This is a genomic window from Allobranchiibius sp. CTAmp26 (assembly GCF_017565405.1).
Taxonomy (GTDB): domain Bacteria; phylum Actinomycetota; class Actinomycetes; order Actinomycetales; family Dermatophilaceae; genus Allobranchiibius.
Genome location: NZ_JAGEKR010000007.1, coordinates 1 through 57,216, shown reverse-complemented (window position 1 = coordinate 57,216; position 57,216 = coordinate 1). Strand labels below are relative to the sequence as shown.

General features: G+C 69.9%; 52 protein-coding genes and 1 other RNA gene. 38 read left to right on the top strand and 15 right to left on the bottom strand.

Features of this window, described 5'->3' with window-relative positions:
- Nucleotides 1-11 precede the first annotated feature (11 nt).
- Nucleotides 12-419: RNase P RNA component class A (gene rnpB / locus J4030_RS05170), an RNA gene on the top strand.
- A gap of 94 nt (nucleotides 420-513) precedes the next feature.
- Here the strand turns inward: rnpB and J4030_RS05165 are convergent.
- On the bottom strand, nucleotides 514-1,974 hold the full coding sequence (locus tag J4030_RS05165) for a GuaB1 family IMP dehydrogenase-related protein (protein WP_208048152.1): 1,461 nt from the start codon (nucleotides 1,972-1,974) through the stop codon (nucleotides 514-516).
- A 50-nt stretch (nucleotides 1,975-2,024) separates the two neighbouring features.
- On the opposite strand from J4030_RS05165, the gene J4030_RS05160 reads away from it, so the two are divergent.
- From J4030_RS05160 to J4030_RS05150, 3 genes are read left to right on the top strand one after another with little or no spacing between them, the layout of a single operon-like run.
- A complete protein-coding gene (locus J4030_RS05160; RefSeq protein ID WP_208048151.1) occupies nucleotides 2,025-2,669 on the top strand; it encodes an MBL fold metallo-hydrolase in 645 nt (214 codons plus the stop codon).
- Between the two features lie 57 nt (nucleotides 2,670-2,726).
- Entirely contained in the window at nucleotides 2,727-3,878 is a 1,152-nt protein-coding gene (locus tag J4030_RS05155; protein ID WP_208048150.1) for a peptidoglycan bridge formation glycyltransferase FemA/FemB family protein, read from the top strand.
- A gap of 59 nt (nucleotides 3,879-3,937) precedes the next feature.
- On the top strand, nucleotides 3,938-5,047 hold the full coding sequence (locus J4030_RS05150; RefSeq protein ID WP_208048149.1) for a DNA glycosylase AlkZ-like family protein: 1,110 nt from the start codon (nucleotides 3,938-3,940) through the stop codon (nucleotides 5,045-5,047).
- A 37-nt stretch (nucleotides 5,048-5,084) separates the two neighbouring features.
- On the opposite strand, the gene ppgK is transcribed toward J4030_RS05150, so the two are convergent.
- Both ppgK and map read right to left on the bottom strand, forming a co-directional pair.
- Nucleotides 5,085-5,864, bottom strand: a complete 780-nt coding sequence (gene ppgK, locus J4030_RS05145; RefSeq protein ID WP_208048148.1) for a polyphosphate--glucose phosphotransferase — start codon at nucleotides 5,862-5,864, stop codon at nucleotides 5,085-5,087.
- Between the two features lie 55 nt (nucleotides 5,865-5,919).
- The gene (gene map / locus J4030_RS05140) at nucleotides 5,920-6,777 is read right to left on the bottom strand and encodes a type I methionyl aminopeptidase (RefSeq protein WP_208048147.1); all 858 of its coding nucleotides are present in this window, start codon (nucleotides 6,775-6,777) and stop codon (nucleotides 5,920-5,922) included.
- Between the two features lie 59 nt (nucleotides 6,778-6,836).
- Between map and J4030_RS05135 the strand changes: the two genes are divergently transcribed.
- Both J4030_RS05135 and J4030_RS05130 read left to right on the top strand, forming a co-directional pair.
- Nucleotides 6,837-7,025: a methionine aminopeptidase gene (locus J4030_RS05135; RefSeq protein ID WP_208048146.1), complete on the top strand. Its 189-nt coding sequence runs from the start codon at nucleotides 6,837-6,839 to the stop codon at nucleotides 7,023-7,025.
- A gap of 65 nt (nucleotides 7,026-7,090) precedes the next feature.
- Nucleotides 7,091-8,365 carry an MFS transporter gene (locus tag J4030_RS05130; RefSeq protein ID WP_208048145.1) on the top strand — a complete coding sequence of 425 codons (1,275 nt, stop codon included), beginning with the start codon at nucleotides 7,091-7,093 and terminating at the stop codon, nucleotides 8,363-8,365.
- On the opposite strand, the gene panB is transcribed toward J4030_RS05130, so the two are convergent.
- The gene (gene panB / locus J4030_RS05125) at nucleotides 8,366-9,241 is read right to left on the bottom strand and encodes a 3-methyl-2-oxobutanoate hydroxymethyltransferase (protein WP_208048144.1); all 876 of its coding nucleotides are present in this window, start codon (nucleotides 9,239-9,241) and stop codon (nucleotides 8,366-8,368) included.
- Nucleotides 9,242-9,366: 125 nt separating this feature from the next.
- Between panB and J4030_RS05120 the strand changes: the two genes are divergently transcribed.
- The 11 genes from J4030_RS05120 (at nucleotide 9,367) to J4030_RS05070 (ending at nucleotide 21,997) form a co-directional block, all read left to right on the top strand.
- Nucleotides 9,367-10,704 carry a glutamine synthetase family protein gene (locus J4030_RS05120; RefSeq protein ID WP_208048143.1) on the top strand — a complete coding sequence of 446 codons (1,338 nt, stop codon included), beginning with the start codon at nucleotides 9,367-9,369 and terminating at the stop codon, nucleotides 10,702-10,704.
- Nucleotides 10,701-13,685, top strand: a complete 2,985-nt coding sequence (locus J4030_RS05115; RefSeq protein WP_208048142.1) for a bifunctional [glutamine synthetase] adenylyltransferase/[glutamine synthetase]-adenylyl-L-tyrosine phosphorylase — start codon at nucleotides 10,701-10,703, stop codon at nucleotides 13,683-13,685. The genes J4030_RS05120 and J4030_RS05115 overlap by 4 nt, the downstream gene beginning before the upstream one ends.
- 53 nt (nucleotides 13,686-13,738) lie before the next feature.
- The gene (locus J4030_RS05110; protein WP_307864568.1) at nucleotides 13,739-14,095 is read left to right on the top strand and encodes a TraR/DksA C4-type zinc finger protein; all 357 of its coding nucleotides are present in this window, start codon (nucleotides 13,739-13,741) and stop codon (nucleotides 14,093-14,095) included.
- Between the two features lie 174 nt (nucleotides 14,096-14,269).
- On the top strand, nucleotides 14,270-15,613 hold the full coding sequence (hisD, locus tag J4030_RS05105) for a histidinol dehydrogenase (protein ID WP_208048140.1): 1,344 nt from the start codon (nucleotides 14,270-14,272) through the stop codon (nucleotides 15,611-15,613).
- A 10-nt stretch (nucleotides 15,614-15,623) separates the two neighbouring features.
- Nucleotides 15,624-16,742, top strand: a complete 1,119-nt coding sequence (locus tag J4030_RS05100; RefSeq protein ID WP_307864567.1) for a histidinol-phosphate transaminase — start codon at nucleotides 15,624-15,626, stop codon at nucleotides 16,740-16,742.
- Entirely contained in the window at nucleotides 16,739-17,374 is a 636-nt protein-coding gene (gene hisB, locus J4030_RS05095; RefSeq protein WP_208048139.1) for an imidazoleglycerol-phosphate dehydratase HisB, read from the top strand. Before J4030_RS05100 ends, hisB begins: the two co-directional genes overlap by 4 nt.
- 6 nt (nucleotides 17,375-17,380) lie before the next feature.
- The gene (locus J4030_RS05090; protein ID WP_208048138.1) at nucleotides 17,381-18,004 is read left to right on the top strand and encodes a hypothetical protein; all 624 of its coding nucleotides are present in this window, start codon (nucleotides 17,381-17,383) and stop codon (nucleotides 18,002-18,004) included.
- Entirely contained in the window at nucleotides 18,001-18,636 is a 636-nt protein-coding gene (gene hisH / locus J4030_RS05085) for an imidazole glycerol phosphate synthase subunit HisH (RefSeq protein WP_208048137.1), read from the top strand. Before J4030_RS05090 ends, hisH begins: the two co-directional genes overlap by 4 nt.
- 38 nt (nucleotides 18,637-18,674) lie before the next feature.
- Nucleotides 18,675-19,424, top strand: a complete 750-nt coding sequence (gene priA, locus J4030_RS05080; protein WP_307864566.1) for a bifunctional 1-(5-phosphoribosyl)-5-((5-phosphoribosylamino)methylideneamino)imidazole-4-carboxamide isomerase/phosphoribosylanthranilate isomerase PriA — start codon at nucleotides 18,675-18,677, stop codon at nucleotides 19,422-19,424.
- Nucleotides 19,421-20,149 (top strand): SseB family protein, encoded by a 729-nt coding sequence (locus J4030_RS05075; RefSeq protein WP_208048135.1) that lies wholly within the window; start codon nucleotides 19,421-19,423, stop codon nucleotides 20,147-20,149. The genes priA and J4030_RS05075 overlap by 4 nt, the downstream gene beginning before the upstream one ends.
- Before the next feature lie 342 nt (nucleotides 20,150-20,491).
- On the top strand, nucleotides 20,492-21,997 hold the full coding sequence (locus tag J4030_RS05070) for an HNH endonuclease signature motif containing protein (RefSeq protein WP_208048134.1): 1,506 nt from the start codon (nucleotides 20,492-20,494) through the stop codon (nucleotides 21,995-21,997).
- Between the two features lie 92 nt (nucleotides 21,998-22,089).
- Here J4030_RS05070 and J4030_RS05065 read toward each other — a convergent pair whose 3' ends face one another.
- The 7 genes from J4030_RS05065 to J4030_RS05035 all read right to left on the bottom strand — a co-directional run bounded on the left by J4030_RS05065 (nucleotide 22,090) and on the right by J4030_RS05035 (nucleotide 30,775).
- Nucleotides 22,090-23,085 carry a 1-acyl-sn-glycerol-3-phosphate acyltransferase gene (locus J4030_RS05065; protein ID WP_208048133.1) on the bottom strand — a complete coding sequence of 332 codons (996 nt, stop codon included), beginning with the start codon at nucleotides 23,083-23,085 and terminating at the stop codon, nucleotides 22,090-22,092.
- A 3-nt stretch (nucleotides 23,086-23,088) separates the two neighbouring features.
- Nucleotides 23,089-23,988: a patatin-like phospholipase family protein gene (locus tag J4030_RS05060; RefSeq protein WP_307864565.1), complete on the bottom strand. Its 900-nt coding sequence runs from the start codon at nucleotides 23,986-23,988 to the stop codon at nucleotides 23,089-23,091.
- Between the two features lie 75 nt (nucleotides 23,989-24,063).
- Entirely contained in the window at nucleotides 24,064-25,338 is a 1,275-nt protein-coding gene (gene efeB, locus J4030_RS05055; protein ID WP_208048132.1) for an iron uptake transporter deferrochelatase/peroxidase subunit, read from the bottom strand.
- Nucleotides 25,335-26,588 carry an iron uptake system protein EfeO gene (gene efeO, locus J4030_RS05050; protein ID WP_208048131.1) on the bottom strand — a complete coding sequence of 418 codons (1,254 nt, stop codon included), beginning with the start codon at nucleotides 26,586-26,588 and terminating at the stop codon, nucleotides 25,335-25,337. The genes efeB and efeO overlap by 4 nt, the downstream gene beginning before the upstream one ends.
- Nucleotides 26,578-28,146 carry an iron uptake transporter permease EfeU gene (gene efeU, locus J4030_RS05045; RefSeq protein ID WP_208048130.1) on the bottom strand — a complete coding sequence of 523 codons (1,569 nt, stop codon included), beginning with the start codon at nucleotides 28,144-28,146 and terminating at the stop codon, nucleotides 26,578-26,580. Before efeU ends, efeO begins: the two co-directional genes overlap by 11 nt.
- Before the next feature lie 236 nt (nucleotides 28,147-28,382).
- On the bottom strand, nucleotides 28,383-29,783 hold the full coding sequence (gene lpdA, locus J4030_RS05040; protein WP_208048129.1) for a dihydrolipoyl dehydrogenase: 1,401 nt from the start codon (nucleotides 29,781-29,783) through the stop codon (nucleotides 28,383-28,385).
- An 11-nt stretch (nucleotides 29,784-29,794) separates the two neighbouring features.
- Nucleotides 29,795-30,775 carry a sugar-binding transcriptional regulator gene (locus tag J4030_RS05035; RefSeq protein ID WP_208048128.1) on the bottom strand — a complete coding sequence of 327 codons (981 nt, stop codon included), beginning with the start codon at nucleotides 30,773-30,775 and terminating at the stop codon, nucleotides 29,795-29,797.
- Nucleotides 30,776-30,902: 127 nt separating this feature from the next.
- Between J4030_RS05035 and J4030_RS05030 the strand changes: the two genes are divergently transcribed.
- The 5 genes from J4030_RS05030 (at nucleotide 30,903) to J4030_RS05010 (ending at nucleotide 37,061) form a co-directional block, all read left to right on the top strand.
- The gene (locus tag J4030_RS05030; protein WP_208048127.1) at nucleotides 30,903-32,270 is read left to right on the top strand and encodes a sugar ABC transporter substrate-binding protein; all 1,368 of its coding nucleotides are present in this window, start codon (nucleotides 30,903-30,905) and stop codon (nucleotides 32,268-32,270) included.
- Complete coding sequence (locus J4030_RS05025; RefSeq protein WP_208048126.1) at nucleotides 32,270-33,241, top strand: carbohydrate ABC transporter permease; 972 nt, start codon at nucleotides 32,270-32,272, stop codon at nucleotides 33,239-33,241. The genes J4030_RS05030 and J4030_RS05025 overlap by 1 nt, the downstream gene beginning before the upstream one ends.
- Nucleotides 33,241-34,086, top strand: coding sequence for a carbohydrate ABC transporter permease (locus J4030_RS05020; protein WP_208048125.1), 846 nt, complete (start codon nucleotides 33,241-33,243; stop codon nucleotides 34,084-34,086). The genes J4030_RS05025 and J4030_RS05020 overlap by 1 nt, the downstream gene beginning before the upstream one ends.
- A complete protein-coding gene (locus J4030_RS05015; protein ID WP_307864564.1) occupies nucleotides 34,083-35,576 on the top strand; it encodes a mannitol dehydrogenase family protein in 1,494 nt (497 codons plus the stop codon). Before J4030_RS05020 ends, J4030_RS05015 begins: the two co-directional genes overlap by 4 nt.
- 78 nt (nucleotides 35,577-35,654) lie before the next feature.
- Nucleotides 35,655-37,061: a xylulokinase gene (locus J4030_RS05010; protein ID WP_208048124.1), complete on the top strand. Its 1,407-nt coding sequence runs from the start codon at nucleotides 35,655-35,657 to the stop codon at nucleotides 37,059-37,061.
- Nucleotides 37,062-37,064: 3 nt separating this feature from the next.
- Here J4030_RS05010 and J4030_RS05005 read toward each other — a convergent pair whose 3' ends face one another.
- The 3 genes from J4030_RS05005 to J4030_RS04995 form a co-directional block, all read right to left on the bottom strand.
- Nucleotides 37,065-37,505: a VOC family protein gene (locus J4030_RS05005; RefSeq protein ID WP_208048123.1), complete on the bottom strand. Its 441-nt coding sequence runs from the start codon at nucleotides 37,503-37,505 to the stop codon at nucleotides 37,065-37,067.
- 144 nt (nucleotides 37,506-37,649) lie between these two features.
- Nucleotides 37,650-39,224, bottom strand: a complete 1,575-nt coding sequence (locus tag J4030_RS05000; protein ID WP_208048122.1) for a catalase — start codon at nucleotides 39,222-39,224, stop codon at nucleotides 37,650-37,652.
- Between the two features lie 53 nt (nucleotides 39,225-39,277).
- Nucleotides 39,278-39,757: a Fur family transcriptional regulator gene (locus tag J4030_RS04995; protein WP_208048121.1), complete on the bottom strand. Its 480-nt coding sequence runs from the start codon at nucleotides 39,755-39,757 to the stop codon at nucleotides 39,278-39,280.
- A 183-nt stretch (nucleotides 39,758-39,940) separates the two neighbouring features.
- Here J4030_RS04995 and J4030_RS04990 point away from each other — a divergent pair, with 183 nt between their 5' ends.
- Nucleotides 39,941-41,137, top strand: a complete 1,197-nt coding sequence (locus tag J4030_RS04990) for an MFS transporter (protein ID WP_208048120.1) — start codon at nucleotides 39,941-39,943, stop codon at nucleotides 41,135-41,137.
- A gap of 13 nt (nucleotides 41,138-41,150) precedes the next feature.
- On the opposite strand, the gene J4030_RS04985 is transcribed toward J4030_RS04990, so the two are convergent.
- On the bottom strand, nucleotides 41,151-41,504 hold the full coding sequence (locus tag J4030_RS04985) for a TfoX/Sxy family protein (protein ID WP_208048119.1): 354 nt from the start codon (nucleotides 41,502-41,504) through the stop codon (nucleotides 41,151-41,153).
- A gap of 450 nt (nucleotides 41,505-41,954) precedes the next feature.
- Between J4030_RS04985 and infC the strand changes: the two genes are divergently transcribed.
- From infC to tyrS, 15 genes are all read left to right on the top strand, one after another.
- Nucleotides 41,955-42,512: a translation initiation factor IF-3 gene (infC, locus tag J4030_RS04980; RefSeq protein WP_307864563.1), complete on the top strand. Its 558-nt coding sequence runs from the start codon at nucleotides 41,955-41,957 to the stop codon at nucleotides 42,510-42,512.
- Between the two features lie 91 nt (nucleotides 42,513-42,603).
- Nucleotides 42,604-42,798, top strand: coding sequence for a 50S ribosomal protein L35 (gene rpmI, locus J4030_RS04975; RefSeq protein ID WP_208048117.1), 195 nt, complete (start codon nucleotides 42,604-42,606; stop codon nucleotides 42,796-42,798).
- A gap of 60 nt (nucleotides 42,799-42,858) precedes the next feature.
- Entirely contained in the window at nucleotides 42,859-43,251 is a 393-nt protein-coding gene (rplT, locus tag J4030_RS04970; protein WP_208048116.1) for a 50S ribosomal protein L20, read from the top strand.
- A gap of 37 nt (nucleotides 43,252-43,288) precedes the next feature.
- On the top strand, nucleotides 43,289-44,116 hold the full coding sequence (locus J4030_RS04965; RefSeq protein WP_208048115.1) for an RNA methyltransferase: 828 nt from the start codon (nucleotides 43,289-43,291) through the stop codon (nucleotides 44,114-44,116).
- Between the two features lie 38 nt (nucleotides 44,117-44,154).
- Nucleotides 44,155-45,249: a phenylalanine--tRNA ligase subunit alpha gene (gene pheS, locus J4030_RS04960; protein WP_208048114.1), complete on the top strand. Its 1,095-nt coding sequence runs from the start codon at nucleotides 44,155-44,157 to the stop codon at nucleotides 45,247-45,249.
- Complete coding sequence (pheT, locus tag J4030_RS04955; protein WP_208048113.1) at nucleotides 45,249-47,780, top strand: phenylalanine--tRNA ligase subunit beta; 2,532 nt, start codon at nucleotides 45,249-45,251, stop codon at nucleotides 47,778-47,780. The genes pheS and pheT overlap by 1 nt, the downstream gene beginning before the upstream one ends.
- Nucleotides 47,781-47,808: 28 nt before the next feature.
- Complete coding sequence (gene argC / locus J4030_RS04950; RefSeq protein ID WP_208048112.1) at nucleotides 47,809-48,849, top strand: N-acetyl-gamma-glutamyl-phosphate reductase; 1,041 nt, start codon at nucleotides 47,809-47,811, stop codon at nucleotides 48,847-48,849.
- Between the two features lie 25 nt (nucleotides 48,850-48,874).
- A complete protein-coding gene (gene argJ / locus J4030_RS04945) occupies nucleotides 48,875-50,026 on the top strand; it encodes a bifunctional glutamate N-acetyltransferase/amino-acid acetyltransferase ArgJ (RefSeq protein WP_208048111.1) in 1,152 nt (383 codons plus the stop codon).
- Nucleotides 50,023-50,931, top strand: coding sequence for an acetylglutamate kinase (gene argB, locus J4030_RS04940; protein WP_208048110.1), 909 nt, complete (start codon nucleotides 50,023-50,025; stop codon nucleotides 50,929-50,931). Before argJ ends, argB begins: the two co-directional genes overlap by 4 nt.
- Nucleotides 50,928-52,115 carry an acetylornithine transaminase gene (locus tag J4030_RS04935; protein ID WP_208048109.1) on the top strand — a complete coding sequence of 396 codons (1,188 nt, stop codon included), beginning with the start codon at nucleotides 50,928-50,930 and terminating at the stop codon, nucleotides 52,113-52,115. Before argB ends, J4030_RS04935 begins: the two co-directional genes overlap by 4 nt.
- Nucleotides 52,112-53,044 (top strand): ornithine carbamoyltransferase, encoded by a 933-nt coding sequence (gene argF, locus J4030_RS04930; protein ID WP_208048108.1) that lies wholly within the window; start codon nucleotides 52,112-52,114, stop codon nucleotides 53,042-53,044. The genes J4030_RS04935 and argF overlap by 4 nt, the downstream gene beginning before the upstream one ends.
- A complete protein-coding gene (gene argR / locus J4030_RS04925) occupies nucleotides 53,041-53,568 on the top strand; it encodes an arginine repressor (protein ID WP_208048107.1) in 528 nt (175 codons plus the stop codon). Before argF ends, argR begins: the two co-directional genes overlap by 4 nt.
- Nucleotides 53,565-55,013, top strand: coding sequence for an argininosuccinate lyase (gene argH, locus J4030_RS04920; RefSeq protein WP_208048106.1), 1,449 nt, complete (start codon nucleotides 53,565-53,567; stop codon nucleotides 55,011-55,013). Before argR ends, argH begins: the two co-directional genes overlap by 4 nt.
- The gene (locus tag J4030_RS04915; RefSeq protein ID WP_208048105.1) at nucleotides 55,010-55,645 is read left to right on the top strand and encodes a DNA-3-methyladenine glycosylase; all 636 of its coding nucleotides are present in this window, start codon (nucleotides 55,010-55,012) and stop codon (nucleotides 55,643-55,645) included. Before argH ends, J4030_RS04915 begins: the two co-directional genes overlap by 4 nt.
- 70 nt (nucleotides 55,646-55,715) lie before the next feature.
- A complete protein-coding gene (tyrS, locus tag J4030_RS04910; RefSeq protein WP_208048104.1) occupies nucleotides 55,716-56,975 on the top strand; it encodes a tyrosine--tRNA ligase in 1,260 nt (419 codons plus the stop codon).
- Nucleotides 56,976-57,216 lie beyond the last annotated feature (241 nt).

The following is a 57,216-nucleotide window of genomic DNA, read 5'->3' as shown; positions in this document are numbered from 1 at the left end:
CCCCTCGTGGACGAGCTGGCCAGGCGGCCGCGTCGGGCACCCGCAGGGGTGCTCGCCGAGGAACGTCCGGACTCCACAGGGCAGGGTGATGGCTAACGGCCACCCGGGGTGACCCGCGGGAAAGTGCCACAGAAAACAGACCGCCGTCGTCGGTGCGGAAGGGCTTCGGCCCTGCCGCGGCGCGACGGTAAGGGTGAAACGGTGGTGTAAGAGACCACCAGCGTGCCGGGTGACCGGCGCGGCTCGGTAAACCCCACCCGGAGCAAGACCAGACAGCATGCGTTCGAGGGCGGCCCGCCCGAGCATGCGGGTAGGTCGCTCGAGGCCGTCGGCAACGACGGCCCTAGATGGATGGTCGCCACGGCGCCGCCGGCAACAGCGGCGCCGGACAGAATCCGGCGTACCGGCCAGCTCGTCCACCCCGCCCGTCGGAGGGTGGAGAAATCACCGAGGGGTGGGGAAATAAGATCACCCCTCGGTCTTCTCCCTACCCCTCGATGAAGCGGGCCGGCGTCACCAGGACGTTTCGCGAGGGCGACCCTCGTCGTAGCCGCTCGCGCTCTGTACGCCGACCACGGCGCGGTCGCGGAACTCCGCGATGCTGCGCGCACCGGCGTACGTGAAGCTGGAGCGCACCCCGGCGGCGATCCCGTCGATCAGGTCCTCGACGCCCGGCCGCTGCGGATCCAGGTACATCTTGGAGGAGGAGATGCCTTCCTCGAACATGCCGAGCCGGGCCCGGTCGAACGCGCTGCGCCCGGCGCTGCGGTTGCCGACCGCCCGCGCGGACGCCATCCCGAACGACTCCTTGTAGAGCCGTCCGTCGGCGTCCCGGTTGAGGTCGCCCGGGCTCTCCCAGGTGCCCGCGAACCACGAACCGATCATCACCGAGGACGCGCCGGCGGCGAGCGCGAGCGCCACGTCCCGTGGGTATTTCACGCCGCCGTCGGCCCAGACGTACGCGCCGAGATCGTCCGCGGCAGAGGCGCATTCGAGCACGGCGGAGAACTGCGGTCGGCCCACCCCGGTCATCATCCGCGTGGTGCACATGGCACCAGGACCGACACCCACCTTGACGATGTCGGCGCCGGCTGCGACGAGGTCGCGGGCGCCCTGCGCGGACACCACGTTGCCGGCGGCGAGCGGTATGCGTATGCCGGTCGCGTCCTCGTGCGCGTCCCGGGCGGCGCGGACCAGGCCGAGGGCGTCGATCATCTTGTCCTGGTGCCCGTGCGCGGTGTCGACCACGAGCACGTCGGCGCCCGCGGCCAGCATGGTCTTCGCCTTGTCGCCGACGTCGCCGTTGATACCAATGGCCACGCCGAGCGCCAGGCGGCCGTCGCCGTCGACGGCGGGGGAGTAGATGGTCGAGCGCAGGATGCCCTTGCGGGTGATCACCCCGGCCAGGACGCCATCCGGGCCGAGCACGGGCGCGAACTCCAGGTGCGCCTTCACCAGCACGTCGAACGTCTCCCGCAGATCCGCGTCCGCACGCACCGTGACGAGGTCCTCGCTCATGACCTGCCCCACGGTGGTGAAGCGGTCGACCCGCAGGCACTGCGACTCCTTGACGATGCCGACCGGGCGCCCGGCCCCGTCGACGACCACGGCCGCCCGGTGCGCCCGCTTGCCCATGAGCGCCAGCACGGCGCCGACCGGTTCGTCCGGGCTGATCGTCACCGGCGACTCGAAGACGGTGTGGCTCGCCTTCACCGCGTCGATCGTCTCCTGCACGGCGTGCACCGGGATGTCCTGCGGCAGCACCGCGATGCCGCCGCGACGGGCGACCGTCTCCGACATCCGTCGGCCGGACACCGCGGTCATGTTGGACACCACCAGGGGCAGCGTCGTCCCCACGCCGTCGGGCGTACGCAGGTCGACCTCCAGCCGACTGGTGACCGAGGACCGTGAGGGCACCATGAAGACGTCGTTGTAGGTCAGGTCGTGGGCCGGGAGTTCACCGATGAAACGCACTCCGAGATCCTACGGGCGGGCCGGTGGCGTCCCGGCGTACCGTGCGAACCATGCAGATCACACACCTGGGACACGCCTGCCTACTGGTCGAATACTCCTCCACCCGAGTGCTGATCGACCCCGGGAGCTTCTCGACGTACGACGGGCTGACCGGTCTGGACGCGATCCTGGTCACCCACCAACACGCCGATCACGTCGAGCCGGACAAGCTGGCCGCCCTGGTGGCCGCCAACCCGGGCGTGGCCGTGCACACCGACCCCGGCACGGCCGCGGAGCTGGACGACGTCGAGGTGTCCGTGACCCGGGAGGGCGAGCCGTTCACGATCGGCGAGGTCACCGTCGAGCCGTTCGGTGCTCAGCACGCTGTCATCACCGAGCAACTCCCGCGCATCGAGAACGTCGGTCTGCGGTTGACGGCGGCCGGTGAGCCCAGCCTCTTCCACCCGGGCGACGCGCTCGACGCCGAGCCCGGACCGGTCGACGTACTCGCCGTCCCGATCTGCGCACCGTGGTCCGCGCTCAAGGAGGTCATCGCCTTCGTACGCCGGATCGCACCCTCATCGATCGTCCCGATCCACGACGCGCTGCTGACCGAGGTCGGGCGAGGCATGTACGTCGGGCATGTGCAGCGGTTCGGGGCGGACGGCGGCGTGGAGTTGCGCGACCTCGCCGACGGTGCACCGGGGCGATTCTGACCTCCATCCACCGACGGGGGCGATCCGCTGGAAGGGGCGGCGGATAGCCTGCCGTCCATGACGCTCACGGTGACCCCTTGCCGCGATCAGGCCGACTGGGACGCGGTCGTCGACGGGGCCGGCGGCCATCCGCTGCAGCTCTGGGGGTGGGGTGCGCTGAAGTCGCGGTACGAGTGGAGCGCCGACCGTCTCGTCGTGCGGGACGGCGACCGCGTGGTCGGCAGCGCCCAGGTGCTGTTGCGCAAGCTGCCCCGTCCGTTCCGCAGCCTGGCCTACATCCCGCGCGGACCGCAGGCGGCCGAGGAGGACAGGGGAGCGGTGCTCGCCGCGCTCACCGAGTACGTCCGCACCACCCATCACCCCATCGCGCTCAGCATCGAGCCCGACTGGGAGCAGCCGGGCGCGCCGCTGGAGAAGGGCGCCGACGAGACCCAGATCGCTGCGCTGCAGGAGCGCCCACCGGTCGGATGGCTCGCGGAGGTGGCGGCCGCGGGTTTCCGGCGGAGCGCCAACACCGGCCTGATCCCGCGCACGCTCATCGTCGACGTACGCGCCGACGACGACACCCTGATGAAGGGCCTCACCTCCTCCACCCGGCAGAACGTGCGCAAGTCGTTCCGTGCCGAGGACGTCCGCTTCGGAGAAGTGACCACCGACGCCGACCTCGACGCCGTCCTGGCCATCAACCGGGCCACCGCCGAGCGTGCCGACTTCGCGGTGCACGACGACGCCTACCACCGCGGGATCCGCGATCTGCTCGGCGAGCGGTCCCGCCTGCTCGCGGCGTGGGAGGGCGAGGAGCTGGTCGCGTTCGTGTGGCTGGTCGTCTCCGGCACCACGGCGTTCGAGCTCTACGGCGGGGTCAACCCGCGCGGCATGAAACTGCGCCTCAACTACGGGCTGAAGTTCCACGCGATGACGCAGATGCGTGAGGCCGGGGTGTCGCGGTACGACTTCAACGGTCTGCTGAACGACGGGATCTCCGACTTCAAGCGGCAGTTCGCCGGTCACGAGGACCTGCTGATCGGCACTTGGGACGTGCCCCTGTCACCGCTCTACGCGACCTTCGAACGCGCGCTGCCCGTCGTACGCCGCGGGCTCAAGCGGGGCGTGCCCGCCGTCCGGGGCGCGCTGCGCGACCCGCGCGGCGCCGTCGAGGCCGCGGTCCGTGCCGCGCGGCCGGGCAAGCCGGAGGGCTCACCCGCCTGACGCGCGCGGGGCGACCGCGATCGCCACCGGGTGTCACCCCCTCGCCCTACCGTGAGGCCATGGTGCACCGCCTGACGCGTCGCGACGCCCGCCGGATCGCCGTGCGCGCGCAACTGCTGGACGCCTCCCGGCCCACGGACCTGCTCGAGGTGATCCGACACCTGTGCCTGGTGCAGGTCGATCTGACGGCCGCCGTCGCGCCCAACATCGACCTGGTCCTCTGGAGCCGGCTCGGGGCGGCGTACCGACCCCAGGAGCTCGACGCCCTGCTCGACGAGGGGCGGATCGTGGAGTACGCCGGGCTGTTGCGGCCCGGTGAGGACATCGCGCTCTTCCGCGCCCGGATGGCTGCCTGGCCGGGCGAGGGCACGACGTGGCGGACGGGGCAACATCGGTGGCTGACGGCCAATCAAGCCTGCCACGACGACATCCTGGCGACCCTGCGGTCCGAGGGCCCGACCGCGGCCCGCGACCTGCGCGACACCTGTGTGGTGCCGTGGCGGTCGAGCGGCTGGAACAACAACCGCAACGTGCCGGGCATGCTGGACCTGATGGAGGCCCGCGGGGAGATCGCGGTGTCCTCCCGGGAGGGCCGCGAGCGGCTCTGGGACCTGGCTGACCGGGTCTACCCCACCACCGACGTCGTCGACGCCGAGCAGGCCGTCGCCGAGCGTGATCGACGCCGGTTGACCTCGCTCGGCATCGCCCGGGCGTCGATGACCAAGCCGCCCGGCGAACCCTGGGACGTGGGCGCTGCCGGTGAGGAGGCGGTCATCGAGGGGGTGCGGGGCACCTGGCGGGTGGATCCGGCGCAGCTCGGTGCGCCGTTCCGGGGCCGGGCCGCGCTGCTGTCGCCGCTCGACAGGCTGGTGGTCGACCGCAAACGGCTCACCGAGATCTTCGAGTTCGACTATCAACTCGAGATGTACAAGCCGGCCGCCAAGCGTCGGTGGGGGTACTTCGCGCTGCCGATCCTCTACGGCGACCGGTTCGTCGGGAAGCTCGACGCCGCCTCCGACATCGACACGGGACTGTTGCGCGTCAACGCCGTTCACCAGGACGTCAAGTTCACCGCAGCGATGGCACGCGCGGTCGACGGCGAGATCGACAGCCTCGCGGCTTTCCTCGGACTGCGCGTGACGCGCGCCGCGCCGGCCGACGCACGCTGACCCTCACCGATGGCGGGAGTCGGAACTGCCGACCCGTCTACTCGCGGTGGGTGCCTTCGGCCTTGGCGGACTCCACGGCCTCGTACGCCGCGCCCACGATGCCCGCGGCGTTGCGCAGCTGGGCGGCCACGATCGGCGCGCGCAGGTGCAGCAGTGGCAGGAACTTGTCGGCCTTCTTCGAGACGCCGCCGCCGACCACGATCAGGTCCGGCCACAGCAGGTCCTCGACGTGGCTGTAGTAGCGCTGCAGCCGCTCGGCCCAGTCCTCCCACGACAGGTCCTCGCGCTCCTTGGCGTTGCTGGAGGCCTTGCTCTCCGCGTCGTGCCCGTCGATCTCCAGGTGGCCGAGCTCGGAGTTCGGCACCAGCTGACCCTTGTTCAGCAACGCCGATCCGATACCGGTGCCGAGCGTCGAGACCAGCACCAGTCCCTCGGTGTTGCGCGCGGCGCCGAAGCGCAGCTCGCCGACCCCTGCGGCGTCGGCGTCGTTCAGCACGGTGGCCGGGCGGCCGAGACGCTCCTGCAGCAGTTCCTCGACGTTGGTCCCGATCCACGACTGGTCGATGTTGGCGGCGCTGCGTACGACGCCGTGGGTGACGACCGACGGGAGCGTCACGCCGATGGGCTGCTCGCCCACCAGGTCCTTGAAGTGGTCGACGATCTGCTCGATGATGTCGGCCACGGCGTCGGGAGTCGACTCCTTGGGCGTCTCGATCCGCAACCGCTCCGCCGCGAACTCGCCGCTGCGCAGATCCACCGGGGCACCCTTGATGCCGGTGCCGCCGACGTCGATACCGAGGGGGTGAGTGGTCGACATGAGCTCTCCTTCGAAGGGCGTCCGGCGGATGCCGGAAGCGTGGATGCGCAAGGGGTCAGACGGTGGTCAGTATCTCGGGGCCGGTCGGGGTGATGAGGATGGTCTGCTCGAACTGCGCCGACCGCGACCGGTCCGCGGTGACGACGGTCCAGCCGTCCTCCCACAGCTGCGTCGCCGATCCGCCCAGGTTGATCATCGGCTCGACGGTGAACGTCATACCCGCCTCGATCACGTCGTCGTACGCCGGCGCCGCGTCGTAGTGCGGGATGATCAGCCCGGAGTGGAAGGTCTGGCCGACGCCGTGGCCGGTGTACTCGCGCACGACGCCGTACCCGAAGCGGGCGGCGTACTTCTCGATGACCCGTCCGATCACGTTGACCTGGCGGCCGGGCAGTGCCGCACGGATGCCGCGCATCATCGCCTCGCGGGTGCGCTCGACCAGTAGCCGCGACTCCTCGTCGGCGTCGCCGACCAGGAACGACCCGCAGTTGTCACCGTGCACGCCGTCGACGTACGCCGTCACGTCGATTTTCACGATGTCGCCGTCGTCCAGCGGGCGGTCGTCGGGGATCCCGTGGCAGACGACCTCGTTCACGCTGGTGCACAGCGACTTGGGGAAGCCGCGGTAGCCGAGCGTCGAGGGGTAGGCGCCGTGATCGAGCACGTACTCGTGGCCGATCCGGTCCAGCTCGTCGGTGGTCACTCCCGGCGCGGCGGCGGCACCGGCCGCCCGCAGCGCGCCGGCGGCGATCCGGCCCGCCACCCGCATGGCCTCGATTGTCGCTTCGTCCTTGACCTCCGAACCCGTGAACGGTGCGGGTTCGGGGCGGTCGACGTACTCCGGTCGCGCGATCCCCGCGGGCACGGCGCGACGCGGGCCGACCCGGCCTGCGGTGACAGTCGACGTGGGCATAGGTGTGCCAGTGTAGGGGCGGCGAAAGAGCACATCCCTCCCGTGGACAGGAGCACGCGATGACCTACTGGTACAACGTCGACAGCGGTCAGGTCGAGGACGACGAGAACAAGAGCGCGGCCGACCACCTGATGGGTCCGTACCGGAGCCGGGACGAGGCCGCGAACGCTCTGGCGAAGGCTCGGGAGAACACCGAGAAGTGGGACGCCGAGGACCGCGACTGGAACTCGAAGGGCTCGCCCAGCTGAGACGACACGGATGCCGCCGGGGTGGACGGCCGCATCCATAGGCAGGCTCTAATCTTGACGTCGAGATGACTTCCACCGACGACGGCTTCGGATTCGGAGCCCTGGCGATCCCCGCGTACGGCCCCTCTCTGCTCTTCGGCCTCGGCGAGGGCGCGATGCTCCCGGTGCTGCCGCTGTCCGCGCGCGACGTCGGGGCCACCGTCGCCATCGCCGCGACCATGGTCATGCTCATCAACGTCGGCTCGCTGATCTTCAACGTGCCGTCGTCGATCATCACCGACCGGTACGGCGAGCGCCACGCGATCATCGGAGCATCGGTCGTCGGCGTGCTCGCGTCCCTGCTTTTCCTCGTCGGCCACGAGGTGTGGGTGTACGCGGCCGGCGCCGTGCTCTACGGCATCAGCGCGTCGGTCTTCATGCTCGCCCGGCAGAGCTACCTGACCGAGGCCGTGCCCGCGACCCACCGGGCTCGGGCGCTGTCGACCCTGGGCGGCGTGATGCGGATCGGGGTCTTCGTCGGGCCGTTCATCGGGGCCGCGGCGATGAGCCTGTGGCACCTCGCCGGCGCGTACGTCGTCAGCACCGCGGCCCTCGCGCTCGCCGGTGTGCTCGGCGCGACGTTGAAAGACCTGCCGCACGAGGCCGATACGCGCCGCAAGGCCGCCGGGCAGCAGGCCGGAGCAACCGTGCGGAGCACATTGCACGACTACCGCCGGGTCTTCCTGACCGTCGGCATGGGTGTGCTGCTCGTGTCGGCGATCCGCGCGACCCGGCAGGCCGTGATCCCGCTCTGGGCGGAGCACCTGTCGCTGTCGCCGACCACGGCGTCGCTCATCTACGGCATCAGCGGCGGCATCGACATGCTGGTCTTCTACCCGGCCGGGAAGGTGATGGACCTCTACGGCCGCCGCTGGGTGACCGTGCCGTCGATGCTGGTGATGGCCGTGTCGATGATGGCGATCCCGCTCACCCACGGCGCCGTGACGCTGTGCCTCGTGACCTGCGTGCTCGGGTTCGGCAACGGGATCGGCGCCGGGATGGTGATGACCCTGGGTGCCGATTTCTCGCCCGAGCGCGGTCGCGCGCAGTTCCTCGGGATCTGGCGTGAACTGTCCGATGCCGGCTCGACGATCGGTCCGGGCGTCCTCGCCGGGGTCACCGCGGTGCTGAGCCTCGGCGCCGGAGTAGTCGTGTCCGGCGCGACCGGCCTGGGAGCCGCCGCGGTGATGTGGCGTGCGGTGCCGACCCGCGCCTCCGCCGAGCGGAGGGGTACGCCGGCCGGCGGAGGGGATACGACCCCTCCGCTCGAGGACGAACCGCTCCGCTCGATGAAGAGGTAGCTACTTCTCGAAGCTGTGCTCGGGCCCCGGGAAGGTGCCCGACACGACGTCCGAGCGGTAGTCGCGGGCGGCCTCCAACAGTGTCGAGCGCAGGTCGGCGTACTGCTTGACGAAACGCGCCATCTTGCCGCCGCGCAGTCCGGCGAAGTCCTGCCACACCAGCACCTGTGCGTCGCACTCCGGCCCGGCGCCGATCCCCACCGTGGGGATCTGCAGCGCCTTCGTCACCCGCGCCGCGACCGGAGCAGGCACCATCTCCATCACGATCGCAAACGCGCCGGCGTCCTGCAGCGCCTCGGCGGCGGCGACAAGCTCGTCACCCGCGTCCGTGCGGCCCTGCACCCGGTAGCCGCCGAGGGCGTGCTCGCTCTGCGGGGTGAAGCCGATGTGCGCCATCACCGGAATGCCGGCAGCCGTCAGGTGGGCGATGGTCGGCGCCATCGCGACGCCGCCCTCCAGCTTCACCCCGTGGGCGCGGCCCTCCTTCATGAAGCGCACCGCCGTGTCGAACGCCTGGCCCGGATCGCGCTGGTAGCTGCCGAACGGCAGGTCCGCGATCACCAGGGAGCGTCGAGCGGCACCGGAGACCGCGCGTACCAGGGGCAGCAGCTCGTCGACGGTGACCGGCAGGGTCGTCTCGTAGCCGAGGACGTTGTTGGCGGCCGAGTCGCCGATGAGCAGGACCTCGATGCCGGCCTCGTCGAAGATGGCGGCGGTGTACTGGTCGTACGTCGTGAGCATCGACCACCGGGTGCCCTCCCGCTTCAGGGCGAGCAGGTGATGGGTGCGTACCCGGCGTACAGGGGCACTCGAGGTGCCGTCGGAGGGGGCGGCGGGCGCGTTGCCGGTGCCGTAGGGCGGGACTTCCTCGGTCATGCGCCCGACCCTAGCGATCCGCCCGCGGCCCTCGGTTGTCAGCCGATCGATGGCGTCGGCGCCATGGATTCGCTGACCACCGGTGCGGCCCGCTCCGGCGGCGTCGTACACCTAGGATCACGGGCATGGATCGTCAGCAGGAATTCGTGCTCCGGACCATCGAGGAGCGCGACATCCGTTTCGTGCGCCTGTGGTTCACCGATGTGCTCGGCATGCTCAAGTCGGTGGCCGTGGCCCCCGCCGAACTCGAGGGGGCGTTCGCCGAGGGCATCGGCTTCGACGGCAGCTCGATCGAGGGGCTCGCGCGGGTCTTCGAGGCGGACATGCTCGTGCTCCCCGACGCCTCGACGTTCCAGATCCTGCCCTGGCGGGGCGAGAGCCCCGGCACGGCGAGGCTCTTCGCCGACATCCGGCTGCCCGACAACACCGCCAGCGCCGCCGACCCCCGCTTCGTCCTGCAGCGTGCGCTCACCAAGGCTGCCGACAAGGGCCTGACGTTCTACACCCACCCGGAGATCGAGTTCTACCTCTTCGAGCAGCGCACGAGCACCGACACCCCGCCGGTGCCGGTCGACAACGCCGGCTTCTTCGACCATGTGCCGCACGGCACCGCCCACGACTTCCGTCGCGCAGCCATCACGATGCTGGAGAGCATGGGCATCTCCGTGGAGTTCAGCCACCACGAGGCGGGCCCGGGCCAGAACGAGATCGACCTGAGGTACGCCGACGCGCTCTCCACCGCGGACAACATCATGACCTTCCGCACGGTCATCAAGGAGGTCGCGCTGGAGCAGGGCATCTTCGCCTCATTCATGCCCAAGCCGCTGGCCAACCACCCCGGCAGCGGGATGCACACCCACGTCTCGCTCTTCGAGGGCGACCGCAACGCCTTCCACGAGGCGGGCGCGCCCTACCAGCTCTCGCGCACCGGCAAACACTTCATCGCGGGCATCCTGCGGCACGCGTGCGAGATGTCGGCCGTCACCAACCAGTGGGTCAACTCCTACAAGCGGATGTGGGGCGGGGCCGAGGCGCCGGCGCACGTCTGCTGGGGCCACAACAACCGCAGCGCGATGGTGCGGGTGCCGATGCACAAGCCGGGCAAAGACCAGAGCACCCGGATAGAGATCAGGTCGCTGGACGCCGCGGCCAACCCCTACCTCGCGTACGCCGTGCTGCTCGCGGCGGGCATGAAGGGCATCGAGGAGGAGTACGAGCTGCCGCCGGAGGCCGAGGACGACGTCTGGAGCCTCACCGACCGCGAACGCCGCAGCCTCGGCATCGACCCGCTGCCAGCATCGCTGGATCACGCGATCCACTTGATGGAGAACAGCGAGCTGGTGGCCGAGACACTGGGGGAGCACGTCTTCGACTTCTTCCTGCGCAACAAGAAGGCCGAGTGGGCCGCCTACCGCGACCAGGTCACCCAGTTCGAGCTCGACCAGTACCTGCACCGCCCGTGACGGCTCCGACCCGCGGTGCGCTGGTCCGTGCAGGGTTCCTGGACGCCGACCGCTCCGGTCGGTGCCTGGAGGACCTCGGCGACTGGGCCACCGACGAGGTCGTCGCGCTGCTCGCCGCGTCGCCCGACCCCGACCAGGCCGTGCTGGGCCTGGTCCGACTGAGCGAGGCGGCGGATGGCGAGGACCGCGCGCAGCTCGGCGCGTTGCTCACCGACCAGGGGCCCGGCCGGCGCCGCCTGATCCAGCTGCTCGGCAGCTCCAGCGGTCTGACCGATCACCTGGTGCGCCATCCCGCGCACTGGCGCGAGGTCGCCGACGCGCAGCCGCGGGACGCCGCGACGATCTACGCGGACGTGGCAGGCGACGTCGGGGACGCCACCGGCACCACGGCGTACGACGCGCTGCGGGTCGCGTACCGCCGGCAGTTGGTCCGCATCGCGGCGTACGACGTCACCAGCGACCCGATCGAGGCGCTGCCGATCGTGGGGGAGTCGTTGGCCGACCTCGCCGGCGCCTGCCTCGACGCGGCCCTGGGCATCGCCCGGCGCGAGGTCGAGGGCGCCGACCGCGCCCGGCTCGCCGTGATCGGCATGGGCAAGTGCGGTGGCCGCGAGCTCAACTACGTCAGCGACGTCGACGTCATCTTCGTGGCCGAGCCGGTCGAGGCCGACGACGAGACCGGGGCGCGCGAGATAGCGGGCAAGCTGGCGGTGGCCACCATCCAGGCGTGTTCGGCGCACACCGCCGAAGGCACCCTCTGGGAGGTCGACACCGCACTGCGCCCCGAGGGCAAGCAGGGGCCGCTGGTGCGCACGGTCGCCGGGCACGCCGCGTACTACGAGCGCTGGGCGAAGACCTGGGAGTTCCAGGCGCTGCTGAAGGCGCGGCACGTGGCGGGCGACGCCGAGGTCGGCGCGGCGTACCTCGACGCGATGCTGCCGATGGTGTGGCAGGCCTCGACCCGGGAGAACTTCGTCCAGGACGTGCAGGCGATGCGCGCGCGGGTCGAGCAGTACGTGCCGGCCAGCGAGTCCGAGCGGCAGCTGAAGCTCGGGCCCGGCGGCCTGCGCGACGTGGAGTTCAGCGTGCAGCTGCTGCAGCTGGTGCACGGCCGCAGCGACGAGCATCTGCGCAACCGCGCCACCCTGGTCGGTATCGAGTCGCTGATGCGCGGCGGGTACGTCGGCCGGACGGACGCACACGAGCTGGACCGCTGCTACCGGATCCTGCGGGTGCTCGAGCACCGCATCCAGCTCTCCCGGATGCGGCGCACCCACCTGATGCCGACCGACCCCGAGCAGCTGCGGCCGCTCGGGCGGGCGCTCGGGATCACCCGAGACCCGTCCGAGGGCGTGGTCAAGCTGTGGCGCGACACCGCCCGTGACGTGCGCCGCCTCTACGAACGCCTCTTCTTCCGGCCGCTGCTGTCCGCCGTGGCGCGGCTGAGCGACGACGACGCGTGCCTGTCGCTGGACAGCGCCCAGGACCGGTTCGCCGCCCTCGGGTACGCCGATCCGAAGGGCGCGATCGGGCATATCCAGGCGCTCACCGGCGGGGTCAGCCGCCGCGCCGCGATCCAGCGGACGCTGCTGCCGGTGATGCTGCACTGGTTCGCGCAGGAGGCCGACCCCGACCTCGGGCTGCTCGCCTTCCGGCGGATCAGCGACCGGCTGGGCGGGACCCACTGGTACCTGAAGATGCTGCGCGACGAGGGCGGCGCCGCGCAGCTGATGGCGCGGGTGCTCGCGAGCAGCCGGTACGCCGGCCAACTGATCGAGGGTGCGCCCTCCGCGGTGGCCGTCTTCGGGTCGTCGGACGCGCGCATCCCGTTGCGGCGCAACCAGATCCTCGAGGTGCTGCGTGCCGCCATCGAGCGGCACGACGACCCGGACAACGCCGTGCGCGCGATCCGGGAGACCCGGCGCACCGAGCTGATCCGGGTGGCGGTGGCCGACATCGCCGGCACTCTGGACCTGGACACCCTCGAGCAGGCCCTCACCGACATCGCCGCGGCGACCATCCAGTCGGCGCTGGACGTCGCGATCCGGGAGGTGGAGCGCGCCAGCGGCGACCCGCTCGTGACCAGGATCGCGGTGATCGGCATGGGCCGCCTGGGTGGGCGCGAGACGGGCTACTCCAGCGACGCCGACGTGCTCTTCGTGCACGACCCTCGACCGGGCGCCGACTCCGGGCGTGCGCAGACGCAGGCCACCCAGGTGGTCAACCGGCTGCGCGACTCCCTCGGTGCGAGCGGCCCGGACCCGTCCCTCACGGTCGACGCCGATCTGCGCCCGGAAGGGAAATCGGGGCCGATCGTGCGCACGCTCGCGTCGTACGCCGCGTACTACCAGCGGTGGTCGGCCGGGTGGGAGGCCCAGGCGCTACTGCGCGCGGCGCCGATCGCCGGCGACACCGACCTCGGGGAGCGGTTCGTGCAGCTCATCGACCCGCTGCGGTATCCCGAGGGCGGCATCGACGATGCGGCCGTGCGCCAGATCCGTCGCCTGAAGGCGCGGATGGAGGCCGAGCGGATCCCGCGCGGCGGCGACCGGCGTACCCATTTCAAACTCGGCCGGGGAGGCATGTCCGACGTCGAGTGGACCGTGCAGCTCGCTCAGCTCGAACATGCCCACGAGATCCCTGCGCTGCGGCACACCGGCACCTACTCGCTGCTGGCGGTGATGGCCAAGCACGACCTCCTCACCGAGGAGGAGGCCGAGCTGCTGGGCTCGACGTGGTCGCTAGCGACCCGCATGCGCAACGCGGGCGTGCTGTGGCGCGGCCGGGCGATGGAGTCGTTGCCAAGCAGCCTGGGCGACGTACGCGGCATCGCCAGCCTGCTCGGCTGGCCGCTGACGCGCAGTTACGGGCTGCAGGAGGACTATCTCCGGCAGACACGACTCGCCCGCGCGATCGTCGAACAGCGTTTCTACGACAGCGATCTCACCGAAGGCCGCGACGAGTTCCCCACACCTCGCTGATCGTAGGACTCCCGGCAGGACGGCCCTGGTCCGGCCGGGGGATGCTGGTCCCTGTGAGTGATCTCGCAGGCGTCGAGGCCGCACTCGCAGCGGATCGCGCCGAGTCGGTGCTCCGGCTGACGGATCTGCGGAGCCAGTTCGCGCGCACCGTCGAGGCGTCGCGCGACACCAACGCCGACGACGAACACGACCCTGAGGGCGCCACGATCGCCTACGAGCGCTCGCAGCTGTCCGCGTTGATCGACCAGGCGCAACGTCGGCTGGGGGCGCTGGACGTCGCGCTGGCGCGGGCGCACGAGGGCACCTACTTCGTGTGCGAGGTGTGCGGTGGCCCGATCGCACCGGAGCGGCTGGAGGCCCGCCCGTTCGCGCGCACCTGCATCGTCTGCGCCGCCTCCCACCCCGGCTGACCGGCGCCACCTCCACCCGCCGAGTGGCATACATATGTTTCGAGTGGCGCACTCGTAGGTACGCCACTCGAAGTGTTCCTATGCCACTCGGCGGGTGGCTGCGACCGCGGCAGCAAGCGGACCGCGTCGTGGACGAGCACGAAGAGCGTCGGCACCGGCTACTAAACTGGGCCCGTGATCTCCCGTCTGGACCTGCGCGGCACCGCCTTGTCGTCGTTGGACGCCCGTGGGCTGCGTGACGCGCTGCCGCGCGCCGAGTTCGACGTCGACGCGGCACTCGACGTCGTACGCCCCATCTGCGCCGACGTGCGGGCGCGTGGCGTCGAGGCGCTGCTGGAGCTGGGGGAGCGCTTCGACAAGGTGCGCCCCGCGTCGTTGCGGGTGCCCCGCGAGGTGTTGCGGGCCGCCGCCGAGCAGCTCGACCCCGCGATCCGCGACGCGCTCCTGGAGTCGATCCGACGCGCGCGTCTGGTGCATGACGATCAGCGCCGCACCGACACCACCACGGCCGTGACGGACGGCGGCACGGTGACCGAGCGCTGGGTGCCGGTCGACCGGGTGGGTCTCTACGTGCCCGGCGGCATCGCGGTCTACCCGAGCAGTGTCGTGATGAACGTCGTGCCCGCCCAGGCCGCCGAGGTGCCGTCACTGGCGGTCGCCAGCCCGCCGCAGTCCACCAACACCGGTGTCTTCCAGGGTTACCCGCACCCGACGATCCTCGCGGCCTGCGAGCTGCTCGGCGTCGACGAGGTCTACGCGGTCGGCGGCGCACAGGCCGTCGCGATGTTCGCGTACGGCGCGTCGGACGAGGACGGCACTACGGTCTGCGAGCCGGTCACGCTCGTCACCGGCCCGGGTAACATCTACGTGGCGGCCGCCAAACGCCTGCTCAAGGGTCTGATCGGGATCGACGCCGAGGCCGGCCCCACCGAGATCGCGATCCTGGCGGACGACGCCGCGGACGCCGACCTCGTCGCCGCCGACATGATCAGCCAGGCCGAGCACGACGAGCTGGCAGCGGCAGTGCTGGTCACCGACAGCCCGGAGTTGGCCGAGCTGGTGGAGCGCGCGCTCGATACCCGCGCGGGCGCGACCCGGCACGCCGTACGGGTCAAGACCGCGCTCGGCGGGCGGCAGTCCGGCATCGTGCTGGTGGACTCCCTCGACGACGGCATCCGGGTCGTCGACGCGTACGCCGCCGAGCACCTGGAGATCCAGACCCGGGACGCCGCGACCGTGGCCGCGCGGATCCGCAACGCCGGCGCCATCTTCGTGGGCGCCTACGCCCCGGTCAGCCTGGGTGACTACTGCGCCGGCTCCAACCACGTCCTGCCGACCGGTGGCTGCGCCTGCCACAGCAGCGGCCTGTCGGTGCAGTCCTTCCTGCGCGGCATCCACGTCGTCGACTACTCCCGCGACGCGCTGCACGAGGTCGCTGCGCAGGTGGTGACGCTGGCCAACGCCGAGGACCTTCCCGCGCACGGTGAGGCCGTCACCGCGCGCTTCCCGGACGCGTGAGCGCCTCGTCGTGACCGATTTCCAGGCCATGCTGCGCGCGGACCTGCGCGGCGGGAGCCCGTACGGCGCGCCGCAACTCGACGTACCGGTGGCCGTCAACACCAACGAGTCCTCGCACCCGGTCCCGCACGACGTGGTGCAGGCCATCGCCGCGGCGGTGACACGTGTCGCGCCCGGTCTGAACCGCTATCCGGACCGCGAATTCGTCGAGTTGCGAACGGCGCTCGCTGGGTATCTGTCTGTCACCACAGGCTGCGAGATCGACCGTGAGCAGGTCTGGGCGGGCAACGGATCGAACGAGGTGCTGCAGCATCTGGTGCAGGCGTTCGGCGGACCGGGCCGGGTTGCGCTCGGCTTCACCCCGTCGTACTCCATGCACCCGATCATCAGCCGCGGCGTCGGCACTACCTGGGTCGACGGGTTGCGCGACGCATCACCGGACCGCTTCGACATCGACACCGAACTCGCCGTCGCGCAGGTGCAGGAGCACGACCCGCACGTGATCTTCCTGTGCTCGCCGAACAACCCGACCGGCACCGCACTGGGTCTGGACACGGTGACCGCGGTGTACGACGCCGCGCCCCGAGCGATCGTGGTGGTGGACGAGGCGTACGCCGAGTTCGCCCGCCCCGGCACCCCCAGCGCGCTCACCCTGCTGCCTGGCCGCGACCGGCTGGTGGTCACCCGCACCATGTCCAAGGCCTTCGCCTTCGCCGGGGTGCGCCTCGGCTACCTCGCGGCCGACCCCGAGCTGACCCGCCTGCTGCGACTGGTCCGCCTGCCCTATCACCTGTCGTCGGTCACGCAGGCCGTCGCGCTGGCCGCGCTGACCCACGCGCGCACGATGCTGTCGATGGTCGAGCAGATCAAGGCGTCCCGGGACGCGCTGGTCGTGGGCTGCGTCGCGCTGGGTCTCGATCCCGTGCCGAGCGATGCCAACTTCGTGCTCGTGGGAGGATTCGCCGACGCGCGAGCCTCCTGGCAACAGCTGCTCGACCGTGGTGTGCTCGTGCGCGACGTGGGTCTGCCGCACCATCTGCGGATCACCGCGGGCACGATGCACGAGACGCGGTCAGTGCTCGACGCGCTGGCGCTCACGCTTGACGAGGACGGGAAGGGCACCGCATGACGGCGTACGACGAGGGCACGGTCGCCCGCGCGGGGCACCGCACCGCCCATGTGCAGCGCGCCACCAAGGAGAGCAGCGTCGATCTCTTCCTCGACCTCGACGGCACCGGTGAGGCGCAGGTCAGCACCGGTGTGCGGTTCTACGACCACATGCTGGAGAGCTTCGCCAAGCACAGCCTGATCGACCTGACGATCGCCTCCACGGGCGACATCGACGTGGACGCGCACCACACGGTCGAGGACACCGCGATCGTGCTCGGCGAGGCGCTGCGCGAGGCGCTCGGCGACAAGTCGGGGATCGCCCGTTTCGGCGATGCGATGGTGCCGCTGGACGAGGCGCTGGCGCAGGCCGTCGTCGACGTCGCCGGCCGCCCGTACGTCGTGCACGAGGGCGAGCCGGACGGTCAGGTCTACGCGATCATCGGCGGCACCTACACGGGCGCGCTCACGCGTCACGTGCTGGAGTCCTTCGCCTTCCACGCAGGGATCGCGCTGCACGTGCGGGTGCTGTCCGGCCGCGACCCGCACCACATCGTCGAGGCCCAGTTCAAGGCGGTCGCTCGGGCGGTGCGTGCCGCCGTCGCACGGGACCCGCGGGTGGTCGGCATCCCGAGCGCCAAGGGCACGCTCTAACCGACCATGACAGCCACGCGACCCGCGACCGGGGTGCTCTACCTGCAGGGTGACCGTCAGCGTGTCGACGCCTGGGTGCGCCGCGGCCAGGCGGCGTGCTTCGTCGTGCCGCTCGCGGGGTGGACCGCCGTGGTGCCCGCGGGCGCGGCGGCTGCGCCCGCGCCGTACGACGCCGGGCACGTCGTGCTCGCGTCACGCGGCGTGCCGTCCAACCTGCGCAGCGCACTGGGCCTGTTCGACATCGACGGTCGCGCGATCGTCACCGTGCATCCGGCGGGATGGCGTGCCGTGCCCCGCTGGCTGGTCTGGGAATCCGGCCGGGGGACCGCGCGGGTGCCGTCCCTGCCGCCTGCGTCGCCGGCCGACCTCGTCCGAGCCGCCGGCGTCGCTCCGGAGGTCGAGCGAGAGGTACGCGCCGTACTGGCCGAAAGGTCGGCCGCCGTGGCCGACATCCTCGGCGACCTCATCGGCCTGCTCTCGTTGCCCGGTGAACGGCTCGTGCTAGGGCGGGGCGTCAAGAGCGCCGAGGGGGCCACCCTGGTCGAGCCCGACGAGCGGTCGGTGCGCCAGTACGAGCGACTCGTCATGGAACGCGTCGAGATCAACGACGCGGTCACCGGGTCGTCGTGAAACGCGTCGTGGTCCTCGACTACGGCAGCGGCAACGTTCGCTCGGTCGTACGGATGCTCGAGCGGGTGGGTGCGCATGTGGAACTCACCGCCGACCCGGAGGCCGTACGCCGCGCGGACGGGCTCTACGTGCCGGGCGTGGGGAACTTCCATGCGTGCGTCGCGGGACTGAGGCGTGCGGACGGTCCGGCGCTCATCGCGGAGCGGCTCGCCGCCGGTCTACCCGTGCTGGGGGTGTGCGTCGGGTTCCAGGTGCTGTTCGAGGGGTCCACCGAGCACTACGCGACCGATGCGCTCGACGGCATCGGCCTGTGGCCCGGCACGGTCACCCGGCTCACGGCGCCCGTCGTACCGCACATGGGCTGGTCGCAGGTGCAGCCGGCGTCCGGCTCGACACTCTTCGACGGCATCGAGGACGAGTGGTTCTACTTCGTGCACTCCTACGCCGCGCTGCGGGCGCCCGGCGCCGGGCGCGCAGGAGTGGACCGGGCGCCTCTGGTCAGCACCGCCGAGCACGGAGAGGTCTTCGTCGCGGCGGTGGAGGACGGCGCGCTCGGCGGCACCCAGTTCCACCCCGAGAAGTCCGGGGACGCCGGGGCGACTCTGATCGAGAACTGGCTCGCGTCGTTCTGATCGGATCGTAGTGGATGGATGAATCGAGAGGAATGACAGTGGTTTCCGAGCAAGGCACAGATCCGCGGCTGCAGCTGCTTCCGGCGGTCGACGTGGTCGACGGCCGCGCCGTGCAGCTGGTGCAGGGAGTCGCGGGCTCGGGAGGGGAGTTCGGCGACCCGTGGCAGGCGGCGCTGGCGTGGCAGGAGCAGGGTGCGGAGTGGCTGCACCTGGTCGACCTCGACGCCGCGTTCGGCAGGGGAGACAACCGTGAGCTGCTGGCGTCGATCATCGGCCGCCTCGACATGAAGGTCGAACTGTCCGGAGGCATCCGTGACGAGGAGACACTCAATGCAGCACTGTCCAGTGGGTGCCGGCGAGTGAACCTCGGCACGGCAGCGCTGGAGAATCCGGAGTGGACTGCCAAAGCCATTGCTGAGCATGGTGATCGGATCGCCGTCGGGCTCGACGTACGCGGTACGACGCTGGCCGCCCGCGGGTGGACGCGCGAGGGTGGAGACCTGTGGGAGACGCTGGCGCGGCTCGACGCCGAAGGATGCGCACGCTACGTCGTGACCGATGTCGCCAAGGACGGGATGCTTCAGGGGCCGAACGTGCCGCTCCTGCAGGAGGTCTGCTCGCGCACCGATCGACCGGTGGTCGCATCCGGAGGCGTATCGACCGTCGCCGACATCGCGGCGTTGCGGACCCTGGTGCCCGACGGCGTAGAGGGTGCGATCGTCGGATCCGCGCTCTACCGGGGCGCGTTCACGCTCGGTCAGGCGCTCGACGCGGCAGGTAGGCCGTGAGCGACGGCGACAACTTCGACTCCGCCGGCCATTCCTGGGAGGGGCGGGAGCTTCCCGCCACCGGTTTCGAGCGGGACACGGGGGAAGCGGATTCTGCGCTCGTGGCGGCGATGGACGCCGACGGCACGACGTTCATGACGGCGTTGGCGGCCGCCAGGCTGCTGGTGCCGATCGTCGCGACCGCCGACGATGTCGAGGACACCGAGGACGGGCTCACGGTCGAGAAGTCGACGCAGATGGCCGTGGTGACGCTGACCGCGCCCGACGGCGAGCGAGCCCTGCCGGTGTTCTCCAGCATCCAGGCCCTGAACGCCTGGAATCCCGACGCACGACCACGCCCGGTGCCGTCCGCGCAGGCCGCTCAGGCGGCGGTCGCCGAGGGGTGCGACGTCCTGGTGCTCGACCTCGGCTCGGAGCGGCTGCGCATCGTGCGCTCCAGCATGCTGTGGGCGCTGGCCACGCAGCGAGCGTGGCTTCCGGCGTACGCCGATCCGTTCGTGCGTGAGGCCATCGCTCGTGCCGCCCGTGACGAGTCGGCTGTGGTGTCGGTCGACTGCGAGAGCGACGACGACGGGCAGCTGCGCGTGGTGTTGCGGCTGACTCCGGGGCTCGATTCCAGCGCGGTGCAGGGGCTGTGTGCCCGGATCGGTGAGCAGATCGCCACCGACGGCGAGACTCGGGCGCGCATCGACGCCCTCTCGTTCCGGGTGCTCACGGCGAACTGACAAGCCGACCCGCCCGCAGGTGTGGAGTGCAGAGCAGCGCCGCTGAGCGGACTCGCCTCCGACGCGGTACGCGGTCTGTGCGCGTGGATTGCCACCGACGGGCAGACCCGGGCGCGTATCGACGCCTTCTCCTGCCGGGTGCTCACCGCGAGCTGACAAGCGGACCCGCCCGCAGGTGTGGATAACGTCCACTGCCGGCGGGGGATATGGATGACCAGTTCTTGAATAGTGCTGCCATATATGAAGATTCGCCTGATTGGCCCTTGCGTATTGCTTCGAACGCGCGTACGATAAGGGGTACATCACAGACCTGCCAGGTGACTGCAAAGGGGGTGGGTGCGGATGAGTGTCGAGGGGATCTCTCGGGTGCCGGATGCACCGCTTCCCGCCAGCCCGTCGGTGGTGTTGGCTGGTCCTGGTGCGGCGGGCGGGTTGCTGGAGGACCTGGGGGTGCTCACCGCCCGGTTGGAGGACTGGCCCGGTGCGCTGTACCAACTGAGTGAGGCCCAGCTGGGCCGGTTCGTCGCGTCGATGGTGGGTCTGTCGTCGCGGGCGGAATCGTTGGCGGTTGGTGCCACGACCGAGGCGGTCACCCGGGGAGTAGTCGCCAATTCCACGGCGACGGATGCCGGCGGGTGGGTTGGCGCCTGTGTCACCGAGGCAAGCTCTGCTGGGTCATCCAGCACGGGTGGCGAGGGGCGTACGCCCAATCGGGTTGTCGCCGAGGCGGCCGTATGCCGTCGTATCGGGGTGGTCGCCACGGGGTGTGCTGATCCGCGGAACTCGGTGGTGGCCGATGCGCTGGCCGCGGGAGTGGTGAGCGTGCGCTGCGCGCAGGTGGCGTTGCGGGAGGCTCCCAAGGTGTTGCCGGTGATCCCCGGTGCGGACCGGGACGAGGTCCTCTCCTGGTACCTGGCGCTCTCGCACACCGGGGCCCGCACGCTGCGGGACCTGTCCGCGCGGATCATCGGCCGGTTCGCCCCTGAAGTTCTTACCGAACAGGAAGAACGTCAGCAGGCGTGTGAGTCGCTGACGTGGGCGGACCTCCCGAACGGGCTGACACGGCTGACCGCGGACCTCTCGGCAGGTCACGCTGCAGTGGTCAAGCACGCGATCCAGGCACTGTCCGCCCCCGCACCTGCACGCTGCCATGAAGCGAACCCGTCTGGCACTGAGAATGATTCGGCGCCCCACACGGGCACTGTCGCCGAGCGGGACACCCGCACCCCCGGTAAGCGGCGCGCGGACGCACTGATCGAGCTGGCCGACACTGCGGCCCGGTTGCTGGACGAGGACCGATCCCACACCAGCGGGAACATCGGCGGGTCGGCCAAGATCGTCATCACGTTCGACCACCAGACCCTCATCGATCAGCTGACAACAGCGGGCAAGCTCGACGACATCGGGCGTAGAGGTGATCCACCCGGATCCTTACCGGGGATCGGGCGAACGATCAACGGTGACCTGCTCGACGCGGGGACCCTGCGAAGGATGGCCTGCGACGCCGACCTCATCCCGATGGTTCTCGGCACCGAGTCCGAACCCCTCGATGTCGGGCGCACCAAACGGCTGTTCACCGGCGGACTCAGAACGGCGATCATCCACCGAGATAAAGGCTGCACCTTCCCGGGCTGCGACCGCCCGCCGGACTGGTGCGACGCGCATCATGTGATCCCGTGGTGGGCCGGCGGCGACACCACCCTCACCAACGCCGCGCTGCTGTGCGCACGGCACCACACCATCGTGCACCGCGACCTGCTCACCGCACAGGTCACCACCGCCGGCGTCACCTGGAACCCCACCCCCGGACTCATGCCCGGACGCCCCGGTCAGCAGCCCGCGGCGTGAGGCTGACGGCGTTCGCCACCATTGACGGCGTTCGAACACCGTCAATGAACGCAAACACCGTCAGCCTGGTAGTGCGCGGTGGTGGAAGACCTTCAGCCGACGGTCTCGCTCTCGGGTGGTGTCCAGTCGTCGATCGCGGCCCACTCGTCGCGCAGCCATCCGACCAGATCGTCCGGTCGTACCCTCGTGCGTCGCAGAGACACATCGACCGGGTGGGTGAGCGGCACGGCGTCCCAGATCGCGCGGATCGAGGAGAGTCGCTCCACGCCGCGATGCGCGCCGACCAGCACCTGCGGATCCGGCACCGCGCCCAGGATGGTGCGCATCGCACCGGTGTGCGGGTCCAGCACAGTCGGGTGGGACTGCATCCACTCGACCGCGTCGAGATCGCCGTCGGCGCGAGCCTCCTCGACCTCGGCCTCCCATCGACCGGGTGTCCAGTTGCGGCCCTCCGGAAAGAGCAGGATGACCTCGCCGGGGCCGGCGGATCGTGCGAAATCGGCCAGTTGGGAGTCTCTTTCGTCATCCGGGACGCGCGGCGGCGGGAGGAAGAAGGCGCCGAGGCGACGCAGCGCGAGATCCATCGCCGGATCCCACAGCAGCATCCGCTTCAGCACCACGCGCGGCACGCACCCCAGGTGGCGGGTCATCACCCAGACCATCATCAGCGAGTCGCCGACCCCGGCATGCCGGGCCAGGAGCACCGTGGGGACCGCTCGGTCCAGATCCGTCCCACCGGCGATGCGCACCTCGAAACCGACGAGCCGTCGTGCTCTGCGTACGAAGACGTCCAGCGCCCGCGCGACGACCTCGACGTGGTCGGCGTTCCAGTCCTGCGGCGCCCGGCGCCCGGTGCGGTGCGCCACCCACAGGCCCGTGCAGCGCGCGAAGATCGAGAAGTCCAGGACGACCGCGGCCATCCCGATCACGATGAATCGCAACGGCCTTCGCCGACGGGAGACCAAACCCAGCAACCATGCCGGCACCGCGAGGATCGCTAGCACGACCAGCAGCACGGGCACGGCAACCACGTAGATCGGGTCGCGCACCACCCGGCGCAGCGGCAGAGGAAGGACCGGGAGCTCCACCTGTCAGCTCGCGTCCGCGGACGCCAGGTAGGCGTTGGACGAGGCGTACGCCGCCGCGATCCGCCCGGTGATGTATGCCGGGTTGCGGTGCAGCAGCGAGACCATCGGCGCATCCTCGGCACCGCTCGGGAGCTCGTGCACCTCGATCCCGGGCGGGATGTTGGCCATCTCCTCGACGTACCGGTGGCGGCGGGCGATCTCGAACGTCACCGACGCGACCTCCCAGGGCCAGCGGGGCAGCCGCAGCTGCTGCTCGACGCGACCGACGTGCATCACGTAGATGCGGGTCGCACCCAGCGCGATCGCGCGCGAGACCGGGATCGAGTGGACCAGGCCGCCGTCCCAGTAGTGGCTGCCGTCGATCTCGATGGGCGGAAAGAGCCCCGGCACGGCGCAGGACGCCATGATCGCCGGCGCTGCAGGACCTTCGCTGAACCAGTGAGCCACTGAACGCTCGAGATTGGCCGCCACACACTGGAACGGCACCTGCATGTCCTCGATATTGGCGACCGGCAGGTTGTCCCGGATCAGACGCAGGAACGGACCTGCCGGGGACAGGTGGGTGCGCGGCACGCGACGGCGCGACCGAGACTCCGACGATCCCGAGGAGTCGGACTCGGGCCGGCGGCCCGGCACCCGCAACCGAGGGCGGGGGAGTGCGTCCTGCAGGCTGGGCAGGACCGACATCGACGACCACAGCTCGGTCAGCCGCTCGAGTGCGGCTTCGGTCGGCTCGGCCGCGATGGCCGCGCCGTTCACCGCGCCGATGCTCGTCCCGACGACGAGGTCGGGCCGGATGTCGTGCTCCAGGAGCGCCCGCAACATGCCGATCTGCGTGGCACCGAGGACGCCGCCCCCGCCGAGCACGAAGGCACAGGTGGGCGACGTACCAGCGGGTTTCACGTGCCGACACTACCCACGTGAAGGGACCGTCGAGGGGAGTGCGACGGTCACCAGCGTGGCGTCCGAGTCGCGGCGTCAGGCGAAGAGCTGCTCGCCGATGTAATGACCCGTCCTGGGTGCCGGTGGCACTGCGAACAGGCCGGATCCGATGTGCGAGATGTACTCGTTCAACCGGTCGGATGCACCGAGCTTCGACTGCAGCGTGATGAAGTGCTGCGGGGTGTTCATGTACGCGATGAAGAGCAACCCGGCGTCCAGCTGCCCGAAGCCGTTGATGCCCTCCGTGTAATTGTATCCGCGGCGCATGATCTTCACGCCCCCGTTGTTCTCGTGAGCGGCGAGCGCCACATGGGAGTCGGCGGGTATGACGGTCTTGCCGCTCGCGGTCCTGCTGTGGAAGTCGGGGGTGTCGAACTCACCATGGCCGGTGAGGGGAGCTCCGACGTTCTTCGTGCGCCCGAAGATCGACTGCTGGTCGTCGATCGGATCGGCGTCCCACACCTCGATGTTCATCGAGATCTTGCGCACGACCTGGTAGGTACCGCCGCGCAGCCACGACTGTTCGGAGGCGTCGTCCACCCACACGAAGCCGTCGTACTCGGCGTCGGATCGCAGGTTGCGGGTGCCGTCCTTGAAACCCAGCAGGTTGCGCGGGGTCTGCTGACCCTTCCCGGCGGACGCGCGACCGAAGCCGAGGACGGCCCAACGGGTCTTCGCGGTGCCGCGCACCATCCGGGCGAGGTTGCGCACCGCGTGGTAGGTGACCTGGGGGTCGTCGGCACACGCCTGCAACGACAGGTCGCCGCCGGAGGACGCGGCGACGAGGTTGTCGCTCGGCAGAGCGGGCAGGTCGGCGAGCAGTGCGGGCCGCTTGGCGGACAGGCCGAAGCGCTGGTCGAACAGGCCCGGCCCGAGGCCGACCGTGACGGTGAGACTCGCCGGATCGAGACCGGCCGCCTCTCCCGTGTCCTGTCCGATCGCACCGGGCCGCACCGAGTCGACCTGCCCGATGGGTGCGCCCTTCATCAACTGGGCGATGGCCGCGGTCCACCGGGCCAGCAGCACCTGCAGGTCAGACCGCAACGCACCGTCCACGAGGTCGAAGGTCATGTAGACGGCGTACCGCTGCTGGGGCGTCTTGATCCCCGCGGGCTGCGGTTCGTCGTAGAACGGGTGCTGCGTGCTGAGGTCGACCGTGTCGTGGTCGTCGGACGGACTCGCAGCAGCCGCCGATCCCACGCCCCAGCCGGCTCCCAGTCCGACGACGGCGCCCGCGGCGAGTCCACCGGCGGCACCCTGGACGAGGCGCCGCCGGCCGAGGCCGGGACGAGGCTGATCTGAGTCGCTCATCCCTGGGTCGCGACCTTCTCGGCGATGCGCGACAGCGGGTCCTGCAGCCCCTGCACGCCCTGGCTCAGCGCTGCTGCGCTCTTGATGCGCTGCGCAGGGGTCCACGGCAGGAAACCACCGGGGCCCTTGGCGCTCCGGAAGGCGTTGAGCTGGCCGCCGACCTTGGCGAACTCGGCGCTGATCTGCTTGGTCAGGACCGGGTCGAGGACGTTCAGGCCCGGCTTGAGGTAGGCGAACGCCTGCTGCGCACCCTCGAGGTTGCCGTTGAAGTCCATCAGGTCCAGGTGGCTGTAGAACTCCTCCTCGCCCTTGATCTTGTTGGACTGCACCTCCTCCAGGAGCCCGGCGGCGCCGTTCGCGAGATCCTCCGGCTTGTACTTGAGCGTCTTGGCCAGGGTCACCAGCTTGCCGACGTTGGTGTCCAGCTCGGCGGCCAGCTTCTTGGTGTTGGCGGTGATCCTGCCGCTCTGCCAGAGGTCCCGCTCGACGGCGTGGAAGCCGTGCCAGCCGACCTTGGGGTCCAGGTTGGAGGCCCGCATGTCGATCAGGTAGTCCAGGTTGCCCGCGTTGTCGGTGGCCGAGTGGCCGGGCAGCACGAAGCCGTCGACGTCGGACTCGATCTTCTCGTAGTACGGGCGGGCGGCGGCGTACTTCACCTTGGCCTGCGCGAGGTTCCCGGAGTCGACGGCCGTACGCAGCGCGGCGGTGCCGGCCTTCATCGCGCTCAGCTGGGTGTCGACGAACTGCGCGTAGCCGGCGGTCCCGCTCGCGAGGAGGGCCGAGGCGCTGCCACCGGTGGCGGCGGCCGCCTTGCCGGTCACCGTGAGGTTCTGCATCTCCTTCGTCGCGCCCGGGCAGTAGATCTGATACGTGCCGCCGCCGAGGGTCGTCGTGAACTTCACGGCACCGAGGCCGGGCGCGAGGTTCTCCTTCTCGCCGATGATCCGCTGGTTGCTCTGCAACTCCAGCTCGGTGAGGGCGGTCGCGTTGGTGTTGATCACGGTGAAGGTGACCGGGCCCGCCTTGGCCTGCGGGTGATCGATGGTGCAGGAGTCGCCGGACGGACCGCTCGCCAGGGTGATGTGCACCTGCGCGGCTCCGTTGCTCACGGGAGCGGCGTTCGTCGACCCGGTGCCGCTGCTGCCGGTGCGCGACGAGCCGGTGCCCCCACCGTTGGTGCCGCACGCGGCGAGTGCGAGCGTGGCGACGCCGGCGACGGCGGTGAGGACTGCGGGGTGCCTAACGGGCATGGACGGTGCTCCTGAGTCGGGGTGTGGTGTCGGGTGAGGTGTCGTCGGAGTCGTCCGACGTGCGCGGCCGACGACGCCACCAGGTGAACAGCACCAGGGCGGCGGCGACGAGCAAAGTGAGCGGGAGGGTGCGAGACCAGAAGCGCGCCTCGGTCTGGCGGGCGTCGAGGGTCCGCAGCGACGAGGCCATGTCGGTGACGTACGTCGGTCGCACCGACCAGGTGTCGGCGGTGGAGCCTGCGTCGTCCACGGTCAGCGTGCGGCTGCCGGTGAGGCCGCCACCGCTCAGAGTGAGCACGGTGCGCACCCGCTGGGTCGCGTCGACGAGCTTGTCCCGGCTGACCCATACGTCGCGCGCGCCGACGTGGGTCCAGCGCGCGGTGTAGGGGCCCGGACTCTGGGAGGCGTTGACGCCTACCGGTATCCGGCCGCCGTTGAGCGCGAGCAACTGCGTCGAGGTGATGGACGACGGGCGGCCCGCGACGGCCCCCGAGAGCGGGGAGGTGTGCTGGGTCGTGGGGACGCCCTGGTGCTCGGCCGAACGGGACGAGCCGAGCGCGTACGCCGATCGGGTGCCGCCCGTCGTACGGATGAGATCGCCGCCGGAGAGCTCTACGGTGCCTGACGATCCCCCCGCCAGCGGGGCGGTACGGGACGCGTCGATGCCGGCGCCCGGGTACGCCGCCGCGAGGACCCCGGCAGCGAGCACCAGCGCGGCGGCGGCGCCGAGCCGGATCCGGGACGCGCCCACCGCACCCGCACGGTGCTTGACCGGCCAGTAAACGAGCAGGGCCATTGGTACGAGGTAGGCGCACCAGCCGAGGACCTCGACCATTCGCGGACCGGTCGGGATGCCGAGGACGCCGGTGAGCAGGGCGCCGCGGATCGATCCCGCCGGGGCCAGCCAGGTGAGATCGAGCGTGCGCTGTTGCCCGGCGTTCAGCCAGCCGGCCTCGTGGGCGGTGCGCAGTGCGGTCACGACCAGTCCTGCGGCCACCAGGAGAAGGAATGCACCGGTGAACTTGAAGAACCTCGCCAGATTGAGGCGGACGCCGCCGCGGTAGATCCCGATGCCGACGGCGACCGAGACCAGGATGCCGAGCACCGCACCGGTCGCGGCCAGCGCGGGACTCGCGGCGGCCTGGAAGGTCGCGAGCAGGAAGACTGCTGTCTCGAAGCCTTCCTTCAGGACGGCGAGGAAGGCCATCACGGCGAGCGCGCGGCTGGATCCTGCACCCAACGCGTCACGCGCGGAGCTCTCCAGCTCCTTCTTCAGACCGCGCGCGTGGGTCATCATCCACAGCACCATCCCCGTCACGAAGACGACGGCGACGGCGCCGATCACGGTCTCCATGCCCTCTTGGGCGGCCTGCGGCAGGCTGGACTCGACGACCTTGAGGGCGATCCCGACCGCGGCACTGAGAAGGAGGGCCAGCGTCACACCGATCCACAGCGGGCGCAGCGAGCGATCGTTCTGCCGCAGGAACGCCGCGATGATGCCGACGATGAGCGCGGCCTCGAGGCCCTCACGCAGGCCGATGACGAACGTCGCGAGCACGAGGTGGGACTCCTGACAGCAGCACGGTAAGGAAGGTGAGGCTTACCTTAGCTTGCCGTCAGCGGATGTCCCACCCCGCTTCCGTATGAGGTGGCTCACGGTGCCGATCTTGTTGCGCGCACGAGGGTTTCGGCCGACGTCGACACTGCCGGACCGCTGATGTCGACGGTGGCACAGGTAGAGCCGAGGGCCACAGTCAGCCTGTGGCCCTCGGCTCTACCTGTGCCAGCGTCAGGTCAGAGGTTGATCATGTGGCCGGCGAGGCCTTCGACGGCTTCCTTCACGGCCTCACCCAGCGTGGGGTGGGCGAACACGTTGCGGGCGACCTCGTCGGCGGTCAGGTCCCACTTCTGGGCCAACGTCAGCACGGGCAGCAGCTCGGTGACATCCGGGCCGATGAGGTGGGCGCCGATGATCTCGTTGTGCTCGGAGTCGGCGACGACCTTCACGAAGCCGACCGCCTCGCCCAGCCCCTGCGCCTTGCCGTTGGCGGAGTATGGGAACTGCGCGACCTTGACGTCGTACCCCTTGTCCTTCGCCTGTTCCTCGGTGTAGCCGAAGGAGGCGATCTGCGGCTGGCAGAACGTCGCGCGCGGGATCATGTCGTAGTCGATCTCGACCGTCTCGGCGCCGGCGATGGTCTCGGCCGCCACCACGCCCATGGCCTCGGCGGTGTGGGCGAGCATGAGCTTGCCGGTGACGTCGCCGATCGCGTAGACGCCGTCGAGGTTGGTGCGCCCGCGGCCGTCGATCGCGATGGCGCCGCGGTCGGTGAGCTCGACGCCGATCTCCTCCAGGCCGTACCCCTGGGTGCGCGGGGCGAAGCCAATCGCCTGCAGCACCTTGTCGGTCTCGATGACCTGCGAGTCCCCGCCGCCGGCGGGGGAGACGGTGACCTTGACCTTGTCACCCGAGTCGTCGATGGTCTCGACCTTCGTCGACAGCATGACCTTCACGCCCAGCTTCTTGTACTGCTTGAGCAGCTCCTTGGACACCGCGACATCCTCGGTGGGCACCATCCGGTCCAAGAACTCCACGATCGTCACGTCGACGCCGAAATTGGTCATCACGTAAGCGAATTCGACACCGATCGCACCCGACCCCGCAATGACGATCGAACCGGGCAGCTCCGCGTCGAGGATCTGCTCCTCGTACGTCACGACCCGCTCAGACAGCGTCGTGCCCGGCACGAGGCGGGTCGTCGCACCCGTCGCGATGATCAGGTGGTCGCAGGTGACCTCCTGCGTCCCGCCGTCGTTGAGCTCGACCGACAGCGTCCTGCCGTCCTTGAGGGTGCCCCAGCCGTCGATCTCGGTGATCTTGTTCTTCTTCATCAGGAAGTGCACGCCCTTGACGATGCCCTCGGACACCTTGCGGCTGCGGGCGTGCGTGACGTCGTACGCCATGGTCGCGTCGCCGGAGATGCCGAAGACGGCCTTCTCCTTGGTGAGCACGTGGGCGAGTTCGGCGTTGCGCAGCAGCGCCTTGGACGGGATGCACCCGACGTTAAGACAGACACCGCCCCAGTACTTCTTCTCCACCACCGCGGTCTTCAGGCCCAGCTGGCTGGCGCGGATCGCCGCGACATACCCACCGGGACCGGCACCGAGAACAACGACGTCAAAGTGATCAGCCACGACCGGGAACTTTAGTCCCCCCGTAGCAGCGCCTGTGCGAGCGGGACGTCCACCACCAGTGACTTCAGCAGTCCGCCCCGGCACGCCGCCGCGACGGCTCCGGCACGTTCGTCGCCCATGCACACGCCGATCACGTCGGGTATGCCGCGCAGTTGGTCCGCGCTCACCGTGAGCAGCCGGCGCGCGAAGGAACCGGACAGCGGGTATCCGTCGACGTCGATGAACACCCCACTCACCTCCCCGACGGCGCCGGCGGCACGTAGTTCGGCGATCTCGGCGGACGTCGCGGCCGTGTAGAGCGTCGAGAACTCCGGGTCGAACGCGCCGACGCCGACCACGGCGACCGTGATGGCCGGGACCCGCTCCTGCGCCGCGAGGAACGCGGGGTCACGGCGCAGCGATGCCGCCGCGGTGGCGTCGGACGCGACGAACGGTGCGTGGAAACGGTAGGGCCGTCCGCCGCTGAGGGCCGTGGCGTCGCGAACCACGTCCGCCGGTGCCGAGCTGTGGTCCGGTTCCCACCGCGCACCGCTCAGTTGCACCACGTCCACCGGCGGCAGGCTGGAGAGGGCCGCGACGGTGGCCGAGACCGAGCGGGACCAGGGCAGCCCGAGGACGTCGTCGGGGGAGAGCATCGAGTGCAGCTGCTGAGCGGCCAACGCCCCGAGGCTCGCCCGACGTTGTTCGACCGTGTCCACCGGTGCGGCATCCAGGACGGCGGCCATCTGCAGGTTGAACGCTCTGGTCAGGTCGCGGGCGAGGTCGTCACGGGTGGCGTGCACCTCGTCGATGTGAATCCGTACGACACCGGTGGCGCGGGCGGACTGCAGGAGTCGCGCCACCTGGAAGCGCGAGATGCCGAGCTCGCGGCCGATCTCGACCTTGCTCGCATCCTCCAGATAGAAGCGCCGGGCGGCCCGGATCTGCCGGGCCCGCACCGCCGACGGGTTGGCCCGAGCCGTCCCGTGGCCGTCTGCGCCGCTGTCGATCATCGGTCCTCTTTTCTCGTCGTTACCAAAATGCGACCTGTTGTGCTCGCCATGAAAGATGTGATCTGCAACACTACCTGCATATGAGCGGTGGGCGCTCATATGAGCGCTCTGAGGAGAATGAGTTCATATGCGATCCACACAACGAGTCGCCGTCAGCGTCGCAGTCGTCGGGCTGGTCGCGGCCGGACTGTCCTCCTGTTCCGCGAGTAGTGGAGGGTCCAGCGGGGGCAGTAAGACCCTCAACGTCCTGATGGTCAACAACCCCCAGATGGAGGCGCTGAAGCTGGTCGCGCCCGAGTTCACCAAGGCGACCGGCATCAAGGTCAACTTCAAGGACCTGCCGGAGAACGACCTGCGCTCCACCGCGTCCACCGAGTTCGCGCAGCAGGCCAACCAGTACGACCTGGCCACCCTGTCCAACTTCGAGATCCCCATCTACGCCAAGAAGGGGTGGGTCGCCGATCTGACGAAGTACACCAGCGACCCCAAGTCGAGCTGGAACGGCAAGGACTTCGACCAGAGCGACATCCTGAAGCCGATGGCCACGTCGCTGACGGTGAACAACAAGATCTACGGCGAGCCCTTCTACGGCGAGTCCTCCTTCCTGATGTACCGCAAGGACCTCTTCAAGGCCGCAGGGCTCACCATGCCGGCCAATCCCACCTGGCAGCAGGTGGCCGGGTTCGCCGCGAAGTTGAAGAAGGGCAGCACGGCGGGGATCTGCCTGCGCGGCGCGGTCGGCTGGGGTCAGGTGATGGCCCCGCTCACCACGGTGGTCAACACCATGGGCGGCACCTGGTTCGACAACAACTGGAACGCCAAGGTCAACACGGGCGGCTTCGCCAAGGCCACCAACTTCTACGTGGACCTGGTCAAGAAGTACGGCGAGCCGGGAGCGGCGCAGGCTGGGTTCACCGAGTGCGACAACGCGATGATCCAGGGCCAGGCAGCCATGTGGTACGACGCGACCTCGGCCGCCGGCACCCTCGTCAGTTCCAAGTACGGCTCCGAGATCGGTTACGCACCGGCACCCGTGGAGCAGACGAAGAGCTCCGGATGGCTCTACACGTGGGCCTGGGGTGTTGAGTCGGCGTCCAAGAAGAAGGACGCGGCCTGGAAGTTCATCTCGTGGGCGAGCGGCAAGGACTACCTCAACACGGTGGGCGGTCGCACCGGTACCGGGATGGGCTGGGCCAACGTGCCGGCCGGCGCTCGGGCCTCGCTCTACACCAACCCGAACTACCTGAAGGTCGCGAGCTCGTTCGCGCAGCCCACGCTGGCGGCGATCAACTCGGCCGACCCGAACAACACCGGCCGCTCGACCCACCCGCCGGTGCCGGGGATCCAGTTCGTGGACGTGGCCGAGTTCACCGACTTCGGTCAGAAGGTGAGTCAGCAGATCTCCAACGCCATCGCCGGTAGCACGTCGGTCTCCAGCGCGCTCAACGCGAGTCAGTCGATCGCGCAGGACGGCGTGAAGGCGTACAAGAAGTAATGACTACCGCGAGCCTTGACCCGACCGGCGCCGTGGAGGCCTCCACGGCGCCGCCCGGGGCGGATCCCGAGACCAAGCGCCGGGCACGCCGTGAGGGCTGGAAACGTCGACTGCCGTTGATGCCGGCGTTCGTCTTCGTCATCATCATGACGCAGCTGCCGTTCCTCGCGACCATCTTCATCTCGTTCAGCAACTGGACCGCCTTCAGCGGGAACAAGGGGTTCGCGGGACTGGACAACTTCAAGACCGTCTTCCAGGACTCCGACGCGCGGTCGGCCGTGGTGACGACCATCGAGTTGACGTTGCTGGTGGTCCTGATCAGCCTCGTGCTGGGCATCGTGATCGCGTTGCTGCTGGATCGCACGTTCCGCGGCCGCGGGATCGTCCGCACGATGATGATCGCCCCGTTCCTCATCGTCCCCGAGGCTGCGGCGCTGGTGTGGAAGCACGCCCTGTTCAACGTGCAGTCCGGCCTCATCAACGGCTCGATCACCCAGTTCTACAACTGGTTCGGGTTGAAGAACCCGCCGCAGCCGGACTGGATCACCAGCCACCCCCTGGGCACCATCGTTACGGCCCTGGTCTGGCAGTGGACCCCGTTCATGATGCTCATCATGCTGGCCGGGCTGCAGGGCCGACCGATGGACATCATCGAAGCCGCCCAGGTGGACGGTGCGAACACCTGGCAGATCTTCACCAAGATGACGCTGCCGCACATGCGTCGCTACATCGAGCTGGCGGGACTCCTCGGCGCGATCTACATCGTGCAGAACTTCGAGTACGTCTACACGATCACCTCAGGTGGGCAGAACACCGCCAACCTGCCCTACTACATCCAGCAGACGTTCTTCGCCGGGACCGGTGAGTACGGCGTCGCGTCCGCAGCCGGTGTGGTCGTCGTCATCGGCACCATCGTCATCGCGACGTTCGCGCTGCGCACCGTCCTCACGGTGCTGAAGGAGGAGAGCTGATGGCTGGTGCGGTGATCAACCGGGCAGCGGGGCGCAACAAGCGCGCCGGGGGACTTCTGAGCGCGGCCGCGTGGGTGATCGCGGTGCTGTTCATCATCCCGATCCTGTGGATGGTGTTGACCGCCTTCCACAGCGAGAACGACGCGGCCAAGAATCCGCCGTCGTTCTTCGCCCCCCTGTCGATGTCGGGTTTCAGTGACTTCTGGGCGGCCAAGCCGATTCCTCCGTTGCTGAACTCGCTGACGGCGTCGCTGGCGTCGACCTTGTTCGTGCTCCTGCTGGCGCTTCCCGCGGCGTACGCGCTGTCCATCAAGCCGGTGCGGAAATGGACCGACGTGATGTTCTTCTTCCTGTCCACGAAGTTCATGCCGATCGTGGCCGGGTTGTTGCCGCTCTACCTGGTGGCCAAGAACACCGGCCTTCTGGGGAACGTGTGGGCGCTGGTCATCATCTACACCTCGATGAACCTCCCCATCGCCGTGTGGATGCTGCGTTCCTTCCTGGCCGAGATGCCGATCGAGATCCTCGAGGCCTCCCAGGTCGACGGCGCCGGCTTCTTCACCCAGATGTACAAGATCGTGGTGCCGTTGGTGATGCCGGGCCTGGCGTCCGCGGCACTGATCTGCTTCATCTTCAGCTGGAACGAGTTGCTGCTCGCCAACACGCTGGGCGGCAACACCGCTCAGACGGCACCGGTCTTCCTGACCGGGTTCGTCACCAGCCAGGGGCTGTTCCTGGCGAAGGTGTGCGCGGCGTCCGTCGCCATCTCACTGCCGGTCCTCGCGGCCGGCTTCGCGGCTCAGGACAAGCTCGTCCAGGGCTTGTCGCTGGGTGCAGTCAAGTGACAGAGACCGTCACACTGTCCGATGCAACGCTGGGCAGACTCGGCACGGAGGTCGCCAGACCGACGTACGACCGCTCGAAGGTCACCGCAGGCATGGTGCACCTGGGCGTGGGTGGTTTCCACCGCGCGCACCAGGCGATGTACACCGACGCTCTGCTGAACGAGGGCGCCGCCACGGACTTCGGCATCGTGGGGGTGGGCGTGCTGCCGCAGGACGAGCGGATCGTCGAGATCCTCAATCGTCAGGACGGGCTCTACACCCTCGTGCAGAAGCACCCGGACGGAAGCCTGGAACCGCGCGTCATCGGGTCCCTGCTGCGGATGCTGCACGCGCCGAGCGATCCGGACGGCGTGCTGTCGGCGATGACCGACCCCGCCACCCGAATCGTCTCTCTGACGATCACCGAGGGCGGGTACCTGGTGGACCAGGTCACGGGGAAGTTCGAGGCCGATCACCCCTCCATCCAGGGCGACCTGAAGGAGGGCGCCGCTCCGACCACGGCGTTCGGGTTCATCGTGGAGGCGCTGCGCCGCCGCCGCGCGGACGGTACCGCTCCGTTCACCGTGATGTCCTGCGACAACCTGCCGGGCAACGGCGACACCGCGCACCAGTCGATCGGTGCCTTCGCCCGATTGAAGGATCCCGAACTGGCCGACTGGATGGAAGAGCACGTGCCCTTCCCCAACTGCATGGTCGATCGCATCACCCCGGTCACCGCACCGGAGGACATCGCCGCGCTCGAGGACCGCTTCGGGGTGCGCGACGGTTGGCCGGTGGTGTGCGAACCGTTCACCCAGTGGGTGCTGGAGGACCACTTCGCCGACGGCCGGCCCGAGTGGGAGAAGGTCGGCGTCCAGGTCGTGGACGACGTCGTGCCCTACGAGCTGATGAAGCTGAGACTGCTCAACGCCAGTCACCAGGCCCTGTGCTACCTGGGCTACCTGTCCGGGTACCGCTACGCACACGAGGTCGCGTCCGACCCGCTCTTCGCCGAGTTCCTGCTCGGGTACATGGAGTTCGAAGGATCGCCGACGTTGCCCGAGGTGCCCGGAGTGGATCTGGCGGCCTACCGCGAGGAGCTGGTGTCCCGCTTCGCCAACCCCGAGGTGCGCGACACGCTGGCCCGACTGTGTGCGGAGAGTTCGGACCGGATCCCGAAGTGGCTCGTCCCGGTGATCAAGGCGGACCTGGCGGCGGGTCGTGCGGTGGATCGTTCGGCGCTCGTGGTCGCGGCGTGGGCGCGCTACGCCGAGGGCACCGACGAGGACGGCGAGCCCATCGACATCGTCGACCACCGCAAGGAGGCCGTGATGCGTGCTGCCGCCGACACCTCCGATCCACTGGCATTCGTGCGGGACAAGACGCTCTTCGGCGATCTGGCCGGCCAGGAGGGCTTCACGAAGCCGTATCTTGCCTCGCTGAAGTCGTTGCACGACAACGGCGCCCGTCAGACACTGCAGGAACTTGTGGACCGGGTCCGGGAGGCGTAGACAGGTGAGCCGTGCCGCCCGCACCGAGGCGGCACCGCCCTGACGTCCGCCGTCTTCCGAGCCCACCCAAGGACACCGATGCCCCGCACCCTCGTCGCCGGAGTCGACTCCTCGACCCAGGCCTGCAAGATCGTCGTCTGCGACGCGGACACCGGCGAGGTGGTCCGTGAGTCGCGCGCTGCCCACCCGGACGGCACCGAAGTGTCCGCCGAGCACTGGTGGACGGCGTACGAGGAGGCCAGCTCCGACGGCATACTCGACGGCGTCTCGGCGCTGGCCGTCGGCGGTCAGCAGCACGGCATGGTCACCCTCGACGGCGACGATCGGCTGGTCCGCGACGCGTTGCTGTGGAACGACGTGCGCTCCGCCCAGGCAGCCGCCGACCTCGTCCAGGAGTTGGGCGGGCCGCAGGAGTGGGTCGACCGGGTGGACGTCGTGCCGCTCGCCGCGTTCACCGTGGCCAAGGTGCGCTGGCTGGCCGAGCACGAACCCGACAACGCCGCGCGCACCGAGCGGGTCGTCCTGCCGCACGACTGGCTCACCGGCCGCATCCTGCAGTCCGGCAACGGATTCCACCGGTGGACTACGGACCGGGGCGACGCGTCAGGCACCGGCTACTGGTCGCCGGTGACCGGCAAGTACCAGGATGAGCTGGTGCGACTCGCTGCCGGGAAGGACCTGGAGCTGCCCGACGTGCTGGCACCCGACGAGATCGCGGGTCGCACGGACACCGGGATCCTCGTCGCACCGGGGACCGGCGACAACATGGCCGCCGCACTGTCCCTCGGACTCGGGACGGGCGACGCCGTGGTGTCGCTCGGGACCAGCGGGACGGTCTACGCCGCCCATGAGCGGCCGTCCGGCGATCCCACCGGCGCGGTCGCCGGATTCGCCGACGCGACCGGTGGGCACCTGCCGCTCATGTGCACACTCAACGCCGCACGGGTGCTCAGCGCCGCGGCGTCGATGCTCGGGACCGACCTGGCCGGTCTCGACCGGCTGGCGCGTGCGGCGTCGCCCGGCGCGCAGGGGCTGGTGCTGCTGCCCTACCTTGACGGCGAGCGCACGCCCAACCTCCCTGAGGCCACCGGCACCCTGGGCGGCCTCACCCGCTCCAACGCGACGCCGGAGAATCTGGCGCGTGCCTGCGTGGAGGGGATGCTCGCCAACCTGGCGGCAGGGATCACCGACCTGCGCTCGGTCGGCGTACCCGTCGAACGTGCCCTCCTGATCGGCGGTGCAGCGGCGTCGGCTGCCGTCCGGGAGATCGCACCCATGGTCCTGGGCGTGCCGGTGAGTGTGCCCGACAGCGCGGAGTACGTCGCGCTCGGTGCCGCCCGCCAGGCAGCCTGGGTGCTGTCCGGAGGCGGCGACCTCCCGCCGTGGTCGGTCGATGCGCACACGACGATCGACCTGCCGAGCGGTGACGACGGTGCACGGATCCGGGAGCGGTACGACGCGTTCCGGCACACCGTGCACGGCTGAGCCTCAGTCGAGGCAGAACTCGTTGCCCTCCGGGTCGGCCATCGTGATGAAACCGGATTCCATGACGGTAGGGTCCGGTTCGACGCGGTAGAGGCGGGTGGCGCCGAGAGCCCGCGCGCGCTCGGCCCCCGCCTCCAGCGCGATCATCCGTGCCTCGCCCTGCACGCCCGGCGCGGCGCGCACGTCCAGATGGATCCGGTTCTTCACCGTCTTGGTCTCCGGCACGCGCTGGAAGAACAGCCGCGGGCCGGCTCCGTCCAGCGGCAGGATGGCCGAGCGGTCGTTGCGCTCCTGCGGCGGCACCCCGAAGGATGCGAGGGCTTCATCCCAGGACTCGAAGCCCTTCGGCGGCGGCTGCAGCTGGTAGCCGAGCATCGCCGCCCAGAACCGGGCGAGGCGGTCAGGATCGGCGCAGTCGTAGGTGATCTGTATCTCTGCCGTCATCTCGCCACGATGACACCACCCACCGACAGCGACGTGCCGTTCACGAGAGTCCGGTAACGCCGGAGGGCGTACGCCGACCAGTGCGGTCGACGTACGCCCTCTGCAGGACACGCGGTCAGGTCACCGCGTCAGTGCTTCAACGGGTCAGTGGGTCGCCTGGGTGCGCTTCTCCACGATCAGGTCGACGTTCGCCTTAGCGTCGTCGTCCTCGCCGCCGGGGTTCTCCCCGCCGACCTCGGCGCGGACCTGCTCCTCGATCTTCGCGCCCGTGGTGGGGTCGACGTTCTTCCAGTACTGGAAGGCGCGCTCGAGCACGTCACCCTTGACGCCGCCGAGCAGGTGACCCGCGACGGTGTCGACGAACCGGTCACGCTGGTCCTGCGTCCACACGTTGCGGACCAGGTCACCCGCCTGGCTGAAGTCGTCGTCGTCCGCGCGCAGGGTGTAGGCCTGGCGCACCATCTCGCCATCGGACTCCCAGCTGTCCTCGACCTCGCCGACGTTGTCGGCGTAGCCGCGACCGAAGCTGTTCGGTGCGTAGACAGGGTCGTCACCGGTGTGCTCGAAGGCCATCGGACCGTCGAACGCGTAGGTGTTGTGGTCCTGCACCCGCGGCCGGTTGACCGGCAGCTGCAGGTAGTTCGCACCGATCCGGTAGCGGTGGGTGTCGCTGTAGGCGAACGTGCGGCCCAGCAGCATCTTGTCGGGGGAGAAGCCGATACCCGGCACCGTCGCCGACGGCTCGAACGCCGCCTGCTCGATCTGGGCGAAGAAATTCTCCGGGTTGCGGTTCAAGGTCATCTTGCCGACCTTGACCAGCGGGTAGTCGCTGTGCGGCCACACCTTCGTGAGGTCGAACGGGTTGAGGTGGTAGGTCTTCGCGTCCTCGTACGGCATGAGCTGTACCGACAGGTCCCAGCTGGGGAAGTCGCCGCCCTCGATGGCCTCGTGCAGGTCGCGACGGTGGAAGTCGGCGTCCTCGCCGGCGATCCGGGTGGCCGCCTCGCCGGTCAGGCCCTCGACGCCCTGGTTGCTGTGGAAGTGGTACTTCACCCAGTGCTTCTCGCCGGCCTCGTTGATCCACAGGAAGGTGTGGCTGCCGTAGCCGTTCATGTGCCGCCAGGTGTGCGGGATCCCGCGGTCGCCCATCAGGTACGTGACCTGGTGCGCGGACTCGGGGTTGAGGCTCCAGAAGTCCCACTGCATGTTGTTGTCGCGCAGGCCGGTGCCGCCACGACGCTTCTGGCTGCGGATGAAGTGCGGGAACTTCATCGTGTCGCGGATGAAGAACACCGGGGTGTTGTTGCCGACCAGGTCGTAGTTGCCCTCGGTCGTGTAGAACTTCAGCGAGAAACCGCGCGGGTCGCGCCAGGTGTCGGGCGATCCCTGCTCGCCGGCGACGGTCGAGAAGCGCGCGAGCATGTCGGTCGTCGTGCCCTTCTGGAACAGGGCGGCCTTGGTGTACGCCGACACGTCCTCGGTCGCTTCGAAGACGCCGAACGCGCCGGACCCCTTGGCGTGCACGTTGCGCTCGGGCACCCGCTCGCGGTTGAAGTGCGCCATCTGCTCGATGAAGTGGGTGTCGTGCAGGAAGATCGGACCGTCCGGCCCGTTGGTGAGGGAGTTGCGGTCACTCGGCGCCGGGGCGCCGGTCGAGGTGCGTGAACCGAGGTGCGCCTCTTTCGAGGGAGCGGTCTGGATGGATTCGTTGCCGGTCATCTGGCTCTCACTTTCCTTCTTCGGTGGTCGGTCTTCGATGGGGGTCTGGGGGATCAGGGGGCCGGTTCGCTGAGGGAACCGGGCTGCGGGGCCGTCGACCGGTCAATACCCGGAACGTCGTCCCGGCACTCGGTGCAATAGCCCCAGTAGATGACCTCGGCCTCGTCGATCGTGAAGCCGTCCGGGTCGTCCGCCTGCAGGCAGGGCGCGGCACCGACGGCGCAGTCGACGTCGCCGACGGCCCCGCACGAGCGGCATACGACGTGGTGGTGGTTGTCGCCGGTCCGCGTCTCGTAGCGCGCCGGGTGGCCCGCGGGCTCGATCCGACGGACGAGGCCGGCGGCGGTCAGTGCACGCAGTACGTCGTAGACCGCCTGCACCGAGACCGACCCGAGGCGCTCGCGGACCGCGACGACGAGGTCGTCGGCGTCGGCGTGCGGTCGGCTGGTGAGTTCCTCCAGCACCGCGACGCGGGGCGCGGTGACCCGCAGCTGCGCCGCGCGCAGCTTCATCGGAGTCTCGGAGAGATGCATCGTGACCTACACCACCACACCAGACTGGAATGGTTCAAGACAGGGTCGGCTAACTCCCCATGTCGAGTGCTCAGCTGGTGGGTTGTCGGCGGTGCGGTCACTTTCCGACGCGCAGGGCGGATGGCGATCGAGATCACACGAAAATGACTGGCGTCAAGAATTTCGATATGGAACTATTGAGCCATGTCCCTCACGCCGTACCGACGCGTGCTCGCCGTCCGCGACGCACGTCGCGTGCTGCTGCTCGGATTCCTGCTCCGCCTACCGATCTTCTCGGCCGGGGTGATCCTCACGCTGCACGTGGTCACCCATCTGCACCGCACCTACACCGAAGCCGGTCTGGTGGCCGCCGCCGGCACCATCGCCATCGCGGTCTCAGGCCCGTGGCGTGGCCGGCTGCTCGACCGTCTCGGCCTGCGTCGGGTGGTCGCCCCGTCCATCGCGGTGAACGCCGTGTGCTGGTCGATCGCGCCGTTCGTCGGCTACTGGGCGCTCCTGGTCCTCTCTGTAGTGGCGGGTCTCTTCGTGGTACCGACGTTCTCCGTGATCCGGCAGGGCGTCATCGCGGCCGTCACCGAGGTCGACCGCCGCACCGCCCTCTCGCTGGACGGGATCGTCGTCGAGCTCGCGTTCATGGCCGGCCCGCTGCTGGTGGTCTGGCTCGCGACGGTCGTCTCGACGACCTGGGTGCTCTTCGGCATCGAGATGGTCGGAGTCGTGGTGGGCGTGCTGCTGTGGTGGGCGAACCCGCCGTTGCGCGACGCCGCGGCGGACGGCGCGTCGGCGGCGCCGGTGCAACGCGCCGACTGGTTCCGGCTGAAGTTCGTGCTGTTGTGTGCTGCAGCCGCCGCCTCGACCATCGTGCTGACCGGCAGCGACGTCGCCTTCGTCGCAGCTATGCAGCGATGGTCGGCCACCGCATCCCTCGGGCTGGTCCTGGTGGTGTGGAGCGTCGGCTCGATCCTCGGCGGACTCGTGTACGGCGCGATCTCCCGGCCGCTGCCGCCGGCGTTGCTGTTGCTCGGGCTCGCGGTGACGACAGCGCCGATGGCGCTCGCGACCTCCCCGTGGATGCTGGCCGCGTTGTCGCTGCTCGCGGGGATCTTCTGCGCACCGACGATCACCGCGACGGTGGACGCGATCTCCCGGGTGGTGCCGCCGTCGGCGCGAGGTGAGGCGATGGGCTGGCACGGTTCGTCGATGACCACAGGGTCTGCTCTCGGTGCACCCATCGGTGGCGTCGCGATCGACCACTTCGGCTTCGGCGGCGGATTCGTGTCCGTCTCGATCCTCGGGGCGGTGATCGCCCTGCTGGCCGCCGCCGGTGCGCGACCGCGCGCCGGCCGTGCGGTCGAGGTCGAGCACCGGCTCGCTGCCTGACCCGGCCCCGGTCTCAGTCGCTCGGCTCGGTGTCATCGCGCGGCGGCAGGCCGGCGGCGTACGTCACGCCCAGGTCGACCCACCCGCGCAGCGCCTCGTCGTCGCCGACCGCCTCCGCCGATACGTCGAGCCAGCCGTCCAGCGATCGCCCGCGCATGACGAAGTGGTTCACCCGCGGTGGATCGAGCAGCTCTGCCGTTCGATCGGGCGCCACACGGACCATGAGGGCGCCGTGGCTGTTCGCCGCGACGGCGAGGTGGCCGCCGATGAGGAAGGCGAGCCCACCGAACATCGCCTTCTCCGACAGCCCGTAGCTGCCCTCGACCAGGTGCCGAATGCGCTCAGCGAGGTCCGTGTCGTACGGCATGGGGTGATTATCGTGCCGGGTGCCGCTCGCTGCACGGTGTCGGGGCACCGGAGAGCGCGGATCGGCGCGGAATTGGTGGGAATGGCAGGGCGGCTGTTACCGTTGTGTCTACCGATCGGCGTTGTCGTCCGGGCCTCAGTTCGGGCCGTCACCGCCGGTGTGCAAGAGAAGCAACCGCTTCCACCCTGTGCGGCAGGCATGCCGCGGGGTTCCGGTCCAGGTACGACGCTCCTCGTGGTCGACCGCTGGTATGGCAATTCCAGCGATGACCCGACGGTTGTGTCGTCGTCGGTCGTCGACCGACACGCCTGAACTGCAGCGTGGGCTCCTCGTGCACCGTGGGTGACGAGGAGCCTTTCTTTGTCTCCACGCAGCTTCGAAGGAGCAGCGGAAGAAGGAGCAGACATCAGCGCTGAACCACGTATCAACGACCGGATCCGGGTACCCGAGGTGCGACTGGTCGGACCCAACGGCGAACAGGTCGGCATCGTGCGCGTCGAGGACGCGCTGCGACTGGCCGGCGAAGCAGACCTCGACCTCGTCGAGGTCGCGCCGATGGCCAAACCGCCGGTCGCCAAGCTCATGGACTACGGCAAGTTCAAGTACGAGGCTGCCGTCAAGGCCCGTGAGGCCCGCAAGAACCAGGTCAACACGGTCATCAAGGAGATCAAACTCCGCCTGAAGATCGACCCGCACGACTACGGCACCAAGAAGGGCCACGTCGAGCGATTCCTGAACGCCGGCGACAAGGTCAAGGTCACGATCATGTTCCGCGGTCGCGAGCAGTCCCGTCCGGAGATGGGTTTCAAGCTGCTGCAGCGTCTCGCCGAGGACGTGGCCGAGATCGGCTTCGTCGAGAGTTCGCCGAAGCAGGACGGTCGCAACATGGTCATGGTCATCGGGCCGGTCAAGAAGAAGGCCGAGGCCCGCGCCGAGGGACGTCGTAAGCGGGAGGCCGAAGCGGCCGACCAGGACCAGCCCGACACGGAGCTCGCGACCACCGAGTGACCGGCTCGCGTCGTAGCGAGCCCAGAGATTTGCACGCCACACCGGAACACCCGCGCCCGAGCGCGGCCGGCGACACGAAGGAGACCGGCAGATGCCGAAGATGAAGACCCACAGCGGGGCCAAGAAGCGCTTCCGCACCACCGCGACCGGCAAGGTGATGCGTCAGCGCGCGCGTCACGTGCACAAGTTCCAGGAGCGCAGCTCCAGCAACGCCCGCCGGCTGGTGAACGACGTCGTCGTCGCGCCCGCCGACACCCGCAGGATCAAGCGCCTGCTCGGTAAGTAAGTACTGCCCATCTCGCATCACCGGTGAGTCCACCGGTAGCACTACACGAAGGAGATTCACGTGGCACGCGTGAAGCGGGCAGTCAACGCCCACAAGAAGCGTCGCGTCGTCCTGGAACAGGCGAGCGGCTACCGCGGTCAGCGCTCGCGCCTGTACCGGAAGGCCAAGGAGCAGGTAACCCACAGCATGGGTTACTCCTACCGGGACCGCCGGGCCCGCAAGGGTGACTTCCGTCGCCTGTGGATCCAGCGCATCAACGCCGGCGCCCGCGCCAACGGGATGACCTACAACCGGTTCATCCAGGGCCTGAAGGCCGCCGAGATCGAGGTCGACCGTCGCATGCTGGCAGAGCTGGCCGTCAACGACGCCCCCGCATTCGCCGCGCTGGTCGAGATCGCCAAGGCCAACGTGCCGGCGACCGACGAGAAGGCAGACGCGACCAGCGCCGCCTGATCGACATCACCATCCTCGAACGCCGGCCGAGCCTGCCGTGCTGACCAACCCCCGCGCGACGCGGGTGAAGGCGGTACGGACGCTCGGCCGGCGTTCGGCGCGTGAGCGGGCCCACCGTTTCGTTGCGGACGGCCCGCAGGCCGTGCGCGAGCTGCTGAGGTTCGCATCGGCCACCGCGGTCGAGGTCTACGTCGACGTGGACTGCGTCCCACGCCACGCGGATCTGCTCGCACTGGCGCGCGCCGCCGACGTACCCGTGCACGACTGCAGCGCCCAGGTGCTGGCCGAACTCACCGACACTCAGCACCCGCAAGGGATCCTGGCGGTCTGCCGGCGGGTCGACGTCCCCCTCGACGACGCGCTGGACGCGGTCGTCGAGCCCACCGCGGGCTTCGTGGTCGTGCTCGCGCAGGTGCGCGACCCGGGGAACGCCGGCACGGTGCTGCGTGGCGCGGACGCCGCGGGCGCCCGCGCGGTGATCGTCACCGACTCCAGCGTCGACGTCTACAACCCCAAGGTGGTGCGCTCCACCGCGGGGTCCCTCTGGCACCTGCCCGTCGTCGTCGGCGCGCCCCTTGAGTCGGTCATCGAAGGCTGCCGTCGGCGTGGCATCGCAGTGCTCGCGGCAGACGGGGCCGGGGAGGTGCTGCTGCCCGAGGCCGAGCTGCACGGACCGCACGCCTGGGTGATGGGCAACGAGGCGTGGGGACTGCCGCACGAGGTACGCGATCGATGCGACGCGGTCGTCCGGGTGCCGATCCACGGTCACGCCGAATCCCTCAATCTGGCGATGGCAGCGACCCTCTGCCTCTACGCCAGCGCCGCGGCGCAAACACCCGTGAAGAGCACCACCCTCCGTCGATAGACTCCGCCCGTCCCGCGAACGCTCAACGAAGGCAGTCGATGTCAGGCCCCAACACGCAGTACGACCCGGTCGAGGTGGCCGCGTTGGACCCCGCGCAGATCGATGCGGCGGTGCAGTCCGCGATCGAGGGGATCGCAGCCGCCGACTCCCTCGAGGCGCTGAAGGTCGCACGCACCGAGCACCAGGGCGACAAGAGCCCTCTGGCGCTGGCCAACCGTGAGATCGGCGCGCTCCCGCCGACCGCGAAGGCCGAGGCCGGCAAGCGCGTCGGCCAGGCCCGTGGTCGCGTCGCCCAGGAGCTCAAGGCCCGTCAGCAGGTCCTCGAGGCCGAGCGCGACGAGCGCATCCTCGCCGACGAGCGCGTCGACATGACGCTGGTTCCGGATCGGCGCCCGCTCGGCCGGCGCCACCCCGTCGAGCTGATGGGGCAGCAGATGGCCGACGTGATGGTCGGGATGGGCTGGGAGATCGCCGAGGGGCCCGAGGTCGAGGCCGAGTGGTTCACCTTCGACGCGCTCAACTTCGACCAGGACCACCCGGCCCGCCAGATGCAGGACACGTTCTACGTCGAGCCGCCGGATGCCGGTCTCGTACTGCGCACGCACACCTCGCCGGTACAGGCCCGCGCCATGCTCGAGCGCGGCGTGCCGCTCTACATCGCCGTCCCGGGGCGGGTGTTCCGCACCGACGAACTGGACGCCACCCACATGCCGGCCTTCCACCAGCTCGAAGGTCTGGCGGTCGACGAGGGCCTGACGATGGCCCACCTCAAGGGCACCCTGGACCGGCTGGCCGCCGAGCTCTTCGGCCCGGAGATCACCACCCGTCTGCGCCCGTCGTACTTCCCGTTCACCGAGCCGTCCGCCGAGATGGACCTGCGCTGCTTCGTGTGCCACGGCAACGACCCGGACTGTCGCACCTGTGGCGGCACCGGATGGATCGAGTGGGGCGGCTGCGGGATGGTCAACGAGAACGTGCTCCGCGCGTGCGGCGTCGACCCGCGGAAGTACTCCGGCTTCGCCTTCGGCATGGGCATCGACCGGGCGCTGATGTTCCGCACCGGTGTGGCCGACATGCGAGAGATGATCGAGGGCGACGTGCGCTTCAACAGCCAGTTCGGGATGGAGATCTGATGCGGGTGCCCGTCGAATGGCTGCGCGAGTACGTCGAGGTGGCACCGGGGACGACCGGCGCGGACATCGCCGCCTCCCTGGTGCGTGTCGGTCTGGAGGAGGAGGGGCTGCACGGCGCCGACATCACCGGACCGCTGGTGGTCGGCCGGGTGATCTCCGCCGACCCCGAGCCGCAGAAGAACGGCAAGACGATCAACTGGTGCCAGGTCGACGTGGGCGACGCCAACGGCACCGGTGAGCCGCAGGGCATCGTCTGCGGCGCGCACAACTTCGTCGCGGGCGACTGGGTCGTCTGCGTGCTGCCCGGTGGCGTGCTGCCCGGGGATTTCTCGATCGCGGCGCGCAAGACCTACGGGCACGTCAGCGCCGGGATGATCTGCGCCGCGGACGAGCTCGGGCTGCCCGACGACGGCTCCGGCGGGATCATCCGGCTGGCCGAACTGCTGCCCGGCGCCGACCTGGTGCCCGGCCAGGACGCCGTCGCGCTGCTCGGGCTCGACCGCGTGACGGTCGAGATCAACGTGACCCCCGACCGCGGCTACTGCTTCAGCCTGCGCGGCGTCGCACGCGAGTACTCCCACGCCACCGGCGCCGCCTTCACCGATCCGGTGCCCACGCTGGCTCGGCGAGCGCCGCACGGCAGCGATGACGGCTTCGCGGTGCGCCTGGACGACCAGGCACCGCTGCGCGGTCAGCCCGGGTGCCGCCGCTACGTCACCCGCACCGTGCGAGGTATCGACCAGGGCGCCCCCACCCCCGCCTGGATGGCGACCCGGCTGACCGAGGCCGGGATGCGGCCCATCTCCCTCACCGTCGACATCAGCAACTACGTGATGCTGGCGCTGGGTCAGCCCACCCACACCTTCGACCTCGCGTCCATCACCGGACCCATCGTCGTCCGCCGGGCAGCTGCCGGTGAGACCTTGAAGACCCTCGACGACCAGGAGCGTTCGCTCTTCGACGAGGACCTGCTGATCACCGACGGTGGTGACCGCGTGCTCGGCATCGCCGGGGTGATGGGCGGCGCCGACACCGAGATCTCAGGTTCCACCACCGACGTGCTGATCGAGGCGGCCAACTTCGACCCGGTCTCCATCGCCCGCTCGGCCCGGCGGCACAAACTGCCGTCGGAGGCCGCGCGCCGGTTCGAACGCGGCGTGGACATCGAGCTGGCACCCGCAGCCGCCCAGCTGATCGTCGACCTGCTCGTCGAGTACGCCGGGGGAGTCGCGGACGAAGGCGCGACCGACGTAGGCGACGGACTCCCCGCTGTGAGCATCGATCTCGACCTCACCCTGCCGACCCGCCTCGTCGGTGTCGCGTACGACGAGGATGAGGTCGTCGACGTCCTACGGCAGATCGGTTGCGCCGTCGAGGTGTCCGGCGATCGCGCTCGCGTCAGACCTCCGACCTGGCGCCCCGACCTCACGACCGGCCCGGACCTCGTGGAGGAGGTGGCGCGCATCCACGGGTACGACGCCATCCCCTCGGTGGTGCCCCGTCCGCCCGGCGGGCGTGGCCTGACCCGGAGCCAGCAGGCCCGGCGGATGGTGGCGGAGCTGCTGGCCGGTCGCGGCCTGCAGGAGACCTGGAGCGCGCCGTTCATCAGCGCGCAGGTGCTGCAGCGGCTCGGGATCGACGTCGCCGACCCCCGCAGCCAGGCCGTCAAGATCGCGAATCCGCTGTCCCAGGAGGCCGACCTCTTCCGTACGACACTGCTGCCCGGACTGTTCGACACGTTGCGACGCAACGTCTCCCGCGGTGCTCGCGACCTCGCGCTCTTCGAGGTCGGGCTCGTCGCCCTGCCGGACGGTCAGGGACGCACGGCGCCCACCGAGGAGCCCGGCATCCGCCCGGACGACGCCACCCTGGCGCGGATCCGCGCGGCCGTGCCCCCGCAACCGCGTCAGGTCGCCTTCGCCCTGACCGGGGAACGCGATCGCACCGCCTGGTGGGGTCCCGGACGCGGCGCGGACTGGACGGACGCCCTGGAGATCGTGCGCGATCTCGGACAGGCTCTGGGCCTCACGCTCACCACGGCCGCCGCCGAGCGGGCGCCCTTCCACCCCGGCCGCTGCGCCGTGGTGACCGTCCCCGATGGCCGGACGGCCGGCTGGGTCGGTGAGGTGCACCCGAAGGTCTGTGAGGCACTGGAGCTACCCGCACGCACCGTGGCGGGTGAGCTGGACCTCGACGTGCTGCTCGCCGCGAGCGAGGGCGACACGCTCTCGGCGCCGGTCTCGACGTACCCGATGGCTAGCAGCGACGTGGCTCTCGTTGTCGACGACACCGTGCCGGCCGCACGGGTCGAGGCAGCGCTGCGCGCCGGTGCCGGCGAACACCTCGAAGCCGCGGCTCTCTTCGACCTCTACTCCGGTGAGCAGGTCGGCGAGGGCAAGAAGTCCCTGGCGTACCGATTGCAGTTCCGCGCGCCGGACCGCACCCTCACCACGTCCGAGGTGAATGCGGCCCGCGACCGTGCCGTGTCCCGCGCCGAGCAGGAGACCGGGGCGTTCCAGCGCGGCGCATGACTATGCAAAGTCATGTATTGTCATGCACATGCTGAAGGTCGCGGTCGCAGGAGCCAGCGGGTACGCGGGCGGGGAGATCCTGCGCCTGCTGCTCGGGCGTCCCGACGTGCAGATCGGGCACCTGACGGCGGCGTCCAGCGCCGGACGGACGCTCGGTGAGGTGGCGCCCCACCTCGGCCCGTTGGCCGACCGCGTGCTGCTGGACTCCACGGCCGAGCACCTGCGTGACCACGACGTGGTGTTCCTCGCGTTGCCGCACGGCGCATCCGCCGCGATCGTGGAGCAGCTGTCGCCGGACACGGTGGTCATCGACTGCGGCGCGGACTTCCGGCTGCAGGACGCCGATGCATGGACCACGTTCTACGACACGCCGCACGCCGGCACCTGGCCGTACGGCCTGCCCGAGCTGCTCACGACCGACGGTCGGCAGCGGGACGTTCTGCGCGGGGCTCGCCGCATCGCGGTCCCCGGCTGCTATCCGACCGCGTGCACCCTGGCGCTGGCACCCGCGTTCGCTGCAGGGCTGGTGCAGCTCCGGGACGTGGTCATCGTCGCGGCCAGCGGCACCTCCGGTGCCGGACGCAGCCTGAAACCGCACCTGCTCGGTGCCGAGGTGATGGGTGCGATGTCGCCGTACGGCGTCGGCGGCACTCACCGGCACACCCCCGAGATCGAGCAGAATCTCACCGCGGCGAGCGGCGGTCCGGTGCGGGTGTCGTTCACCCCGACTCTCGCCCCGATGCCGAGGGGCATCCTCGCCACCTGCACGGCGCCGCTCGCCGAGGGCGTCGATCCCCGACAGGTCCGCGAGGCGTACGCCGCGGCGTACGCCGACGAGCCGTTCGTCAAGGTGCTCCCTGCCGGATCGTGGCCGTCGACCGGCAGCGTGCTCGGATCCAACCTGGTCCACCTGCAGGTCGAGGTCGACGAACGGGTCGGCAGGCTGGTCGCGGTCGCGGCGGTCGACAACCTGACCAAGGGCACCGCGGGCGCCGCCGTGCAGTGCATGAACCTGGCGCTCGGGCTCCCCGAGACCACCGGCCTGCCCACGGCGGGGATCGCGCCGTGACCATGACCAGCAGAGGGAGTACGCCGTGAGTGTGACCGCACCGCAGGGGTTCCGGGCCGCCGGTGTGACCGCCGGTCTGAAGGCCAGTGGCGATCCCGACGTGGCGCTCGTGGTGAACGACGGGCCCGACCACCACGCGGCCGCAGTCTTCACCAGCAACCGCATCGAGGCTGCGCCGGTCACCTGGAGTCGGCAGGTCGTCTCCGACGGCCGCGCCGACGCCGTGATCCTCAACTCCGGCGGCGCGAACGCGCTCACGGGCGCACAGGGATTCGCCGACACCCACCGCACGGCCGAGGCGACCGCGGCTGCCCTGGGGGTGTCTGCCGGTGACGTCGTGGTGTGTTCGACGGGGCTGATCGGCGAGTTGTTGCCGATGGACAGACTGCTGTCAGGTGTCACGCGCAGCGTGGATGCCCTGGACGCGCAGGGCGGCACGGCAGCTGCCACCGCGATCATGACCACCGACACGCACCCCAAGCAGGCGACGGTCGCCCGGTCCGGGTGGTCGGTCGGCGGGATGGCCAAGGGCGCGGGGATGCTGGCGCCGGCCCTGGCCACGATGCTGGTGGTGATCACCACCGACGCCGTGGTCGACCCCGCCGACCTCGAAGCAGCGCTGCGTGCGGCCACCGAGATCACCTTCGACCGGATCGACTCCGACGGGTGCCAGTCCACCAACGACACGGTCCTGGTGCTCGCGTCGAGTGCTTCCGGCGTCACGGTGGATCGCGCGGAGCTGACGGACGCCCTCACCACGTGCTGCGCCGATCTGGCACGTCAGCTGATCGGCGACGCGGAGGGCGCGCACCACGACATCAGCATCGAGATCCGTTCGGCCCTCTCCACGACCGAGGCGCTCGAGGTCGGGCGCGCGATCGCGCGCAACAACCTCTTCAAGTGCGCGGTCTTCGGCAACGACCCGAACTGGGGCCGGGTGCTCGCAGCTGTCGGCACGACGTACGCGAGCTTCGACCCTGCCGAGCTGGACGTCTGGATGAACGGGGTGCAGGTGTGCCGCTCCGGGGGCGTGGGAGATGACCGCGCCGGAGTCGACCTGACCGGTCGGGAGGTGCAGGTCGTGGTCGCCCTCCACGCGGGGGAGGCGGCGGCGACGATCTGGACCAACGACCTCACCCACGAGTACGTGCACGAGAACTCGGCGTACAGCACATGACCCTGCGCCCGCCGACCGACCTGATCGGCGCCGCCGACAAAGCCGTCACCCTGGTCGAGGCGCTCCCGTGGCTGGAGCGATTCCGCGACGCGCTCGTGGTGATCAAGTACGGCGGCAACGCGATGACCGACGACGCCCTCAAACTGGCGTTCGCCCAGGACGTCGCCTTCCTGCGGTACGCCGGGCTGCGTCCGGTCGTCGTGCACGGCGGCGGCCCGCAGATCCAGATCATGCTCGACCGATTGGGCCTGCGATCCGAGTTCAAGGCCGGCCTGCGCGTCACCACCCCGGAGGTGATGGAGGTCGTGCGGATGGTGCTGACCGGCCAGGTCTCCCGGGAGCTGATCGGCCTGATCAACCAGCACGGATCCCTGGCGGTCGGATTGTCCGGTGAGGACGGCTCGCTCTTCGGTGCGCGTCGGCGCGGTGCGCTGATCGACGGCGAGGAGGTCGACATCGGGCTCGTCGGCGACGTGGTCACCGTCAACCCGGCCGCCGTCCGCGACCTGCTCGACGCCGGGAGGGTGCCCGTCGTGTCCTCGGTCGCGCCGGACCTCGGCGAGCCGGGCCAGGTGCTCAACGTCAACGCCGACACGGCCGCCTCCGCCCTGGCCGTCGCGCTCGGTGCGCACAAGCTCGTCATGCTCACCGATGTCGAGGGCATCTACGCGAGTTGGCCGGACCGCGACAGCCTCCTCAGCTCCCTGTCTCTTGAGCGCGCCGAAGAGCTGCTGGCAGAAGTGGATTCGGGGATGGTGCCCAAGCTCGAGGGGTGCATCCGCGCGATCCGTGGGGGAGTGCCGCAAGCACACGTGATCGACGGCCGCCGGGCGCACTCGCTGCTGCTCGAGGTCTTCACCGACGAAGGGATCGGCACCATGGTGCTTCCGCAGGACGACGCATGACCGCCCAGCAGGAGTTGCTGCAGCGGTACGAGGGCAGTCTGCTGAACGTGTTCGGCACCCCTCCACTCGTGCTGACGCACGGCGACGGCTGCTACGTCTGGGATGCGGACGGGCGGCGCTACCTGGACCTGCTCGGAGGCATCGCCGTCAACGTGCTCGGCCACGGTCACCCCGCGCTGGTGGCCGCGGTGTCCAAACAGGCGGCCGAAGCCATCCACATCTCCAACCTCTTCACCTCCCGGCCGCAGATCGAGCTCGCCGAGCAGCTGCTGCGGGTCGCGGCGGCGCCTCAGGGCTCGCGGGTGTTCTTCGCCAACTCCGGCGCCGAGGCGATCGAAGCGGCGATCAAGCTCGCGCGGCGTACCGGTCGGCCGGGCATCGTCGCCGCCGAGGGAGCCTTCCACGGGCGCACCACCGGCGCACTCGCACTCACCCACAAGGCCGCGTACCGCACGCCGTTCGAACCATTGATGCCCGGCGTGAGTCATGTCCCGTACGGCGACGTCGACGCGTTGGCGTCGCAGGTCACCTCTGAGACCGGCGCGGTCATCCTGGAGCCGGTGCAGGGCGAGGCGGGCGTCATCGTGCCGGACCCCGCCTACCTGCGGGCGGCCCGCGACATCACCACGGCCGCAGGGGCACTCCTCATCCTCGACGAGATCCAGACCGGCATGGGGCGCACGGGCCGCTGGTTCGCCCACCAGCACACCGACGTCGTGCCGGACGCGATCACGGTGGCCAAGGGACTGGGCGGGGGAGTGCCGATCGGTGCCCTGGTGACCTACGGCGAACAGGTGTCACACCTACTGCAGCCGGGCCAGCATGGATCCACGTTCGGCGGCAATCCGCTGGCGGCCGCAGCTGGCCTGGCGGTGGTCCAGACCATCGAGGAGCAGGGTCTGCTCGCTCACGCCGAGCGTCTCGGTCGCCATCTCGCCGATCGCATCCGCGACCAGGCCCCGGCCGGAGTCACCGGCGTGCGGGGGATCGGCCTGCTGCAGGCGATCACGCTCGCCGAACCGATCGCGCCCGCGGTCGCCATCGCCGCCCGTGACGCCGGCTTCATCGTCAACCCCGTGGCGCCGCAGGCACTTCGGCTGGCACCTCCCCTGGTGCTGAGTACGACCCAACTCGACCAGTTCCTGGATGCCCTGCCGGGCATCCTGCAGGAGGCGACCTCATGACCCGACACTTCCTGCGCGACGACGACATCACCCCGGAGGAGCAGGCCCGGATCCTGGCCGAGGCGGCCCGCCTGAAGGTGGACCGGTTCGCCGCCCGGCCGTTGGAGGGTCCCCGCTCGGTCGCGCTGATCTTCGACAAGCCCACGCTGCGGACCCAGTTGTCCTTCTCCACAGGCGTGTCCGAACTGGGCGGCTACCCGGTGGTCGTCGACGGGTCGATGGCCCAGATCGGGGTGCGCGAGTCGATCCCGGACTGCGCTCGCGTCCTCGGCCGGCAGGTGGCGGCGATCGTGTGGCGCACCTTCGACCAGTCCCGGATCGAGGAGATGGCGCAGTACGCCGGGGTGCCGGTGGTCAACGCCCTCACCGACCAGTTCCACCCGTGCCAGATCCTGGCCGATCTGCTGACCATCACCGAGCACCGCGGCCGACTCGCCGGTCTCACCGCGGCGTACGTCGGCGATGCCGCCAACAACATGGCGCACTCCTACCTGCTGGGTTTCGCGACCGCGGGCATCCACCTGCGGGTCGGCGGGCCGAACGTCGCGCAGGTGGACCCGGACGTCGTACGCCGCGCCCGTGAGATCGCCGACACGACAGGGGGATCGGTCACCCTCACCGACGATCCGCGCGCTGCTGTCGACTCCGCCCAGGCCGTCATCACCGATACGTGGGTGTCGATGGGTCAAGAGGGTGAGTCCGCGACCCGCAAGGGCGAGGACTCCCCGTTCGCGCCGTACGCGGTGGACGCCGCGTTGCTGTCCCACGCCGCGAACGACGCGATCGTCCTGCACTGTCTACCGGCCTACCGCGGGTTCGAGATCAGCGCCGAGGTGATCGACGGACCGGCGTCGGTGGTCTTCGACGAGGCCGAGAACAGGCTGCACGCGCAGAAGGCGCTGCTGTCGTTCGTGCTGGGGCAGTCATGATCCCGGCGACCCGTACGGCGCGTCAGCAGCTCATCGTCGAGGTCATCACCTCCGAGCGCGTCCACTCCCAATCGGAGCTGGCTGACCATCTGGCTCGCAGCGGGGTGGAGGTCACGCAGGCGACGCTCTCGCGGGATTTGGTGCAGCTCCGGGCCGCCAAGGTGCGCGACGGCTCGCAACTGATCTACGCCGTCCCCGCCGAGGGTGGCGACGACAGGATGCGAGCCCCCGCCGAGAGCGGCGAGGTGGACGAACGCCTGCGGCGGGTGTGCGCCGAACTGCTGGTCACCGCGACGGTGACCGAGAATCTCGTGATCCTGCGGACCCCGCCGGGCGCCGCGAACTACCTGGCGTCAGCGATCGACCACTCCTCGCCGCGCGACGTGGTGGGCACCCTCGCCGGGGACGACACCGTCATGGTGGTGGCAAGCTCGGCCGCCACCGCACCGGCGGTGGCACGCGCGCTGCTGGACGCAGCGGAGAACACCGACCCCGCACGCGATCAAGGAGATGCCCAGCAATGACGCACGAGACCCCGGCGACCCCCGTCAGCCTCTGGGGCGGGCGGTTCAGCGACGGGCCGGCCGACGCACTGGCGGCCCTCTCGAAGTCGACGCACTTCGACTGGCGGCTCGCGTCGTACGACATCCGCGGTTCCCGAGCGCATGCCCGGGTGCTGCACGGGGCGGGGTTGCTGTCGCCGGAGGATCTCGCCGCGATGCTGGATGCGCTCGACCGGCTGGCGGACGACGTGGCGAGCGGCGCGTTCGTCCCGGCGCCGGAGGACGAGGACGTGCACACCGCGCTCGAACGTGGGCTGATCGATCGTGCCGGCGCGGAGGTGGGGGGTCGGCTGCGCGCCGGCCGGTCCCGCAACGACCAGATCGCCACGCTCTTCCGCGTGTTCCTGCGCGAGCACTCCCGTGAGGTCGGGGGGCTGCTGCTCGATGTGGTCGACGCCCTCGTGCTGCACGCCCGCGCGCACCTCGGGGTCGCCATGCCGGGCCGGACCCACCTGCAGCACGCGCAGCCGGTGCTGCTGTCCCACCACCTGCTCGCGCACGCCTGGGCGCTGCTGCGCGACGTCGACCGGCTGCGGGACTGGGACGTGCGAGCTGACGAGTCGCCGTACGGCGCGGGTGCGCTGGCGGGTTCCTCGCTCGGCCTGGACCCGCTCGCGGTGGCCCGTGAGCTGGGGTTCAGCACGTCGTCGCCGAACTCCATCGACGGCACCGCGAGCCGCGACGTCGTCGCCGAGTTCGCGTTCGTCGCCGCGATGTCCGCGGTGGACATCTCACGGATCGCCGAGGAGGTGATCCTCTGGGCCACCCGGGAGTTCTCCTTCGTCACGCTCGACGACGCCTACTCCACCGGGTCGAGCATCATGCCGCAGAAGAAGAACCCCGATGTCGCCGAGCTCGCGCGCGGCAAGGCGGGTCGTCTCGTCGGCGATCTCGCCGGCCTGCTGACGACGCTCAAGGGACTTCCGCTCGCGTACAACCGCGATCTGCAGGAGGACAAGGAGCCGATCTTCGACGCGGTCGACACGTTTGAGGTGCTGCTCCCGGCGTTCTCGGGGATGGTCGCGACGCTCACCTTCGACACGGCGCGGCTGGAGTCCCTCGCCCCGCAGGGGTTCGCCCTCGCCACCGACATCGCCGACTGGCTCGTGCGTCAGGGGGTGGCGTTCCGGATCGCGCACGAGGTCGCCGGCGCGTGCGTGCGGGTCTGCGAGTCGCGCGGCATCGAGCTGTGGGAGCTCACGGACGAGGACCTGCAGGAGATCGACCCTGCTTTGCAGCCCGGTGTCCGCGAGGTGCTGAGCGTCCCGGGGTCGCTCGCTTCGCGCGACTCCCGAGGCGGCACCGCTCCCGACCGGGTGCGCGAGCAGCTGCAGGAGGTCGATGCGCGGAACGGCGAGCTGCGCACCTGGACCCGGCGGGCTCCTGGGGACCACGCCGCGGAATGACCGGGTCCTCGTCGCTGCCGTTCCCTCTCGACGGTTCGGTGGACGTGCTCGACGTGGCGCCGAGGATGCTCGGGGCGTACGTCGAGCATGCCGGCGTCGGGGTGCGGATCTGCGAGGTCGAGGCGTACGACGGCGCGAACGACCCGGGGGCTCACGGTTTCCGGGGGCAGACGCCCCGCAACTTCGTGATGTTCGGGCCGCCCGGTCACCTCTACGTCTACTTCACCTACGGGATGCACTACTGCATCAACGTCGTCTGCGGTCCGCCGGGACACGCTGCCGGACTGCTGCTGCGGGCAGGACAGGTCGTGCAGGGGGTCGACCTCGCCCGCGAACGCCGGGGCCGACAGGGCACACTCGCCGACCGGGACCTTGCCCGAGGGCCCGCGCGGCTGGCCCAGGCACTCGCTTTCACCGATCTGCGCCGCAACGGGACCGATCTGAGCGACCCCGACTCACCGGTGCAGGTCCGGGCGGGGGAGCCCGTGCCGCCGACGGCGGTACGGACGGGCCCGCGGGTAGGGGTCAGCGGTGCGGGCGGCGACGGCGCGACGTACCCCTGGAGGTTCTGGATCGACGGCGACCCCCACGTCTCGACGTACCGCCCGTCGAAACCCCGTCGACGTACCTGAGACTGGTGCGGCAGCCTGCACCCACGACACGGCGCACCCCGACGGGACGCCACGGAAGGAACCGAGACCAGTGACTGACATCTTCGAGGAGCTGCAGTGGCGCGGCATGGTGGCCCAGACCACCGATGAGACCGCCCTGCGCGATGCGCTCGCGAGCGGCCCTCTGACGGTCTACTGCGGTTTCGACCCGACCGCCCCGTCACTGCACTTCGGCAATCTCGTCCAGCTGGTCCTGCTGCGACGTCTGCAGCGCGCCGGGCACCACGTGCTGTGCCTGGTCGGCGGCTCGACGGGTCTGATCGGCGATCCGCGGCCCACGGCCGAGCGGGTGCTGAAGACACCCGAGCAGACCGCGGAGTGGGTGAGCCGGATCGAGGAGCAGGTGCGCCCGTTCCTGGACTTCGACGGTGCCAACCCGGCCCGGATCGTCAACAACCTGGACTGGACCAGCAGCATCTCGGCGCTGGACTTCCTGCGCGACATCGGCAAGCACTTCCGGGTCAACACGATGATCAAGAAGGACGCCGTCGCGGCGCGCCTGAACAGCGAGCACGGCATCAGCTACACCGAGTTCAGCTACCAGGTGCTGCAGGGCCTGGACTACCTGCACCTGTTCCGCGAGTACGGCTGCACGTTGCAGACCGGGGCGGTCGACCAGTGGGGCAACATCCTGGCCGGCGCCGACCTCATCCGCTCCAGCGAGGGTGCGGCGGTCCACGTGCTGACCACCCCGCTGCTGACCGACTCCAGTGGACGCAAGTACGGCAAGTCCGAGGGCAACGCCGTCTGGCTCGACGCGCAGATGTTCAGCCCGTGGGCGTTCTACCAGTTCTGGATCAACGTCGACGACGCCGAGGTGGTGACCCTCCTCAAGGTGCTGACGGATCTGGACCTCGCCGAGATCGGGCCCCTGGAGCAACAGGTGCGCGACGAGCCCTTCCGCCGTACCGCGCAGCGCACGCTGGCCGAACTGGTCACCACACTCGTGCACGGCGCCGACGCGACCAGGTCCGCGCAGGCGGCCGCAGAGGCGCTCTTCGCCAAGGGGGACGTGAATGCACTCGACGAACGCACCCTGCAGGACGCCACGGCGGAGCTTCCCGGCGCAGTGGTGCAGGCGGGGGCGACCATCGTCGATGCGCTGGTGCAGACGGGAGTGGCGGAGAGCCGCAACGCCGCCCGCCGGCTGATCGACGAGGGCGGGATCTCGCTCAACAACGTCAAGGTGACGAACGCGGAAGCCACCCTCACCGAGGCCGACTACCTCCACGGACGGGTGGCCCTGATCAAGCGTGGACGCAAGCATCTGGTGGCTGCACGGCGTGCGTGAGAGCCGATTTGGCCGCACCCGACCCGGTGTCGTACGCTCTTGCCCACTGCCTGACGGAGGCACAGACGGCGAGCAGCCGGCTGGTCCGCAGTTCAGTGAATACCCAGCATCACGAACGAAATCCCCCGCTTCGCTCGATTTGGAAGCAGCCGGGAAGTGGTGCTAAGTTAGAGAAGTTGCCCCGGAGAAATGCAGACAAGATCTGCGTGTAACGGTCGCGATCGTTTCTTGATAACTCAAC

What these genes read in the sequence shown, in the direction of transcription:
- J4030_RS05160 (WP_208048151.1), top strand. Translation starts at nt 2,025, where the DNA reads ATGCAGATCACACACCTGGGACACGCCTGCCTACTGGTCGAATACTCC.
- J4030_RS05155 (WP_208048150.1), top strand. Translation starts at nt 2,727, where the DNA reads ATGACGCTCACGGTGACCCCTTGCCGCGATCAGGCCGACTGGGACGCG.
- J4030_RS05150 (WP_208048149.1), top strand. Translation starts at nt 3,938, where the DNA reads ATGGTGCACCGCCTGACGCGTCGCGACGCCCGCCGGATCGCCGTGCGC.
- ppgK (WP_208048148.1), bottom strand. Translation starts at nt 5,864, where the DNA reads ATGTCGACCACTCACCCCCTCGGTATCGACGTCGGCGGCACCGGCATC.
- map (WP_208048147.1), bottom strand. Translation starts at nt 6,777, where the DNA reads ATGCCCACGTCGACTGTCACCGCAGGCCGGGTCGGCCCGCGTCGCGCC.
- J4030_RS05135 (WP_208048146.1), top strand. Translation starts at nt 6,837, where the DNA reads ATGACCTACTGGTACAACGTCGACAGCGGTCAGGTCGAGGACGACGAG.
- J4030_RS05130 (WP_208048145.1), top strand. Translation starts at nt 7,091, where the DNA reads ATGACTTCCACCGACGACGGCTTCGGATTCGGAGCCCTGGCGATCCCC.
- panB (WP_208048144.1), bottom strand. Translation starts at nt 9,241, where the DNA reads ATGACCGAGGAAGTCCCGCCCTACGGCACCGGCAACGCGCCCGCCGCC.
- J4030_RS05120 (WP_208048143.1), top strand. Translation starts at nt 9,367, where the DNA reads ATGGATCGTCAGCAGGAATTCGTGCTCCGGACCATCGAGGAGCGCGAC.
- hisB (WP_208048139.1), top strand. Translation starts at nt 16,739, where the DNA reads ATGACGGCGTACGACGAGGGCACGGTCGCCCGCGCGGGGCACCGCACC.
- J4030_RS05090 (WP_208048138.1), top strand. Translation starts at nt 17,381, where the DNA reads ATGACAGCCACGCGACCCGCGACCGGGGTGCTCTACCTGCAGGGTGAC.
- J4030_RS05070 (WP_208048134.1), top strand. Translation starts at nt 20,492, where the DNA reads ATGAGTGTCGAGGGGATCTCTCGGGTGCCGGATGCACCGCTTCCCGCC.
- efeB (WP_208048132.1), bottom strand. Translation starts at nt 25,338, where the DNA reads ATGAGCGACTCAGATCAGCCTCGTCCCGGCCTCGGCCGGCGGCGCCTC.
- efeO (WP_208048131.1), bottom strand. Translation starts at nt 26,588, where the DNA reads ATGCCCGTTAGGCACCCCGCAGTCCTCACCGCCGTCGCCGGCGTCGCC.
- J4030_RS05035 (WP_208048128.1), bottom strand. Translation starts at nt 30,775, where the DNA reads ATGATCGACAGCGGCGCAGACGGCCACGGGACGGCTCGGGCCAACCCG.
- J4030_RS05030 (WP_208048127.1), top strand. Translation starts at nt 30,903, where the DNA reads ATGCGATCCACACAACGAGTCGCCGTCAGCGTCGCAGTCGTCGGGCTG.
- J4030_RS05025 (WP_208048126.1), top strand. Translation starts at nt 32,270, where the DNA reads ATGACTACCGCGAGCCTTGACCCGACCGGCGCCGTGGAGGCCTCCACG.
- J4030_RS05020 (WP_208048125.1), top strand. Translation starts at nt 33,241, where the DNA reads ATGGCTGGTGCGGTGATCAACCGGGCAGCGGGGCGCAACAAGCGCGCC.
- J4030_RS05010 (WP_208048124.1), top strand. Translation starts at nt 35,655, where the DNA reads ATGCCCCGCACCCTCGTCGCCGGAGTCGACTCCTCGACCCAGGCCTGC.
- J4030_RS05005 (WP_208048123.1), bottom strand. Translation starts at nt 37,505, where the DNA reads ATGACGGCAGAGATACAGATCACCTACGACTGCGCCGATCCTGACCGC.
- J4030_RS05000 (WP_208048122.1), bottom strand. Translation starts at nt 39,224, where the DNA reads ATGACCGGCAACGAATCCATCCAGACCGCTCCCTCGAAAGAGGCGCAC.
- J4030_RS04995 (WP_208048121.1), bottom strand. Translation starts at nt 39,757, where the DNA reads ATGCATCTCTCCGAGACTCCGATGAAGCTGCGCGCGGCGCAGCTGCGG.
- J4030_RS04990 (WP_208048120.1), top strand. Translation starts at nt 39,941, where the DNA reads ATGTCCCTCACGCCGTACCGACGCGTGCTCGCCGTCCGCGACGCACGT.
- J4030_RS04985 (WP_208048119.1), bottom strand. Translation starts at nt 41,504, where the DNA reads ATGCCGTACGACACGGACCTCGCTGAGCGCATTCGGCACCTGGTCGAG.
- rpmI (WP_208048117.1), top strand. Translation starts at nt 42,604, where the DNA reads ATGCCGAAGATGAAGACCCACAGCGGGGCCAAGAAGCGCTTCCGCACC.
- pheS (WP_208048114.1), top strand. Translation starts at nt 44,155, where the DNA reads ATGTCAGGCCCCAACACGCAGTACGACCCGGTCGAGGTGGCCGCGTTG.
- pheT (WP_208048113.1), top strand. Translation starts at nt 45,249, where the DNA reads ATGCGGGTGCCCGTCGAATGGCTGCGCGAGTACGTCGAGGTGGCACCG.
- argC (WP_208048112.1), top strand. Translation starts at nt 47,809, where the DNA reads ATGCTGAAGGTCGCGGTCGCAGGAGCCAGCGGGTACGCGGGCGGGGAG.
- argB (WP_208048110.1), top strand. Translation starts at nt 50,023, where the DNA reads ATGACCCTGCGCCCGCCGACCGACCTGATCGGCGCCGCCGACAAAGCC.
- J4030_RS04935 (WP_208048109.1), top strand. Translation starts at nt 50,928, where the DNA reads ATGACCGCCCAGCAGGAGTTGCTGCAGCGGTACGAGGGCAGTCTGCTG.
- argF (WP_208048108.1), top strand. Translation starts at nt 52,112, where the DNA reads ATGACCCGACACTTCCTGCGCGACGACGACATCACCCCGGAGGAGCAG.
- argR (WP_208048107.1), top strand. Translation starts at nt 53,041, where the DNA reads ATGATCCCGGCGACCCGTACGGCGCGTCAGCAGCTCATCGTCGAGGTC.
- argH (WP_208048106.1), top strand. Translation starts at nt 53,565, where the DNA reads ATGACGCACGAGACCCCGGCGACCCCCGTCAGCCTCTGGGGCGGGCGG.
- J4030_RS04915 (WP_208048105.1), top strand. Translation starts at nt 55,010, where the DNA reads ATGACCGGGTCCTCGTCGCTGCCGTTCCCTCTCGACGGTTCGGTGGAC.